The organism is Faecalicatena contorta (assembly GCF_001404335.1).
In the GTDB taxonomy this organism is placed as follows: Bacteria; Bacillota; Clostridia; order Lachnospirales; family Lachnospiraceae; genus Faecalicatena; species Faecalicatena contortus_B.
In genome coordinates this window covers 57,672-111,701 of record NZ_CYZU01000012.1, presented here as the reverse complement: position 1 = coordinate 111,701, position 54,030 = coordinate 57,672, and the positions used below count along the sequence as shown (strand labels likewise).

The following is a 54,030-nucleotide window of genomic DNA, read 5'->3' as shown; positions in this document are numbered from 1 at the left end:
AAACACAAACTGAGGAATAGATCTTGGAAAATGTACATTTTTATTTTCCACTTTTTGATCATTTTTATATTGACATTTACACTCTGTATAAATTTGTGTGGTTACAATACTATTATGGCCCATCAATTCCTGTACATCCCGAATGTTAGCGCCATTATTCAGCAGCTGTGTTGCAAAGCTATGACGAAGGTAGTGTGGCGTTGAATGTGGATTTATTTGGGAAAGCTCCCTGTATTTATAATAAATATTTTCAATACTAAATATGCTCAGGCGGCCACCCGACTTATTGACAAACATTGCAGAATCTGCCGGTGACATTTCCAGGCGGGTTAGAAGCCAGTTGTTTAGTTTCTGGCATACGATCGGCGAAGATATAAAAAGCATTCTTTCCTTTTTTCCCTTTCCATGTATCAAAACGGAACAGTCTTCTCTATTATAGTCATCAACGTCCAAAGCAGCAATCTCGCCAATACGCAGTCCTAGGCAAAACAGGAGTTCTATAATACACATGTTTCTAATGCAAAGCCGGCGGTGATATTCTGAAGACACCGATTGAAACTCTGCTGAAACAGACGATATTAGGCTTTGTATTTCCGTTTTGGAGAGAACCTTTGGCAGATTTTTGGGGATCTGAAATTTTCTGGAAGAAAATTTGAAAAATACTTCATTCATATCTAGTTCTTTATTCAGAAAATCGCAATACTGCCTGATAGAGACATATTTGCGGCGAATGCTTCGAGGAGATAACTCTATTTCATTTTGCAGATACAAAAAATACATCATAATTGTATCTGCGTCTAAATCACTATAACCACGCATATCAATCCATTTTACCATATTATCAACATCATTTTTGTAAGCATATAACGTTTTGACTCCCAGGTTTCGCTCTATTGAAAGGACTTCAACGAACTCACCTGCTAGTGCCGACTGCTGCCTGTAATTATATTTCATGTTAACCACCTCTCTTTAGTAATCTGTTTTTAGGGATCATCAGGGCAGTGTACTGCACGGAGAACGGATTTGGGGATGTGTTAGATTCATGATTAATTACCTATCGGATTAAAAAGGATCAGGACTATTATCGCACATTTTACGTAAATGTTCTATGTTAAATACAAAATGCGTGGATATATGTCACATAACTGTATATTTTCGTTTCATAATAAAATTATTTTAATTAGTTATTTTCCGACTACCATTATAGGCTAAACAATTTTGCATGTATGTATTAGCAAACCCCCTTGAACAATATTGATAAAAATGATAAACTTATTCTATAATTACTAATTAACTAAATAGTAATTTCGTTATGTACATTCAAATTAATTATAGAGCAGGAAGCAGTAATAATATTAAATGCAAATCTAATTATAGGAGATATAGCAATGTTTATTGGGCGAGAACGCGAATTAAAGAAGTTAAACACTTTATATAAAAGTAACCAGTTTGAATTTGCTGTTTTTTATGGAAGAAGGCGAGTAGGAAAAACTACTTTGATTAATGAATTTATAAAAGATAAGAATAGCATATACTACATGGCAATTGAAGGAACTAAAAAGGAAAACCTCCAGGGATTTTCTAAGGCATTATTTTCTAATACAGGAATCGAATCGCATTTTCCTGAGTTTTCAGATTTTGCAAAACTATTAGATTATATTGACAGCTTATGTGAAAAACACGAGCGTTTGATTATAGCTATAGACGAATTCCCTTATCTGGCTTCTTCCTACCCGGCCATTTCATCCATGATACAAAGCCATATTGATCAATGTTGGAAAAACAGCAAATTATTTCTTATCTTATGTGGATCGTCAATGAGCTTCATGGAAGAGCAAGTGCTTGGATACAAAAGTCCTCTGTATGGAAGAAGAACGGTGCAGTTCAAGATACATCCATTTAACTATTTTGAATTCAGACCTATGTTAGAAAATTATTCACCAGAAGAACAGGCAGTCCTATATGGCATAACAGGAGGAATTCCAGAATATCTTTCGCGAATTGATTCGTCCCGTTCAATGGATGAAAATATAATTAATTTGTTCTTCGACGAAAGCGGCCGGTTATTTGATGAACCCTCTAATCTATTGAAGCAGGAGCTGAAAGAGCCAGCGACCTATCATTCTATTATTTCTGCAATTGCCAGTGGCGCAAGCCGTATGAATGAGATCGCCACAAAAACCGGTCTCGAAACCAGCGGCTGCAGCAACCAGATATCTTCACTCATAGCATTAGGTATAGTACGTAAAGAGGTACCGATAACAGAGAGTTCTTCGAGCAAAAAAACGCTTTACCATTTAGATGATAACATGTTTCTATTTTGGTATCGTTTCGTCCGCCCTAATCTGAGCAGCATTATACGCGGAATAGGTGAGACAATTTATGAGACTTTGGTACGGCCCCAGCTTAGCGACTTTATGGGGAGTGTATTTGAAGAAATATGCCAGCAGTATCTTTATCTCCCTGAGGTGTATACAACACTTCCTTTTCCTATAGGAAACAGCGGACGTTGGTGGGGAAATAACCCGGCTAAAAAACGGCAGGAGGAAATTGACATAATGGCTGTTCAGGAATCAAGAGCACTTTTTTGCGAATGTAAATGGAGAAACAGCCCTGTAACATTAGATGTTATTGAACTCTTGAAAGAACGAGGCGAATTATTTCAGTATACGGATAAATATTATATTTTATTTTCTAAATCGGGATTTACTGAACAGGTTTTAGACTATGCAGAGAAGCATAATGATACAATGCTGGTTTCTTTCAATGATATTAATAGGAAAATTTACGAGTAAACTTTATAAAGAGGTAAACGAGAATACGGACATGTCGATTGGGACATGCCCGTTGAGTATTCTGGGCGAATAGAATATTCTGGTCCGCTTTGTGTAACGCATAATCTATATAACTTGACCTTTCGTTGACTATAATGATAGTGGAAATCAAACTTTATATTAGAACAGCAAAATTAGCTTTATATCTTCGTTTACTCCAAAAACCCAAGCAAATACCTAATATAGCCCAGCCACATACAATAATCCATTCTTGCCACACTAAGGTACAATTCGTATTAGGAATAACATACATCAAAGACATTGTACCTGACATTATAACTGCGATTACACCAACAATACGATAATTTTTAATCTTATTCGGTCTTTTCATTTCCGGGAACTTTTTTCTAAGGACTAAAAATGATAGTGAGACAATACAATATGCTAGGCAACACGAGAAATTTCCAGCATCTACTATCCATACCAACATTGATCTTCCAAAGAATGGAGAAACCATAGATAAAATCCCAATTAATAACAATGCGTTTATTGGTGTGTTATATTTTTTGTGTAAAACTCCGAAACGGTAAGGTATCATCGATGAGGCAGACATAGAATATAAAGCTCTGCTACCCCCAATCAGAAATGAATTCCAACTCGTGACAATTCCACATAATCCACCAACAATCAAAACCTTGGCCATATTAGTACTGCTAAAAGCTTTTTCCATAGCATCAGCGGTAACTAATCCTGTTGACTGCATTGAATTTTTAATATCGGAAACGTTCATGACATATCCAACACTAATTACAATTAATACGTAGAATGATACTGCCAATATTATAGATAGCATCATCATTTTACCTAATTTTTTTAATGGAACATTAATTTCTTCTGCTGCTTGAGGGATTACATCGAAACCAAAAAAGAAAAATGGTGTCATAATTGCAACTTTTATAACATTCTGAACTATACTTGACGAATTGTCCCCGACAAAAACTTGTCCTTGAATGTTTTTGATGTCGCCAGAATAGGCTGATGCAACAACTAATAATATTCCTACCCCGGCAATAACACAAGTTAATACCTTTTGGAATATTGCTGCACTTTTGGTGCCAATAATATTAAGTATCAAAATTAAAAGAGCCATAAAAACAGCTATAGCAATCCAACTAAGATAGACATCAAATCCATTAATTGTATATAAATAGCCTTTCATCATTCCAGGAAAGAGATACTGCAATATTGTAGGAAAGGAAACAGATTCATAGCATACAACGCCAATATAGCTTAAGATAATTGCCCATGTACATATAAAAGAGCCGATTGGGCCAAAAGCTTTATAGCTGAAAACATGTTCGCCTCCACACTTAGGCATTGCTGTTGTCAATTCCGCATAACACAAACCCACGAAAAAAATCATTAAGCCACCAATAATAAATCCTATAGCTGTGCCTAATATGCCTCCATTTTGAATCCATTGTCCCGAAGAGACAACCCACCCCCAGCCAATCATGGCTCCGAATGCTACAACTAAAACATCACCTGTATTTAAGACACGATCAAAGCTTCCTTTTTTCTCTTTCATACTAATCACCATCCTTCTTTGCTTTAAAGTGCAGGTTTATCCCACAGATTTAAAGTAACCCCTATATTTTTTTTAAGAGCATTCTTAAAACAATCATGTGCCCATGCAACATCTTCTATTGGCATGCCTCCAACTGCATAAAGGATGATCTGGCTATCATCGTCGCGGCCGCTTTTTTCACCGCTTATTATTTCACCAATATCAGTAATCTGGGTTCTTGAAATTTTTCCTTCCGTAACTGCATCATAAAATCCCATACCTAACAGCGTAGATACATTTCTTTGCGTAGGCGTGGGGTGCCCAGCGCCCCATTCCTCGTACATTTTGTAATTATCTGATATTAATTTGACTTCTGGTGCTGATAAAAATGATGTGTCCACCAATAATGCAGATGCACTAATTACAAGTGCACCTTGTTTTACCCACTCCTTTTTAACTGTCGGGTTATCTTCATATTTTGAGGCATTTGTAGTTCCAAAAAATATAATATCGGCGTCTTTACATACATCTGATAAAGTATTGCAAACAACATAGTCTTCAATACCTGGGTAGTTTTCTTTACAAAATGATATGAAAAGTTCGATATTCGTTTTTCCTCTTCCTTTGATTTTAACAGTTTTTATAGTAGGCTGTACTTCCATAAATGCGTCCATGGTATATCGACTCATTGTTCCTGGTCCAATAATTGCAACTGTTTCAACATTCTTCTTGCAAAGATATTTCGCACCAACACCTGAAACAGCGCCTGTACGCATTGCACTAAGAATATTGGCTGACATATATGCCAGAGGGATGCCTGTATCTACATCCATTAAAGACATCATAAGGATTGATCTTGGTAATTCCTTTTCAGTATTATCTGGGTTGGATCCATAGCTTTTAATTCCAAATATGTGGAAACGTCCTCCCAGATAAGCTGGCATCGCCATAAATCTAAAATCCGGTTTATGAGTGGGCATTCCTTCTATATCACTTGTTTGAGGAAACGTAACTCTAATACCATGTTCGTTAGCATTTTCACCTCCCATACGATAATCGTTCTGCTGAATAAGAACAAACATATCTTCCATGGCTTTCAGACAGCCTTTCATGTCAGCAACGCCCACGGCTAACATATCATTTTCATTTAAATACTTAAAATCTATTTTTTCTGGCATATTTCTGCACCTCGTATATTATATGAACTTTATTTCGGGATGAATATTTGTTATTGACAATATTTTAATTGCATTAAACACTTTTGAAAATGATTCCTCTGGCTTTGTATTTAACACCGCATCAACAAAAGGATCAATAACATCATTTTCAGCATATAATCTGTTCATTTTGTAAACTTTATATTTAATATCTTCCATAGATACATCAGAATTATAGTCACCTTTTGGTTCAAACGCATCTGATACCAACTTTTGACCAGTATTCAATGTTAGCTCAACTCGGCTAAGCCTTTTAGCTGGAAACACTTTATCGTATTTAGGCTCGTGATGAAACTTTATTCTGTCTATCATCGGTTTTATTCTCGGATCAAGCATTTTTGTAGTACTGCTTTCTAAAGGTCCACAATCACCGAATACAATCTGTGCAGCAATTGGATAAAGTATATTATATTGTGCTTCATCTTCATTATGAGGTGCGCATTTATATAATGTACCTGCATTACCAAATGAATAGACATCTACCTTATCAATTTGATTATAAGGAATGCTGTACTCACTAATTAATGAGGCAACAGCACTAATTGGACTATGTGCCCACCGACAACATGAATAAAACTTAATATATAAGTCAAACATATAGAATTTATCCCCCAATGTATCAAGATATGGGAAATATTTATCATCAAGTATTACCGGATTACGACCTGTAATCCCACTTTTTGCCATCATTACAGCCTGTGTTCCTGCATGCTGCCCCCAATAAATACCATCCTTGTTCATAGAGGGAACATAGCAAGATCTCTTAGCTGGATTAACTGGCATAATAAAATCAGAGATTCCAAGTGCCATATTCATTTCAGCATCATCAAGGTGTAGTAATTTCCCAACACTTGCAGCAGTAGCGAATGTTGCATAGCTGCCTGAACTATGATCCCATCCATAAAAATCGCGAATCGCATATCCTTGCCGTATTGAAATTTCATACGCAACAACAAGCGCTGAGAGAAATTCTCCATATGTGCATTCGCTCCCTTCAGCTGCTGATAAAAGCGCACCAAAAAATCCGGCGCCTGGATGTCCCCTGAGTAAACTATATCCATCGTCCATATCCAGCGCATTTGCTGCCATTCCATTTGCTAAGGCGGCACCAATCAAATTAGTTTTATCACCCGTAGCTAAGATTGAATATCTGCCAGTTGGGTAATTTTTTGTGACATATTTCGCCGCTTTTTTTGCGCTATTATTTTTAGCACCACAACAAATCACACCAGACAAATCAAAAAAACACTTCTTTGCTTGCTTTTGTACATCTTTACTTAGATTTACATATTCTGTATTTTTAATAAAATCAATTAGCGTATTCATGTATTCTTGATTATTCAAAAACAACACCTCCAATTGTCAATGTCTACCCACCCGTCTTGTGAATTTAGTTTACTTTAAATTCATATTTTGATATGACCATATCCTCACCATATTCATCATAAACATGATATATTTCGTAGATGTCTTTTACTAAATTGTTGATCAAACTTTTATCGGTAATATATGCACCAATGGCGGCGACTCTTTGTTTTATATCACCACTATTAGGGATCATAGAACCCTCGGGAATTATTTGTCTGCCATAAATAACATTCTGATGATTTAGTATTTGTTCAAAACCCTCTACTTTTGCTATCCTTCCAGGTCTAACAGTAATGGTAAATAACAAGGCAATACCATCATTTAGTCTATATGAGTTTTGCGGATTACCAAAAACGGTTTTTGTATCTCCTGTTAAAGAAAAATGTATACATGATTTTACAGTATCAAAACCTGTGGCTTCCTTTAAAATCAAGTCATAATCTCCACCTGGCATTCGTTGCGCTGGATCATAATAATAAATCGTGTCACCATCTATAAAACCTTGCAAAAATACCGGTCCAAATTTAATTCCAAGCGAGCGAATCATATTCTTAACGTTATGGATTACTTTTTTTTCAAACATCTCTGAATAAGTTGATGGAAGTTGTGTACAGATGACTGTCTTGTCAAGATTATCCTCTATTCTTCCGAGGTGTCTATCACCAAATTTGACCAAATAAGGCTCTCCATTAACCACAAAGAACGCTGAACCAATATCTTGCTTTCCCCCCATATATTTTTCACAAATATACCCGCCATTACTGGATTCCTTTTTTGCAACCTTTATACCATCCAGCGCCTCACTTTTGTTGAAGCAGATAGACTGGCCACGTGATCCCCTGCTATTTGTTGGTTTAATAAAAATAGGATATTCAACATTTTCATTAATGATATCTAGAGTAGTATATTCAGGAATTGTCTCAACGCCATGCCCAGCACAATAATCTTTAAATTTTCTTTTATCTGTCAATATTTCAAAGCTTTCTTTCGTTCCAATACACGGTATATTAAGTTTTTCGCATATCTGTTGATAAGGTTTTTGAGCGGGATCAATACAAAAGTTTATAACTCCATCAACATGTTCTGCTTTACAACGTTTAACAATATTTTCTACATCTGTTATATTAAGCATCCATGCTTCATCAGCAATTTGTTTTGCTGGGGAATCTACTAAGTAATCAGTAACTATTGTATAGATGCCCATTTCCCTAGCAGCCTTAACTACTTTATTGTGGGTACCTGCTCCAGCTAATATAAGTAATTTTTTCCCTTTCAGTTCGTTCATACACTTCAGTCTCCTTGCCATTAAATAATCGCTTTCTTATTGATTATAAAGTATACGGTAAACCATGAGTACTGGCTCATTTTTTGACCGCCGTTTCCGGCGGCCAGGTCTACACATTGGTCGTTTTAGACTTGCTCCGGCAGGTCTCAGGTAACTGATCTGACCAAGGAAGTAGTTCTTCTATAAAGCTGTATTCCGTGTCATCTTGATGGTCTTTCAAAACTGTCAGGACATGGGCCAGATAACGGAACGGATTCAAGTTATTCGCCTTTGCTGTTTCCGTTATGCTGTAGATGATCGCGCTGGACTTCGCGCCATCGATACTGTCGATCAGCTTCCACGCATGTTTATGCAGGCAGAAGCTGCGGAGCGCTCCTTCTGTTACGTTGTTGTCAAGAGGGACTTCACCATCATTCAGGAACACTTTCAAGGCCTCTTCCTGATTGATACAGTAATTGATCCCTTCCAGTGTTTTCCCTTTGGAAAGACGGCCTGAGGATTGAACTTCCTTTGTCCACGTAAAGAAAGCAGCCACCAGAGGTTTGACTGTGATCTGCCGCTGCTTCTTCCGATCATCCGGTTCCAGATCGGATAATTGATTGTCCAGATGATAAATGGTTCCAATCCGCTTTAGTGCTTCATATGCAACAGTATCTTTTGCGGTTTTTTGTGCCCCTTTCGGAAGGGCTTTTAAAGCATCCGAGAAATACCGTCTTGCATGTGTCCAGCAGCCGGCAAAAATGATATCCGGATTTTCTCGATCCAGCTTCCTGTAAGCGGAATAGCCGTCGCAGACAACCACCCCTGAGAAGCCCTTCAGAAATTCTCTTGGATGGTCTGCTTTTCGGGTGCGCTGATATTCATACAGGATGATCGGCGTGTCTGTGTAAATCTTACCGGTGCGGTAGACCCACATATAGCTCCTGCTGTTTGCGGGGCGTCCGTCTTTCGATACCATAACTGGGGTCTCGTCCGCCTGCACCACATGGAAACGATATAACTCTTTATGGAAGTAATCATAAAGGATACCCAGATACCGGTCTGCACACTGGATCATCCAGTTCGCCATCACCTGCTTGGAAATATGGATGTCATTCCGCAGGAATTCCTGGCTGATCCGATACAAAGGAAGCCCGTTTACATACTTGGCATTCATGATACTTGCTGCCAGAGAGGGGGTAAGGAGGCTGTTTCGGAGCAGATCTTTCGGACGGTCTGCCTTAACGATCGTCTGATTGTCCCTGCCGGCATAGACGGCTACATGATGTTCTTCAACTGTATACACGGCTGGCTGGACACGGACTCTTTTGTAGACTTCATCCGGAAGCTGCTTCCAGCCGTCCACCCCAAAGAGTTCCTGTAGTTTTTCGTCCGAAAGACTATGTGGGATCACTTCAACTGGAAGATCCTTTAAATCTTCCTCACGTTTCCCTTTCCTTTTTCGGCGGCTGACCTGGATCACATCCTCTTCGGCAGGCTCAACGACATAAAGAGTTTCTGTCAGGGCTTCTGCTTCGTTAAAGATGAGTTCCAGTTCTAACTGGCCTGCGATGACATCCAGCTTTTCAGAAGAACGCCCATAGCGTTTATTGTTTGCATCAGCGATCTGCTCGATCAGTCGCTCCATATTTGCGTTCAGCTGGCTCAATTGATCCTGCATGGACAGGATCACTGCCATGAGTGTTTCCCTGCTGAAGCTATTCAGTTCTTCTGGTGTATAGATCTTTGACATGTCCGGTGCTCCTTTGTTTTGCTGGAACTATTGTACCGCAAAACAAAACAAAAAGCGAACCATGCAAAAAGATCCTTCGTCATTCTCACCATAGGATAAACACTCTGAAAAGCCGAAAAAACTATTAGTTTTTTCAGTTTTTTAGGGTACTTATCCACACGGCAGCTTGCCGCTGGTAAGTACTCCATAATTGAATGAATGCAATAAGGCCCAGTTGTGGATAACTTTCACTCCCCGCAAGGCGGTGAAGGTGAAAAGATTTTTGATTTTCTCCGTTTTGCACAATGCCTTACAGGAGATCCTGGGGATGTACTTCCTGAATCGGATGTCTGGAGACAATTTCCAGCCCCTGCATCAATGCATGATATTGTTCCGGTGAGATCTCCAATGCCTCTTCTTTTGTACGGGGCCAGCTGAAACCGCCAAGCTCCAGCCTTTTGTAAAGGAGAAGAAATCCGTCACCTTCCCATACAAGCCCCTTAATACGGTCACTGCGTCTGCCGCAGAAGAGAAAAAGAATGTCCTTTACATATGGATCCAGCTGAAAGTTGAATTTAACAATGGATGCCAGCCCATCGATCCCGCGGCGTAAATCCGTGTATCCGGCAGCGATATAAATCTTTTGGAATTCGGTTGCATTATTCAGCATCCAGAATTCCTCCAATCCGTGAAAGGAGCGCGTCCGAAACGGAATTCGATATCTCCAGGACAATATCTCCTTTTCGGATTACGAGATCCGGATGGAAAACCGGAGCTGTGCTCTGAGAAGATGATGGAAGCTTGATCTCGGTAAAAGAGACTGTCCTCTGAGTTGCTGGCACCAGCTCCTGATTCGGTCTGACAGTAGCTGGCAATGATGAATTCCGGGAGTTCTCGAAAGCTTCCCTTCGCAGGATCCTCTGCCAATAGAAGAACTGCTTTTCTGAGACCCCATTAGCTCTGCACCAAGCAGCTTTAGACATCCCGCTGTCCATGCATTCATTCATGATTTTGGTCCAGTGCTCTGCACGGACCTGATGTGTGATCTTATCCATAGGAACAACTCCTTTAAAAAACTTGTAGTTTTCTGGAGTTATTATCTCATAGATAGATAAAACTAGCACGGTACTAGTGATTTACCGTATACATTATAAATAAATATATATATAAGAACACCGCTCATTGGTTTACATATAAAAAGAGATCTTTATTCAAAAAGATCCCTTAAATACTGACGAGTGTCGCTATCACATGTTTTTATAGCTTCCTTGTAACCAGTAAGCCCTCTGCGAATGGCTAATTCTTCAACACATCCTACACGTTCTCCGGTAATTTCCTGCATAATCTTTACAAACGCTCCCATTTGTAAAGCCTTATCGTAATTATTTATATGAAAACTGGCCATTCCTCTAACCATAGTTTCAGCATTTAACCGTTTATTTTTTAATAATTCTTTTACACTAGATCTCCAATCTATGAGGCAATTACCATGAATGAAAAAATACGGCAGAGCAAAATATTTATTACTGTTTTTTACATCCGCTATAATTGCCTTTTTATCACTATTTACCAATAAGCCATAATCGCCTTTTCCAGACATTGCAGCAATTACTGTTAAATCATCTTTTCTTGACATTGCCCTTTTGAAATGCTTAGTAAGATTTGGACCATATAAAAAGTAATTCCCATATATAACAAACATATTTTTACTAAACCGTTGGTTTACTTTTTGTAAATCGTTAAACACCTCTATCTCAATTCCCGGGATAGAAATAAATCCAGGCCTTCCAACTATTATAATATCTTTTATTCCTACTAATAAAAATTGTGATAGCAGATAGTTTAATAATGGTTTATCATAAATAATGATATCAGATTCAATACTATCATCAAGAACTAAGATACCTTTCCAAACATTTTTGACTTCATATCCGTATAAGATGCTCTCTATATCTGTATCAAGAATAATTGACAACTTATTCAATAAAGATATATCAGGACACGACAATCCACGTTCCCATTTAGATACTGCCTTATCACTGACTCCTAATTTCTCTGATAATTGTGATTGGGTTAATTGGGCTCTTTTTCTCAACTCTGCTATAGTTTTTCCTGTCAAATTAGGATCCATTTTACTTCCTCATAATTTATATTATTACTTCCGAAACATGCGCTTAAAACAATTCAGATTCAACAGAACAGTTTTTTACCGCTTTCCTTGCAGTGGAAATAATTGTAGTTGGCATTCTTAATTATTCATAAATTATTATCATGTCTTTAGATTTTAACCTAAAATCACATCGCAGATTTTATCCACATCCTCAACGCTTAAGTCTGCATATAATGGTAAAGTTAATACTCTTTTGCTAATATGTAATGCAACCGGAGTGTTATTTATATCATATTTACCATGAAAACAATCAAAAGAATTGGTGATCGGATAAAAATATTTTCTTGCAAATACACCTTGTTTTTCCAGTTTGTCAGACACTTCATTGCGGCTTGAACCGAATATTTTTTCATCAAATATCACTGGGAAATACGCATAATTTGATTCAACATTTTCCTGGCTTGGATTTAATTGCACACCTTCCACATTCTCTAGACGCTTCCGATAACGTTCTACTACTTTCTTCCTTTTCTCAATTTCAGTATTAATATGCTTCAAATTACATATCCCCATAGCAGCACAAAATTCATTCATTTTTGCGTTTGCACCTATTCCGTCTATAACTTCTGTACTTCGTATACCAAAATTTTTTAATCTATATAAATTTAACCCCATCTCTGAATCATGGAAGCAGGCTGCACCACCTTCTATCGTATTAAATACTTTAGTAGCATGAAAACTAAAGCAAGAGATATCTCCAAATACACCTATTCCTTGTTTTTTATACTTTTCCCCAAATGCGTGTGCTGCATCATATATTACTTTTAACCCGTACTTCTTGGCAATTCGTTCAATCTCCTCAACATCGCATATATTCCCATATACATGTACCGGTACGATGGCGCAGGTCTTATCTGTGATCAATGCTTCGATTTTGGAAGTATCTATCGTAAAGTTCTCTGGATTCACGTCACAAAACACAGGTTCCAGTCCATTACGAACAATTGCATGGGTCGTAGAGGCAAAAGTAAAGGGCGTTGTTATAACTTCACCTTTCAAGCCCATTGCTTGCATAGACAGCTCCAGAGCCATATGCCCATTTGTAAAAAGATCTATATACTCAACTCCTAAATATTCAGCTAACTGCCTCTGAAGCGCTTGGTGCTTGCTTCCCATATTAGTCAGCCAATGGGTATCCCAAATATCTCTAATCTCTTCAATATATTCGTCCATATCAGGCATAGATGAACGTGTTACTAAAATTGTGTTTTTCATAATCTTTATGTATGATAATTAAACTCTAGGAATCATACGTTCCTTTCATTTTATTGTGAAAAATCCAATGTACAAAATATTATTGTCTATGATTTTTCCAAATAGTTTTCACTATATTCATTAGATATGCGAAAGAATCAATATGCAAAAACTTTGAGCCCAAAATGTAAATTATTATTCCCATAATAAACTGAAGACCTAATGCCAACATTTGGCTCATACCTGTTCTACCTATTATATTGATACAAAGTCCCATAAATAATGCTAAAATAATACTTGGTATAATATCTTTCAACTGTTCTAGATAACTATAATTTAAAAGTTTTCTGTTAGGCCAAGAGTTTATAATTTGACTGCTAACACTGCTAAATAGTAAACTATATGCCATAACGATTACCCCATGACGCATAGTTAATAGTAACAATAATAAACCTACCACCTTTTTTGCGATCTCTAATTTTAAAAATAAATCACTACGCCCTAAAGCTTTTATTGCATTTAGATTAGCTGTGTGAATAGGGTAAAACATATATGTGATACAGAAGATGCGAATAAATGGAATGCATGGTAGCCATTTATCTGTCAGTACAAGGCTAACGAGTCCTGGTGCTACTGACGCCAATCCCATCATCAAAGGTGCCATAATGTAAACGCTAATCTTTATAGATTGTCGTGTCATCTGTTTTACACGTGTAATACTATCCTGTTCCTGTGATAATGCAGGTAACAAAACGCTATCTATAGAAGAATTGATATTTCCAACAATCAATCTTGGAAATTGATCCCCTTTGTTGTAAAATGCTAAATCTGATGCTGAATATACTTTTCCGATTATAAGCTGCCAAATATTTGTGTATAAAGTATTGATTAGTGCAGAAGCAAGTAATTTCCAACCATAGGAAAATAATGTCTTTAGTCTTTTCAAAGAAAACAATTTCTTTGGTCTCCAAGAAACCGTAAACCATAGTACAATTGTATCAATCATAGTATTAAAAATTTGTTGTGCCACTAAGGCCCAAACACCTGCACCGCAATAAGCCAGAACAATTCCAATGATAGCCGCTCCTACTGTTCCGCTTAAGGTTGAGAAAAAAAAACGCTTAAATTGCATTGTACATGAAACATAAGCTTGCTGTACATTTTTTACACCAGAGATAATTATAGTAACACCAAGTATACGTATAACTGGATTTAATTCTGGTTTTAAGTAAAAATTAGCAATATAAGGTGCCAATACGAATAACATGATGTACAGGATTATGCACCATAATATATTAAAATAAAATACGCTTGAAAAATCCAAGTCATCTGCATTTTTCTTTTGAATTAAAGCATTTCCTAATCCACTGTCTACAAAAACATTCAGAATAGTAATAAAAACGGTTACTAACGCAATAGCACCGTAATCTTCTGGGAGCAAAATTCTAGCTAAAATAATTTCTACAACAAACTTAACGCCCTGTGCGCCACACCGTTCTGCAAATCGCCAGATCAAGTTTGAAAAAACTTTATTGTTTTTTTGCATAACCTTATATTTCCCTCTATGCAGACAATATTGAATACCATGCGTTACTTCTATGTTTACTTAGCAGATATCTCGATGCTATTTCATGATTTCTTAATATAACTTCCGTATCAATATTGAAAAAAGAATCGGCATCTATACTTTCTATAATTTCTATTGGGTAAATGCTATATCCTTTATTTAAGTAACTTGTCCACATACTAGTATCTTGCCTTAAAAACACTTTTTTACCTAGATATAGTAGAGCGTTTATATTTCCCATTGCTTGTTGTCGATTATTATTGAAAATCGCAACGCTACAAGTTGTCAAAAAAGACACATAATCTTCTTTGTCCATAAAGTCTAATATAGGATGAAAAGCGTCTCCAAAAGTTTCTCTCCCCTTATCTATTATTAATTTGCGGTAAGCCTCATCACCATAAGACAATGGACACCAGATCTCTATCTCATTCTCTCTATACTTACTTAATAACTTAAAGGCTTCTAAATGCATATTTGATTCTGTTGCTGAATTCCCAATAATAATACGTTTACTGCTTTTATTTGAAAGTTTCCAATATTTTGAATAGTCAATTATGTTAAATGGATCATTGGGTACAGGAGCAATCATATGTTCTTTCTCTATTTTTAGTATCTTGTTAAATTTTTGGTATTCACCATCTATAAGGAAAATTGTTCCTTTACACTTTTTTACACATTCTTTCAATATTAGCTTATGTAGTTTCTTTTTGAAAGACTTACAATCTTCAAATTGATAAAAATCCCCTCCCCAAAAATGAAAATATGTTTTTTTAAGTATTTTTCCGGTTAGAAGAAGCAAATAATTTTCTGCACCAAACACACCTGAAACGATTATTTTATCGCTTTGGTTAAGAATCTTTCGAACCCCCATGTCCGTTAGCAGCTTCTTGTAGCTACTAATTCGTAATATATTGGAGCTATTAACTAGTGAAATCTCTAAACCATTGTCAAGAAAGATAAAGGTATGCCTCCATTCTGTCATAATCATTTTCATATAGTTAATATACGCAGATGTAAATTTGTCGGAATTAACAATATGTAATATCTCATAACTTGACCTATTTTTATCGCCCACCACGTTTTCCTAACCTTTCTTAATTTTACAAATCTATTAACAATTATATCTTTTTAACACTAACCTCAGATTGTGTTAAAAGTATTCCTGTAAATATCCAATATAAAGGCATAATCGGAAACATACTAATTGTTGAACCAACAAATCCATTCAATAAAATACAGGAGCTGAGAACATAAAACAAGGTTCTCTTTTTATAATTATATGAATGATAAATTCTAAAACTGCTCAAGGCAAAAACCATTGCATATATAAACGTACCAATAATACCTACTTCCATTGCTAATTTGTAAAACATACTATGTGTTGCATTAATCGATATACTTGCAACATTATGTGAAGCCATCGTATCTCCAGCCGCACCGACTCCGTAACCAACAATGGGATTTTGGACAATATATTTAAGTGCTGTTGCCCATGTTAATTTACGACCATTGAATCTGTTATCTTGCCCCATATGGCTAATACTATTAAGTAAAGAACCTAAGGTATTATTTTTAAATGTAAAATCAAATAACCCCAAAAATAGCACTAATGCAAGTAATAAAATTAAAAATAAAGAAAGTACTTTTTTAAAGGTTGAATTTAGAGAATTATCACTTTTTAGGTACATTAAATACCAAACTATTGCAGCAGCTATCAGACATACTAAATTTGTTCTTGTAATACTGCAATAACATCCATATGCGCAAAATGCGATATAGAAAAGATATATTTTTTTGTGTTCTATCTGCCATAAATACAGCATCACGGCAAATATAAGGACACAAAACGTGCCATAATGAAAAGGTCCAGAAAAAATAGATACAGAACGCATGTGACCACCATAACGTAATGTATCAGCTCCTGAATCTACCATATCTACAAAGCGTGTATCAATTGGTCCCCAAAAAAAATACTGTTTAATACCATAGATAACAATTGGAAGACTTGATAAACCAATAAACTTAAGAATGTAGTTCAATGTTAATGTACTTTGTTTATAAATACAATACGATACAATTAGAGCTAACATCTGAAAATATGATTTTCTATATTCAATTATGGCATACAATGTGTTCTGGATATTAGAATTAAAAATTTCAAATATCGCAATTAGTTGAACTATAAACACGCAAATCATTAATTTTTTTACTTTTTTCTCAATTCTAAACTTGAAAGTGCCTTTATTAAAGGCAATATGTAAAAGCAATATTATGGTGAATATATCAGCAATAATCGTTGCCCATCTACCTAAGATAAGTCGCAATACACTAGAATATAAAACGATTAATATATATCCCTTTAAAAGAGTGTCATTTTTTAAATTCACATTGATCCTCCCAAATTTCATTAGCAGACACTTAATTATTTCGCCCTATGATCTTAGCAATTTATCAGACTATGTATATCTCGCTCCAAGTTCCGAATTGTCTTTAAGATTTTTTATTAATCAATAACTTCAAATATAGGTTGAAGCCTTGTTTCCCAAGTAAAAGAATTGATTGGGGCTTCACAAATTTTCATACTATTATCATTTAACAATTCGACCCATTCTTCTTTCTTACTCGATATATAAATATAATCTTTAAATTCATCTACACCAAGAATTGGCGTTGATATTATAGCTTTTTTTCTAGTCATATATTGATATAATTTGAGAGGATCGCCACCATTCTCATTTACCCCAATTGAATGAGGAATTGACAATATATCAAATTCATTACATAAAGTGTATACATAAGCTGACGGTACAGCATTAATATGTAGAACATTACTACGTGAATTAAATATTTTTAATAGTTTTTCATTTATTTGCCCTTTTAAATATCCACCGACAAATACAAATAGCGTATCTTTGCATCTACAACTAACATAATCAATTAAATCAGCATCTAATCGTAATCCTAATTTTCCTATATAGCCTACACATTTATTAAACTCAGATTTCTTTTTCTTAAGTAATTTAATCTCTTCTAGCCCTATTAGATTTTCACACTCGTTTTCAGCAAATACTCCATTTTTTACAAGATTTACTACTTTATCTGTAGAACTTTTCATAAAGTCACAAGTCTGCTGTGAATTAGCAGAAATACAATCTGCAAAAGTAAATATTTTTTTATAACATTCAAATGCGGATTTATGTTCTTTATCATTTAATGATGGGTGGATAACAAAATTATCCATAACATCAAAGTAAATTTTGCAACCACAGGATTTTAAAAATATTAATAATTCTACAGCAAAAGGATTATCTGAATACACAAGATACTCTCTCTTCTTATCAATTATTTGCCTTAATTCAGGACATATTTTTTTATATCCATTATTCCACCAGACTCTTCTTTTAATAACTTGGTCAATACTTATAAATGGCAAATATTGAACAGTCTTACTCTGTTGTAGAATATTAAAGACCATTCTTTCGACTGTTCCTGTAGGATAAAATTCTTTCTTTATTTGATAATGTTTTCTATCTAAAAAAGTACGCGGCTTTTTAACATTAATCACTTCTTTAACTCCATGTTTCCACAGCAGATAAAGTATTGCAAATTCTCGTGTTAGGATACCATCGGAAAAAAAATTATCTGTGTCTTGATATGGTATAAATATTAATCCTTTTTCTTTTTTACTCATTACACCACCTAATTATTACAATCTCCAGTATCTATAGCCCAAGGCCGAGACTTCTTCTCTTGACAAAATTCCTTTGACATCAATCAAAATCTTTTCTTGATTTGCAGAAGCTTTAAAGAGCTTGTCAACCCCCTCAATTCCTAGTTCTTTGAATTCATTATGGGCAACAGCTATAATTACGCAGTCAGCGTTTGTTACATCTTCTATTTTGGAAAGTGTGACAGAATATTCGTTAGCTGCATCCTTTTCATTTGCCCAAGGATCTGTGATAATTGGATTTATTTCAAACTCTTTTAAGCGAATGATAATATCTTCAACTTTACTGTTTCGAATATCCGGACAATTATCTTTAAAGGTAAGACCCAAGATTACAACTTTTGAATCCTTGACTACTTTTCCTGCTAGAATTAGCTGCTTAATTGCTGCATCAGCAACGAACTCTCCCATACCATCATTTACTTTACGACCTGCAAGTACAATTTGACTATGATACCCTAGTTTCTCAGCTTCATAAGTAAAATAATATGGATCAATACCAATACAATGCCCTCCTACTAAACCTGGCCTAAATCCAAGAGCATTCCATTTAGTATTCATACCATCCACTACTTCATTTGTATCAATACCCATCCGATCAAATACCATAGCTAACTCATTCATAAATGCTATATTAATATCACGTTGACTATTCTCCACAACCTTTATGGCCTCTGCTGTTTTTATTGATGATACAGGATATGTACCTGCCTGGATGACAAGATCATAAATTTTTTTTATTTCCTGTAGGGATTCCTGATCCATTCCTGAAACAATCTTACAAATATTTGATAAAGTATGAACTTTATCACCAGGATTAATTCGCTCTGGACTATAACCTATCTTAAAATCCAATCCGCATTTTAAGCTCGACTCTTTTTCAAGAATAGGTACGCAAACATCTTCTGTAACACCTGGATAAACAGTAGACTCAAATACAATGATAGAGCCTTTAGTTAAATTCTGCCCAAGTATTTGAGATGCGCTTTCAACTGGTGCAAGATTAGGCGTTTTGTCTTGGTTAATAGGCGTTGGAACCGCAACAATATGAAATTTTGCTTCACGAAGTTTAGATGGCTCATCTGTAAACTCTACTCTAGTTGATTTAATTGCTTCATCACCCACTTCGTAAGTTGGATCAATACCTTTTTTATACATTTCAATTTTTGAAGAATTCAAATCAAAACCTATAACCTTAGTCTTTTTAGCAAATGCAATTGCAATAGGCATTCCCACATACCCTAAGCCAACTATAGAAATCTTTTCTTGGCCATTAACAATTTTTTTATATAGAGACATAATACCCCCCATTTTAACACTCATTTTTTTATCTGTAATTACTAACTTAGTTAGATTTTTAAGCTTATTTATTATGGAGTCTTAATAAATATTTTCTCATACTCATCTATGATATACTTCCAACTATAAGAATTCTTGATTCTAGCTTTTGCTCTTAATCCTAAAGCCTTTATATGATTAGCATCAATAACATCACTTTTATCGATTAACTTAGCCAGATTCCCTTCTTCTTTGCACCAATAGAGTGCAGCATCTTCACCAACTTCTCGGTTAAAGCCTACATCCAGCAGTAAATTTAAATCGGTGCTACCCAAGGCCTCTAATAAACTAGGATTTGTGCCCCCGACTTCATGACCGTGTAAATATCCGTAAGCATTTTCTCGGATCTTTTTTAATAATTCTTCTTTATAAACAGTACCTACGAATTTAATCCTTTCATCAGACCTAAAATGCAATTTTTTTTCTAGTTCTTCTAAAAACCTATTATTTGCAGTAGTAATAATAGCAAAATCCCGATTAGTCTTTGATCTCATGAACTCCCTAATCATTGTCTCGAAATTATTTTCAGGGACAAAACGCCCCACTGCCAAATAGTAACCTCTTGGGGTTAATCCTTTTTCTTTCAACCAAGCAACATACTCTTTATTATCATCTTCCAACGAAGATGGTTTTGTTTCAGAACCATAAGCTATAAAAGTTGTTTTAGGATGATAGTTGGAATAATCCATTAAAATATATTTTTCAATATTTTTACTATCACATATTAGCAAATCAGAATACTTCACCATCAACTTTTCTGAAATTTTCCAATATTTTCTTACTAGAGCACTCCATTTTGCACGTTTCCATTCGTGCCCATCCGGATTCACATATACAAGACCACCTAATTTATGAATTCTCTTTTGAAAATAAGAAGCAACTGGACCAATTCGGCAAGCTAAAATATATATAATAGGCCTCTCAATATGATTCCTTTTTATATAATTACAACAGCGATTTAAAGCTGTGATATCATAGTAAATAGCCTGTGCAGCTCCTATGTTAGGAACATTTATCTTAAAACATCTGGCATTATGATAATTAAACTCACTATTTACATCTCCTTTGCAAGCAACATGATATTTAAGCTTGCTATTTTGTTGATGATACTCTGTCAGTTTATCTACGAAAGTTTCATATCCTCCATAAGTACCGGGTATCCCTTTTGAACCAACGATAAACACATGTTGCATTACAAGGACTCCTCTCATTTAAATATCTATTTTCACCTTAACTCAAAATAATTGTTATTATTAGTACATTCCCAATCCTGTCAATTAACTCCAATTTACACTTAGACAATTATCCAAGAGAATGTGCCGATAATTATGATATATGACATTTGACTAATCAAAAGAGCAGGAGACTCCGTTAATTTCTTCCGCTTAGAAAATTAGAAGAAAATAATAAAAGGGATTCAATATCAGAAATCATATTGCCTGTCATAACCGTTGATTATGGCAGACAATAGAAGAGCAGTGGGAAGAAAAGAGAATGGAAGAGTAGAGCGCTAAGATTGCTTGAAACTATCTGTGTGGAAATCTTACGCTTTTACTTATATCCTAGTACTTGAGAAAGAATAAGCACAAGCGGCCAAATACCTTGGAGAAACGATCCTGAACAACATACTTAGTATGAACACAAATATTGGGAAAATGATAAGAGATATGTTTAGTTTAGACTTGAGGAAGGCATTTTCAATATTCCAATAACGGTAGAAATTATTTTGAAAAGCATCCTAGCAGGGCATGATTTAATTGCGGATGCTGTATTAAGATCGGAAATCGATACATAACATGAGATGAAAACGAAAAATCCACCTAGATTATAAAAAATTTAATATAAGAATTTCATAATACTTTTAAAACTGTTTAAGATTACATATTTACTTCAGTGAATGTAATAAGAAAGCAAGAAGACATATTCAGACTATAAAGAACCGAGTGTGTAGTTTGAAAATACTATACCGTATCCATATATTTGCCAGCAGAACAATACTATCTTGCCATTGAAAATCCCATATCAATAAGACTTAATAAATAAAAAAAGACAAGAAAATAGCCGCAACTTTGCGGCTGATTTTACTTTCTGCAATTATGTACTTACTGTTTATCTAATATCCAAACCAATAAATATGGATGGTAAATAAAGATCTATAGGTTTCAGAGTCCCCTAAAACTTAAAAGTCCCCCGAAACCCATCCCACATCTGATCTTTCTCACTCAATATAAGCCCGGTCCCGTCGTCCAGCCGATACCCGTCAGCGGAAGCGCTGCCCCTATACTCACCGGCCACCTGAGGCCAGCAGATGCCGATCTCTGGGTCATTCCATGCAAGCCCGCCTTCATCGCCGGGGTGATAGAAATCCGTACATTTATAACAGAACTCTGCAACATCAGAGAGTACCAAAAATCCGTGTGCAAAGCCTTCCGGTATATAAAACTGCTTTTTATTTTCTTCGGTCAGCTCAACACCAAACCATTTGCCATAAGTTTCGGATTCGCTACGCAGGTCAACGGCAACATCAAATACATGCCCCTTGATGACCCTTACCAGTTTTCCCTGGGGATATTCCTTCTGGTAATGGAGCCCGCGCAGTACGCCTTTGCTTGAACTGGACTGGTTATCCTGCACAAAATGCATGGACAGACCTGCGTCCTCCATATCCTTCTGGTTGTAAGTTTCCATAAAATATCCCCTGGAATCGCCGTGGACGGCAGGTTCGATGATACAGAGCCCATGGATGCCGCCAACATTTTTTTCTACTTTAATCTGTCCCATCTTTACCTCCTGATATTGTTTCAGTCTTTGTTGAAGGGCCAAAAACATGCTTTCAGCCCTTGTATTACTAAGTTTATCTGCTTAGATCTCAGAACTTCTTTTCTAAAATTCAATTTCCTGTAAATATCTCCGCACGGCATCCTGCCATGTGGGGAGAAGTGTAAAACCGTTTTCTGTCAGCTTGCTTTTGTCCAGCCGGCTGTTGAACGGGCGTTCAGCCTTTGATATGCCGTATTCCTCCGTGGTAACCGGGATGACGTTCAGCCGCTCGGGAGAGTATTCCGTCCGCCCCATCTCAAAAGCCTGGCGGAAGATTTCCTTGGTGAACTCATACCAGCTGATGTATCCGCCCTCGTTTGTTGCATGATAGTAGCCGTATTTTTCTGTTTCAATCATATCTGCTAACAATACTGCAAGGTCAAACGTGTAAGTCGGAGTTCCGATCTGGTCGCTGACAACCTTAATGGTATCATGTGTCTTGCCCAGATTCAACATGGTTTTTATAAAGTTTTTTCCGTTTTTGCCAAATACCCAGGCGATACGGACAATAAAATATTTGTCCAGTGTCCGGGAAACAGCCAATTCTCCGGCCAGCTTAGTCTCACCGTATACGCTCAGCGGTTTATAATCTGTGCAGTCCGGCTGCCACGGTTTGGTGCCCTGGCCGTCAAATACATAGTCTGTGGAGAGGTAGAGCATTTTGCAGTCCAGATCCCTGCAGACATCTGCGATGTTCTGTGTTCCGACTGCATTAACCAGACGTACTTTTTCTTTGTTGTCTTCCTCCTCAGCGGCATCTACCGCAGTCCAGGCAGCACAGTGTATCACCGCATCCGGATTGGTTTCTCTAATCACGCTGTCTACGGAAGCTGCATCGGTGATATCCATTTCCTCAATGTCAACACCCACAGCTTCATGGCCCCGTTTCCTCAGTTCATTGACACAGTCATAACCGAGCTGTCCTTTAACACCTGTTACTAAAACCTTCATATAGTCACTCCATTTCATTAAAAAACGAATTATAATTCCTGGCGGTTCCCATACATTTGTTCATAATAGTTCTGGTAATCGCCGGAAATAATGTTTTCCCACCAGTCTTTGTGATCCAGATACCACTGGATGGTCTTTTTGATGCCGTCCGCAAACTTAGTTTCCGGAAGCCAGCCAAGCTCACTATGGATTTTGGTTGGATCAATCGCATAGCGCATGTCGTGGCCCTTGCGGTCTTCGACATAAGTGATCAGGCTCTCTGGTTTGCCGAGTTCTTTACAGATGATCTTAACAATATCAATGTTTTTCATCTCGTTGTGCCCGCCGATATTGTAGACTTCCCCTACGCGTCCTTTGTGGATAATCAGATCGATTGCCTTGCAGTGGTCTTCCACATAGAGCCAGTCGCGGACATTTTCTCCCTTGCCGTAGACCGGGAGCGGCTTGTCGTTTAGCGCATTTGCAATCATAAGCGGAATCAGTTTTTCCGGAAAATGATATGGCCCGTAGTTATTAGAGCAGCGGCTGATGGTGACCGGAAGCCCATAGGTACGGTAGTAGGCCATTACAAGCAGGTCTGCTCCGGCCTTGGAGGAGCTGTAGGGGGAACTCGTGTGGATTGGCGTCTCCTCGGTGAAGAAGAGATCCGGTCTGTCCAGAGGCAGATCGCCGTATACCTCGTCGGTTGATACCTGATGGTAACGGGTGATGCCGTATTTGCGGCAGGCATCCATCAGTACGGCAGTTCCTTTGATGTTTGTATCCAAGAACACCTCCGGGTTCTCAATAGAACGGTCCACGTGGCTTTCAGCAGCAAAATTCACGACCATGTCAGGGTGTTCCTCTTCGAATAATTTCTCCACTGCAGCGCGGTCTGTGATGCTTTCTTTTACAAAACGAAAATTCGGGTTATCCATTACAGGTGCGAGAGTAGAGAGATTGCCTGCATAAGTCAGACAGTCCAGGCAGATAATGCGGTAGTCCGGGTAGTTGTCTAACATATGGAATATAAAGTTGCTTCCGATGAATCCGGCGCCGCCGGTTACGATTATTGTCATGGTGATAGTCTCCTTATAGTATATTCTTTGTTTTCAACTGTTATTAATGTAGGACATCCAGAAATTTTCCGTCCAGAACGTCCTTTAGATATTGGCCGTACTGGTTTTTCCTGAATATCTCATAGACCTCCAGAATGTCATCTTTGGTGATCCATCCGTTCATATAGGCGATTTCCTCCAGGCATGCAATCTTGCGGTGCTGGTGAGATTCCACCGTTTTAACAAAATTAGTGGCTTCCACGAGGCTCTCGTGAGTTCCGGTATCCAGCCAGGTGAAGCCCTGACCGAGCAGTTCCACATTCAAGCTGTTATTTTCAAGATAGATACAGTTCAGGTCTGTGATCTCCAGCTCTCCGCGGATCCCTGGCGTCAGGCTTTTTGCGTATTCTACAACCTTGTTGTCATAAAAATACAGGCCGGTAACACAGTAGTTGCTTTTGGGTGCTGCAGGTTTTTCCTCTATAGAAATGGCCTTTCCTTCGTTATTAAATTCAACGATTCCAAAACGCTCCGGATCATCCACATAATAGCCGAAAATGGTGGCACCTCTGCCTGATTCTGCGTTTTCGACTGCAGCTTTCAGCCTTTTTTTCAGCCCGTGGCCGGCAAAAATGTTATCGCCGAGTACCATGGCAACGGTATCATTTCCGATAAACTCTTCGCCGATGATAAACGCCTGAGCCAGACCGTCCGGGCTTGGCTGCACTGCGTAACTAAGCTCCACTCCGAACTGGTGTCCGTCGCCTAAAAGCTCCTTGAACCTGGGAGTATCCTGTGGCGTGGAAATAATTAAAATATCGCGGATGCCGGCATTCATGAGCACGGACATCGGATAATAAATCATGGGTTTATCATAGATCGGCAGTAACTGTTTGGAGGTTACCATTGTCAGAGGATAGAGGCGCGTCCCCGAACCTCCTGCTAAAATAATTCCTTTCATAAGAAATCTCCTTTATCTGTATGGACTACTGGTATCAAAGATTAGTTGTTCTGATTCAAGCTGTGTGTATATTATAAAAGGTGACCTAAGGTCACCTTCAAGCCTTTTCATAAATTCTTAAGAATTTTATGGAAAAAAACTCAGTTGGGCATGGATGAAGCATTACTTTTTGGGAGTGCAGATAAATAATCCGGCCTCCTTTGTAATATGAAACCCACCTGCTGTTTTCTTTTTTACAAATGCGCGGAATTCCGTATAATGTTCTGAAATATACTGATACTGGTTGCCGTGGCAGGAAAGAATATAGGAGATCAGCGGCTCCGGTTCCGGGATCAGCAGGGAGTCTTCGTAGAGTCTCCAGTCCGTTTCCGCAAAATATTCCTTTAGGATACCGGCGCCATTTTCAAGGCCAAATTTTTCATATAACTTGTCTGCCGAAAGCATGATTCTCTCGTCAAATTCATGTACAAGCCGGCTGACTTCCGCCATATGGCGGGAACTGTAGGCGCTGCACAAAAAGCGGCCGTCCGGTTTCAGAACACGCCGTACTTCGCTGCATACCTGTGGGATATCCTCGCAGTAGAAGAGCACATGGTTGGCAATAACCAGATCCAGGCTGTGCTCTTCGAAGGGAAGCCGGTGGCAGTCAAAGGCCTCAAAAGAAAAACGGGAGTCCTTTGCTCCAACAGCCCGGCGGGCATCCCGGAGCATTCCTTCAGAGATATCGGACAGTGTGATATGAACATGTGCCGGGAGTTTTGAAAGGTTTTCTTTCCAAAGTGTCCCGTCTCCGCATCCAATTTCAAGGATTTCCATTCCCGGCTCAATCCGGCACTGTTCACAGATCCATGGAAACCAGCCCTGTGGATTCTGGGAATATAGGCTGTGGAGATTGATTCTTGCAGAAATGTTAGAAGCATTCTGATACTGATTTTTCAAACTGCTTTCCATGCCGGTCAGATGGATGAGATTCAGCATCTGGCTCCAGTCAATGTTATGCTCCTTCTGAATCACTTCCGCGGTATCCTGGATTGCTTTTTCAACGAGCTGCATTTGCTCGATCCGATCCTGAACGAGCTTTAGCTGAATATGCAGTGAGTTCAGCATAAAGTGGTAATCGGAATCATTTATGGTCATCTGACGGATGTCATCCAGAGAGAAACCCAGGTACTTCAGCAAGAGAATCTGCTGAAGCCGCGCAAAATCGGCATCCGTATAAAAACGTGCTCCCGACTCTGTGACAAGAGAGGGTTTTAATATATCCTGTTTATCGTAATAACGGATTGTGCGCAGAGTGACATGAGCCATGCGCGCAAACTCACCGGAAGAATAGTAACCTGGCTTTTTCATTGCTTTCATCCTTTCGAAACTTGTCCGGCAGTAAGCTGCAGAATAAGATATTATAAAATATTATAAAGGGAAAACAAAGAAGAGGCAATGAATAGTTGTAATAATAACGCAGGCCCGGGCTGCTGCAAATAATTACTTGTCCATGTAAAGGCGCAGAAATTTTTCCTGCTGCTCGTCATCTGTCAGTCGGTCATAAAGAGTGCTGCAGTGCAGGATGCAAAACAAAACAAAGGTGATAAGACAAAACAAAAACACGCCTATTATAAAATAGATCATATAGCCCCTCCTTATGATATTTCTATACATCTTATTATATGCAGGCTAAGGCACAAATACTCCAATAATTTCACTGTACCAGGATTTTACGGCGAGATCATAAAGTTCTGCATCCGGGAGGAGATATCAAGAAATTATTTTAAAAATCAGACAGCAGCAAAATACCGCTGCAGTTCCGGCGCACATGAGAAATAAAAGTCATGTAACCGCCGGAACGAAGACAGTGTTTTGCTGCTGCCGAGGAATCAGACACGCTCTAGTACATTATTTATTAGAAACAAAGATGAATTTCACTTCACCATCCATTCCGTCTGAAATTCCGGAGAAATTCGTATATTTTTTGGAGGAATCTATCATCGTGTTCAGCTTATCAAGCAGTCCGTCGAGGTCTCCGTCAAATGCGCTGACCAGTTTTTTGATGCCTTCATCATTGAATTGAATCATGCCGTCATTCAGTGTTTTTGCGCCGTCATCAAGTTGTTTTACGCCGTCGATCAACGCGCCGGAACCGGTCTGCAGTGTCTGGATACCTGCCGCAAGCGTGCCTGCTCCGGTATTGAGGTCACCTGCACCGGAAGCGATCCGGGAAGCGCCTTCCATAAGGCTGGAAGCGCCATTGCTGGCCTCCCCCATCTTCTCGTGTAAGGTTCCTGCACCGGTGTTTACCTGAGACGCGCCTTCGGATAACTGCTTCAATCCGGCTGCAAGACCTGCATTCCCGTCGATCCCGCCAAGAACCTGTGATGTGCCGGCCTTGAGTTGGGAAACTCCCTGATTTACCTGTGTACTGAGTCCGTTCTCACCGTTAACTCCTTCATTAAGGGAGCCGATTCCGTCTTTTATGCTTGGGGTCTGGGTTGAAGCATCGCCGGTGTTGAGGGCTGCATTCAGCGCGGCAGAACCGGCCCGGATACTGGCGGTGCCAGTGCTGGAATCGCCGGTATTCAATGCATTATTTAGAGCAGATGCCGCATAGGTGATACTGGGCACTCCGTTGGAGGGATCCCCATCATTCAGCGCTGCACTTAAGAATGCTGCCCCGCCTGCAATACCGGGATTTGTACCATCTCCGTGGAAAGCAGTGTCTATTGCCGTGGCTCCTGCAGCAACCTCCTGGGCCAGAAGGGAAAGTGCGCTGTTATCCGATGCAGGAGCAGTATTGGCGAGGCTGTCCCGTTCGTTCTGGTCTGCCTGGAGGCTGCCAATCACGCCCTCGAGGGCTTCCAGTGTGCCTTCCGGCAGATCCTCACAGCCCTGGAGGGTGGTTTCCAGTTCCTGAAGCTGTGTCACTTCATCCCAGCTGCTGGTAGTATCGCCTGCAGCCTGACTCTCTGGGCCTGCTGACAGGGCATTGGCGAGCTGCCACGCGGCAGCGGACAGCTCACCGGTACCCGCGGCAGTCTCTTGTATACCGCTATTCAGATTCGCAGCCCCCGCAGCTGCCTGCTGGGTACCTGCGTCCAGAGCCGCGGCTCCGTCGCTTAACTGCTGGATTCCTGCATCCAGAGCCGCGGCACCGGCGGCGGTTTGGGCGATTCCGTCATTCAGGACAGCGATTCCCTGGCACAATGCAGGAAGCTGGGCACCAAGAGACTTCTGCATCTCCTGGACGCCTGCATCCAGTGCCTGAACTCCGGGGAGAAGCTCATCGGTCACCTTGCCGGAAACCAGATTCAATCCTGCATGGAGTTCTCCGGCGCCTGTGTTTAATGCGCCGGTTCCGTCCAGCAGCTGGGAGGCTCCTTCAGTCAGGGCAGCGCTTCCATCCCTGAGTTCATTGCTGCCTGTGGCCAGTGTTTCGGTTCCCTCCTTTAAGGCGCTGCTGCCCGAAACCAGCTGTCCGATTCCGTCCGTCAGTGTGCCGGAGGAGGAGAGCAGTGTATCCAGCCCGCTTTTCAGCTCTCCCGAACCGTCCACCAGCTGATTGGCAGAATCCTGCAGTTTATTCATGGAACTTTTCAGGTCGTTCAGATCATCCAGTTTATCCGTCTCCAGACTGTTAAATACATCGTTAGTTGCGATTGTAATACCCTCCACGGCATCATAGTCTGTTACGTCGGCCTCCAGCTCAAAATAATCCGGTATATCTAAATCAGTCACACCTAGGTTTTCCTTTACCTGGGGAAGCCCCATGCCGAGAGCCATGTCTCTGTCACCGTCGGAGACAAGTTTACCGTTCGTGATCTTAATATTCGTGAACTTATCAGCATCCAGAATCAGTCCGGTTACCATCAGAAACGGCGTATACTCACTGCCGTTTTTTCCCGATGTGTTCTGGTACTGGTAACGTATCAGCAGATGACCGTTTTTTCCCTGCAGCTCGCCGGCGCTGATGGATTTGCCGTCCAGCGTGTATGTGATTGTAACACCCACTGGCAGAGCCCGGGTTGTCGTCCCCTGATAGCAGATGTCCTTGCTGTCTCCATCCCAGGTGATGCTGCTGCTTTTCTGGGTAAATGGTTCATCGCCCTTGACATTCTCTATATTTTCCAGCGTGGAAACATCTTTAATTTCTGACGCGTCCTTCACATTTTTCAGCTGGTCAGACACCGTGACGGCTGTAACGGAGCCGCTGCCGTCTATTTTGGCATATACAGTTTCGTCCTTTACAGGCCTGACACGGGATTCGGATGTCTTGGTATCTTTGACAGCGGATTCCTCCGTCTTGGCCGTGTTCTCCTTTGCATAACAGGCGACAGGCACGGCCAGTGTGCCGGCTGCCATGGACATAGCCAGTGCGATTGCTACGAGTGTCTTATATTCTCTGTTTTTCATATCAGTTTACCTCCTCAATAAATCTGTTGACTCCAATTATTTATTCCCGCAGGGAATCCCTTAACTCAGACATTAGCGCAGGCCTCATCGGCCGGCTTCTCTTTCTTCTTGATACATCCGCGCATATCTTTCGTAGTAGCACAGATGACTCTGTCAAAGACCATCAGCATGGATGGCAGTATGAAAATAACTGTAAACATACTGATGACAGCTCCCCGGGCCATCAGGGTACATAGGGCGGATATCATATCAATATCGGAATAAAGCCCGACTCCAAATGTGGCGGCGAAGAAGCCCAGGGCAGACACAATAACCGAACTGACAGAAGCAGAAACCGCAATCTGTATAGAGTCCCTTTTTGCTTTTCCTCTGCAGCGCTCTTTTTTGTATCTGGTTGTCATCAGGATTGCATAATCAACGGTTGCCCCCAGTTGTATTGTTCCAATGACGATAGAAGCGATAAAGGGCATTTTTGTCCCTGTAAAATAGGGGATTCCCAGGTTAATGAAGATTGCAAATTCAATGACGGCAACAAGGATCACTGGCAGTGATATGGATTTAAACACGAGTGCGATTATGATAAATATGGCGATAATGGAAACCGCGCTAACCACCTTAAAATCCTTATCGGTGATCGTGATCAGATCCTTCGTACAGGGGGCCTCGCCGATCAGCATAGCGGAAGAATCGTATTTTTTTACAATATCATTCAGCACAGTGCATTGGTGGTTAACTTCGTCGGTCGCTACCTTGTATTCGGACTGTACCAGTATCAGCTGCCAGTCACCGGCCTTTAATGTCTCTGTCAGTCCGTCAGGTATGACATCCCGGGGAATGGCGGAGCCGATGAGACTGTCGAGCCCAAGCGCGAACTTGACCCCTTTCACATCGGACAGATCATCCAGCATCGCTTTTGCTTCCTTGGCCGGAAGATCTGCATTTGCCAGAACCATATGTGTGGCATTCATATCAAATTCGTCTGCCAGTTTGTCATTTGCCTTGATACTCTCCAGATACTTCGGCAGAGTTGCATCCAGGTTATAGTAAACTTCCGCTTTGCTGTATCCCCAGAGAGCGGGTAAGAGCAGTACGATGAAGAGGAGAATGAAAGCCTTAAAGCGTTTTGTTATAAACGTTGCAGGTTTCTCCATGCTCGGTATAATGGAGCGGTGCGTTGTTTTCTGAATCAGTTTGTCAAAAACAAGCAGGAAGGAGGGCAGTATGGTGACACAGCTTATGACACCAAATATGACGCCCTTTGCCATGACAATGCCGAGGTCTTTTCCAAGAGTAAAGCTCATAAAGCAAAGTGCAATGAAGCCGGCCACTGTTGTAACGGAGCTTCCGACCACAGAGGAAAATGTATTGGAAATCGCGTGGGCCATTGCCCGTTCCTTATCTCCCGGGTAACGCTGCTGGTTCTCCTGATAGCTGTGCCACAGGAAGATAGAGTAGTCCATGGTAACCCCAAGCTGGAGCACCGCGCTTAAAGCCTTAGTAATATAGGAAATCTCTCCGAGAAAGTAATTGGTTCCCATATTATAGAGGATTGCCATTCCAATACTCAGCATGAAGAAAACAGGCAGTATCCAGCAGTCCATAAATACAGAAAGCACAATACAGCTCAGGATAACGGCGATGAGTACATAGATTGGGGTTTCCTTTTCAGAAAGCTGCTTGATGTCGGTGACCACTGCAGACATGCTGCTCAGATAGCATTGTTTATTTGTAACACTGCGGATCTCCGTTATGGCATCCATAGTGCTGTCTGCGGAAGTCGTGTCATCAAAGAAGATCGCCATCAGAGTGGCATCCTCTGTTTTAAACACATCTTTTAGTTTATCAGGCAGGATATCAATGGGCATGGAAGTGTCCGCTATGGAATCATACCAAATGACGTCCGCAACGCCGTCTACACTTTTGATTTTCTCCTTTACTTCAGCCGCATCTTTGGTATTCATGCCTTCCACAACTTCCATTGCGAAAGCACCTTTTCCAAACTCATCCATCAGGATGTTCTGCCCCTTCATCGTATCGATATTATCAGGCAGATAATAAAGTATGTCGTAGTTGACTCTGGTTTTCAGGAATCCCAAAGCCGATGGTATCAGAAGTAAAATGCCGAGTATCAGGATGACAACCCGATACTTCACTATTTTTTTACCTGCATTCACCATGTTTCATGCCTCCCTTTTAAATTATGACTATTAGTCATTTTTAAGACTAAAAGTAATATACAATAAAAATGACCAAAAGTCAATAATATTCAAAAGAAAAGTTGACTTTGGGTCATTTTGAAATTATAATATAGAAAATTGCAACTGTTTTGTACAGGACTGTGGAAGCAAAAACAGGTGTGTGGAAATAGGATTCCGTTTTAAACAAGCCCCGGTACCCACGGCAGATTTCATGGGCTGGCGGCGTGTCTGTTTATGGCAGGGTTCTGGCCGGAAACGAAAAAATTAATCGAAAGAGTGGGGAAAATTATGGGAAAAGTTGACGAAAACAAGCAGCAGAAATTAGAGGCACTGTTTAAGAGTGCGTATGACTTGTTTCTGACACAGGGGATTTCCAAGACGTCGATCCACGATATCGTTCAGAAAGCAGGAGTGGCTAAGGGGACATTTTATCTCTATTTTAAAGACAAGTATGAGATTCGGGACAGGCTGATTGCCAAGACGGCAGGGCGGCTTTTCATGGCGGCCCACGATGCATTAGAGCAGGCTCAGATCCCGGCATTTGAAGACAAAATTATATTTATAGTAGATTATGTCCTGGATGAGATGGCGAAAAGCAGGGCGGTGCTGCGATTTATCTCTAAGAACCTGAGCTGGGGCATCTTCAGGCAGGCAATTACGAAAAATGAATCAGACGCTGAAATAGATGTCATGGGCTTCTTTCATAAAATGGTAACAGAAAATCCGGATGTAAAACTGAGGGCGCCCGAGACCATGCTTTTCCTTATTATAGAGCTTGCTAGTTCCACGTCTTACAGTACGATACTGGAGAACGACCCGATCAGTTATCAGGAGCTGAAGCCCTATCTGAATGAAAGCATCCGTGCAATTATAAGAAATCACGTGATTGAATAGCCGGAATTGGCGAAAAGGCTTGACTTCTGTCCGCTTGCTGTGGTACAATGCTCTAGCGAATGGAAGTAGGTCTTTTTTTTATGCCTAAATTTAGATGGCTTCGCAACCATCATGTAACACGTAGTGAATAAGAAAAAAGCGAGGTGGAAGTTGTGCGCACAAGAATCACACTGGAATGTACAGAATGCAAGCATCGTAATTACAACATGACCAAGGATAAGAAAGCTCATCCGGACCGCATGGAGACGAAGAAGTACTGTAAGTTCTGTAAATCACACACACTGCACAAAGAAACGAAATAGTCGTTGGAAGGAAGTGGATGGCATGGGTGAGAAAACAGCAAAAACTCAGAAGAAGAGCTGGTTCAAAGGGCTTCAGGCAGAGTTTAAGAAAGTCATTTGGCCAGACAAAAAAACACTTGCAAAACAGACCACGGCAGTCGTTTCGGTTTCTATATTATTGGGGGTATTGATTTCGGTAATCGATGCAATCCTAAAATATGGAATTGATCTGTTGGTTAAGTAAACAGCCGCAGCAGAAAGGTGATTTTATGTCAGAGGCAAAATGGTATGTAGTTCATACCTATTCCGGGTATGAGAACAAAGTAAAAGCAAATATTGATAAGGCAATTGAAAATCGTCATCTGGAAGATCAGATTCTGGAGGTCAGGGTTCCTATGCAGGAAGTGATCGAACTGAAGAACGGTGTCCAGAAAGCCAGCCAGAAGAAGATGTTTCCGGGATACGTCATGATTCATATGATTATGAATGACGATACCTGGTATGTAGTTCGTAATACCAGAGGCGTGACCGGCTTTGTTGGTCCCGGATCCAAACCTGTTCCGCTTGAGGAAGAAGAGATGAACAGACTCGGAATCAGGCAGGAGAACGTCATCGTAGAGTTTGCAGTAGGCGATACCGTGACCGTGCTCAGCGGTGCATGGGAAGGGACTGTGGGTGTCATTCAGTCTTTGAATGAGCAGAAGCAGAGCCTGTCTATCAATGTAGAGCTGTTTGGCCGTGAGACACCGGTTGAACTCGGTTTCGCAGAAGTAAGAAAGATGGATTAAAAACCGTGGGAGGGATTCAGATCCCGCCAATACCACAAGGAGGTAATTAAAAATGGCAAAAAAAGTAGAAGGTTATATTAAATTACAGATTCCAGCTGGTAAAGCTACACCAGCACCACCGGTAGGTCCTGCGCTTGGACAGCACGGTGTGAATATCGTTGAATTTACAAAGCAGTTCAACGCAAGAACAGCAGACCAGGGAGACCTGATCATTCCTGTTGTTATCACAGTATACAATGACAGAAGCTTCAGCTTCGTAACAAAGACACCGCCGGCAGCAGTTCTGATCAAGAAAGCCTGCAACATCAAATCCGGTTCAGGTGTTCCGAACAAGACAAAAGTTGCTACGATCACAAAAGCTCAGTTAGAAGAGATCGCAAAGACAAAGATGCCGGACTTAAATGCTGCAACACTTGAGGCAGCTATGAGCATGGTAGCAGGAACATGCCGTTCCATGGGTGTAGTTGTTGAAGAATAGTAGATTAAGTAAGGTATTTTCGAGCTTAGTACACTTAACGAAGTTGAAATAAGTGGGAGGGGCACGATCCCGCCAATACCACAAGGAGGTTATTTAAGATGAAACGAGGAAAAAAATATATCGAAGCTGCGAAACTGATCGAAAAGGGAAACCTGTACGAGAAGGCAGACGCAGTAGCATTAGTTAAAAAAGCAGCAGTAGCTAAATTTGACGAAACAATCGAAGCTCATATCAGAACAGGTTGTGACGGACGTCATGCAGACCAGCAGATTCGTGGTGCAGTTGTACTGCCGCACGGAACAGGTAAAAAGGTTCGTATCCTTGTATTTGCGAAAGATGCAAAAGCTGAAGAGGCGAAAGCAGCTGGAGCAGATTACGTGGGAGGAGACGAACTGATCCCGAAGATCCAGAACGAGGGATGGTTTGAATTTGATGTTGTCGTAGCTACACCTGACATGATGGGCGTTGTTGGACGTCTCGGACGTGTACTCGGACCAAAAGGTCTGATGCCAAACCCGAAGGCTGGTACAGTTACTATGGATGTAACAAAAGCCATCAACGACATCAAAGCTGGTAAGATTGAGTACAGATTGGACAAAACAAACATTATCCATGTGCCGATCGGTAAGGCATCCTTTACCGAGGAACAGTTAGCGGACAACTTCCAGACGCTTATCGATGCAATCATCAAGGCAAAACCGGCAGCTGTAAAAGGTCAGTATTTGAAGAGTGTAACACTGACATCCACAATGGGACCTGGTGTAAAAATCAACCCAATGAAGCTGGCTTAATCAGAATTTGATGACATAGAGAATATAGGAAAAAGTCTCGCCCCACTTTTGTGGGCGGGACTTTTTTGTGTGGGCACGGCGAACCAAGGATACATGTCAGACAGCATTCTCGAAAATTTATTTCAGCATAAGAGTTAGTTGCTTATTTTATAATGTGATAGAGTGATATCAGTAACATAATAACGATGGTTTCAGAATGAAAACATGACGTGTTTGCAAAATGAAACGAAACATGCTATAATCAAGACATCAAAATAAGGGATGTGAATTAGAATGAAGACAAAATTTAATCACTGTCTTACGGCGCTTCGAAGCAAAAAAGGATGTACACAGACATGGATGGCAGAGCAGCTGGGCATCTCCAGATCCACTTACTCCAATTATGAGGCGGGAAAGCGCGCTCCGGATTTTGAGACATTGGAGAGAATTGCAGATGTATTGGAGTGTTCGATTGATGAACTGTTTGGAAGGAACAACAACAGTGGCACGGCAGTTTTTAAAGAAGAGAAGGCGCCTTACTGTATAACTCCTCGAATTTCAGGAAAGAAAATGACGCAGAAGCTGGGAATCGGTGTGCAGGATTTCAGGAAGCTGCGGGAATGGAATAGTTATTATGTGGACAAAACCGGGATGATCCGGGAATTTTTGGAATCCAACATGGAAGTGACCCTGATCACAAGACCACGAAGATTTGGGAAAACGCTGAATATGTCCATGATTGCCGAGTTTTTTGACTGCACTAAGGAATCGCGGGGACTTTTTGAGGGAACATACATCGGCCAGACAGAGGCAATGCGGGAATGCAATCAGCATCCGGTGATATTTTTGTCTTTTTTAAATGCCAAAGGCGAGTCGGAAAAAGAGCTGCTTGGACGAGTTTGTGATGTGCTTGCATTGGAGTATGAACGATATTGGGCAATTCTCCATGATAACAGGACAGATCCTTTCAGGCGGGAAAAGATTGATAAAATATATGCAGCACTGACGAATCATATAATGAATGAAACTGAAAAAGAAATGGTAAGTTTTGCAATTGCAGAACTCTGTCGAACCTTGCAGGAGTATTACAATGACAAAGTATTTCTGTTTATTGACGAATATGACACACCTTTTATTTCTGCAAGTGTGAACGGGTACTATAAAGAGGTGCGTGGGTTTTTATCTGCTTTATTCAGTTCAGCGCTGAAAGGAAATACTGCATTAGATAAGGCAGTGCTGACAGGAATCCAAAGGATCGCGAAGGGGAATATTTTCTCCGGCCTGAACAATATTTCGGTCTGCACAGTGAATGACCCTGAGTACGCGCAATACTTTGGATTTACGGAGGATGAGACAGAGGAACTGCTGTCGTATTATGGGATGGAACTGACGGAAGCGGTAAGACGTATGTATGACGGCTATCTGTTCGGAGAGATTCATATGTATAATCCCTGGTCTGTCATATTTTATGCTTCCAGAAAAAAGCTGCACCCCTATTGGGTGAATACGGGGGAGAACAGTATAATTGAACATGCTATGGATCTTTGCGGAGATGATTTCCACAGAGAATATAAAAAGCTGTTGGAGCAAGGCAGTGTGTCTGTTATGGTGGAGCTGGACACATCTTTTTTTGAAAAGCCTGGCAAAGCTGCATTGTGGGGCATGTTGATCAATGCCGGTATGGTTACGGTGGGGGAGGAGATACGCAAAAATCTGTGTATAGTCCGGATTCCAAATGAAGAGGTCAGCGAGGCGTTTCAGCGATTAACTGCACATTGTCTCCGGGTGGAGTACGATGATATGGCAGATTTGGTCAACTATCTAAGGACTGGGGACATGGAGGAATTCGTATACCGCTATCAGAAGGTAATTCTGACACTGCCCTCCTATCATGATTTGAAAGATGAGAACAGCTATCATATGATGATGCTGGGAATGTGCGCCTGCCTGTACGGAGAATACGAGATAAAGAGTAATCGTGAGAGTGGGGAGGGCAGAAGCGATATTATATTGAGGGCGCTTAGGGATGAAGAACCCAATATTATACTGGAATTCAAATACACAAAAGATCACAATCAGAACCTGGAAAAACTGGCTCAAGATGCACTGAATCAGATTCGGAACAAAAAGTATGATGCTGAAATGAAAGGGCCAATCTGTTATATTGGGCTGGCGCATTGTGGAAAAAAGGCCAAAGTGGTATGGCTGAATACTGGGCAGAACTAAATATTTACTTCGGAGTAACAGTTCAGAGCTGCCTGCGTACGGGCTTGAAACTGGAAAACAGAAACAGAACAGAAAAAACAGAAAAAACCTGCTTTTTCTATTGACAAACAGAGTAATGGATGCTAATCTAATATAGCAATTGACTGCCGAAGACAGCAGGTGCCGTAAGGCATAAGTTTGAACCGCCTGCCGAGGAAGATCATGATTCTTAATGTGAATTATTGAGCTTCTGTGTCTTTGGACACAGGGGCTTTTATTTTTGGCAGTACACGCACAAATAAAATAAGGAGGTGTACCAGAACGTGGCAAAAGTTGAATTAAAACAACCAATCGTTGAGGCAATTTCAGAAGAGATTAAAGATGCTCAGTCAGTTGTTCTTGTTGACTACCGTGGATTGACAGTAGCTCAGGATACAGAACTTCGTAAACAGCTCAGAGAAGCAGGTATTATTTACAAAGTATACAAGAACACCATGATTAAGAGAGCGATCGAAGGAACTGAGTTCGAAGGACTTACAGATTGTCTGGAAGGACCGAGCGCTATCGCGATCTCGAAAGAAGATGCAACAGCACCGGCCAGAATCCTTTGCAAGTTTGCAAAAGATGCACAGAAACTTGAGTTAAAGGGCGGCGTAGTTGAAGGAAATGTATATGACGTAGCTGGATTGACAGAACTGTCCAAGATTCCTTCAAGAGAAGAGTTACTTTCCAAATTGCTTGGAAGTATGCAGTCACCTATTACCAATTTTGCTCGTGTTATCAAGCAGATTGCAGAACAGGGCGGCGCAGATGCATGTGCAGCTGAAGCGGCTCCGGCAGCAGAAGAAGCTCCGGCTGAGACAGCAGAAGCTCCTGCAGAGGAAGCAGCAGAGACACCGGCTGAGTAAGCCGATCTGGATTACCTGAGATTTCAGGGAACCGAAAAGTGAGAAATTAAAATGAGGGCCAGGGAGCCCGGAAAATAATCTAAAATGGAGGATATTAAAATGGCTAAATTGACAGCAGCTGAAATGATCGAAGCGATCAAAGAGTTATCAGTATTAGAGTTAAATGAATTAGTAAAAGCTTGTGAAGAAGAATTTGGTGTATCTGCAGCAGCAGGCGTTGTAGTTGCAGCAGCAGGAGACGGAGCAGGTGCAGCAGCAGAAGAGAAAGACGAGTTTGATGTAGAGCTCGTATCCGCTGGATCTTCTAAGGTTAAAGTAATCAAAGTTGTTCGTGAGATCACAGGACTTGGATTAAAAGAAGCAAAAGAATTAGTTGACGGAGCACCGAAGGTAGTGAAAGAAGCAGTTTCTAAGGCAGAAGCTGAAGAACTCAAAGCTAAACTGGAAGGTGAAGGAGCAGAAGTTAACCTGAAATAATCGGGTGCTTTTGTAACGGAAACGCTAATATACAGCCATATCTGCTTTAGTGCAGGTATGGCTGTTTTTGTGATGCAAGGAAACAGTCCGGGCTTTCATGAACTGTTACGATATAAAAAAAGTAAGGCGCGAAAAGACCTTGCCAACTATTTTTTATGCATCGCACGTAAGTGGCCAAAATACGGCCGCTAAGTGCTCGCAGCTATAAAAAATCCTCTGTGATTTTCGGATTGATTAAGGATTGACAACCTGAACTTTCAGCCCTATAATGCATATATCTAATAGAAAAGAAATACAGTGTCAGAGAAGCATTTGAGCAGGCAGGAGTAAGGGATATGAAGATAAAAAGTGAAAATAAAATAATCATTGCTATCTGTTTATTTACTGTACTGTTATTTACGGTAAGTCTGCTCGTCTCAGGGCATTCTATAACATCTGTGCAGCACAGGGAAAGTTCTGCTCCCGGCGGGGCACAGATCAGCCGTGCGAACGGTCAGCTGGCAGATTCTGCTGTATCTGACAGAGGGGCGCGGGCATCCTCTTTTTCTGTAGGCAGAGAACAGAGCCCTAATCACTGGAATCTGAAGGTAAAGGTCTATTTTGATTCTATTTTGGCTGTTTTATTCAAAATAGCTGTAATTCCATGCGTTATTTTATTAATGTTCCATTTTGTGAGGGATGTGAATACACTTCTATGGAGGATTGTATTCGGATTTGTGCATGAGCAGGATGGGAAGAAAAGAACAGGCGCTTTCTGTACAGTCTTATAATTATAGTACGAAAGGAAGCGTTAATTATTGTGAATTTCATATTGCAGGCGGGAAAAGAGTTCTTTAAGAAGCAGTCGCCGGCCCGGCTGATTACGCTGGGGTTTGCCTGTGTAATTCTTTTGGGGACCGTATTATTAAAACTGCCGGTTTCTGTCAGAGAGGGAGCCGAGGTACATTGGATCGACGCTCTGTTTACCTCCACAAGCGCTGTCTGCGTGACCGGTCTGATTGCGATTGATACGGCGGAGCATTTTACGGTTTTTGGCAGAACGGTTGTGGCGCTGCTGATACAGATCGGCGGCCTGGGCGTGACCTCTGTGGGCGTGGGCATTATACTGGCAGCAGGCAGAAAGATTGGCTTCAAAGAAAGGCTGCTGGTGAAAGAGGCACTGAACGTAAGCGGCTTTCAGGGCATGGTCATACTTGTGAAGCATGTGCTCTTTATGACACTGTGCTTCGAAGGTGTAGGAGCGGTCTTGAGTTTTCTGGTGTTTGTACAAAAATATTCACCTTTGGATGCACTGGGAATCAGCATGTTTCATTCCATAGCCGCATTTAATAACTCGGGGTTTGATATTCTGGGAGGACTGACAAACCTGATACCATATCAGGGAAACGTGCTCCTGAATCTGACAACCTGCGGACTGATTATATTCGGCGGCCTGGGATTTCTGGTCATTCTGGATGTACTGAAAAACAGAAACTTCCGGCGGCTGTCCCTTCATTCTAAAGCGGTAATCCTCACCAGCATTGTGTTGCTTGCGGTGGGGACGTTATCACTAAAGTGTACGGAAGACATAACCTGGCTGGGGGCCTTTTTTCAGAGCGTTTCTGCCAGGACAGCGGGATTCTCAACATATCCGATCGGAAGCTTTACTTCTGCGGGACTATTTATCCTGACGATACTGATGTTTATCGGAGCCTCACCGGGCTCAACCGGAGGAGGCATTAAGACAAGTACATTGTTTGTACTTCTCAATATTATTAAAAGTACGGCAACCAACCAGCACTGTACTGCGTTTAAGAGGAAAATCCCGGAAAAAGTGGTGTTTAAGGCATTTATTATTACATTGTTGTCGATGATTGTGGTTTGTGCGTCAACATTTACGATGTGTCTGCTCGAACCGGAGTACTCCTTTATGCAGCTGCTCTTTGAATGTACGTCTGCCTTTGGAACGGTAGGGCTCTCCACGGGCATTACGCCGGATTTGAGTATAGCGGGTAAGCTGGTGATCATAATGACGATGTTTATCGGAAGGTTGGGGGCGCTTACAATTGTTACAATGTGGAGCTTTAAACAACCGTCCACCGCGGTATTTACCGAGGAAAATATTACAATTGGTTAGGAGTTGAAGAGGATGTTAAAAGAAGAATTATCAGAAAGTTATGGGATTATAGGATTAGGCAGGTTCGGTACAGCGCTGGCGCAAAAACTGGCTGAAGCCGGCAGGGAAGTGATTGTGGTGGACCGGTGTGAATATAAAGTGAAGGAACTGCGGCGTTATACGGATTTTGCGTATGTTGCAGATGAACTGACGAAGGAAGTGCTGGAGGAGATCGGCATTCAAAACTGTGATACGGTTGTTGTCTGCATTGGAGAGAAGATTGACACCAGCATCCTTGTGACTCTTAATGTAGTAAATCTTGGTGTTAAGCGGGTCATTGCAAAGGCCATCAGCAGAGACCAGGGGGAGGTGCTCGAGAAGATCGGCGCCGAGGTTGTATATCCGGAGCGCGACATGGCCCTGCGCCTGGCCAAGAAAATGCTTGTAAGCAGTGTGATGGATTCGATTACACTGGACAATAATGTTGAGATATCGGAAGTTATGGTGCCGACGAGGGTGATAGGAAAAAGCCTGGAGGAGACACGGTTCAGACAGAAAACCGGGCTGAATATTATTGCCATCCAACATAAAGGAATAACCGAAACGGAGATCAGTCCCGGGTATATATTTGCAGAAGGCGATATCCTTGTTGTCATTGGAAAATCAGAGAACGTCAGCAGATATGAGGGCAGCCTGCTGGCATAGAAAGGCGGATTTTATATGCGGAAAACAAAAATTATCTGTACCCTGGGACCGGCCACTGACCGGGAAGGGGTTCTGGAACAGCTGGCCAGAGAAGGTATGGATGTGGCGAGGTTCAATTTCTCTCACGGAAACTATGAGGAACAGAAAAAACGTCTGGATGAGCTGAAGGCAGTCCGGCAGCGGCTGGATAAGCCGATCGCCGCTCTTTTGGATACAAAGGGACCGGAGATCCGGCTCTGCAGGTTTAAAGAGGGCAGAGTGGAGCTGCAGGAAGGGCAGGAGTTTCTTCTGACACCGGAAGAGATAGAGGGCACACAGGAGGCGGTATCGGTTACTTATGCGGATCTGTATAAAGATGTAAAACCAGGGGACAGCATTCTGATAGATGACGGACTGGTGGGGCTGGCCGTGGAGCGGATCGAAGGCAGCTCTGTAATCTGCAGGGTCGTGAATGGAGGCGTGATCTCTGACCATAAGGGCGTGAATCTTCCGGGAGTCAGTGTAAATATGCCTTTTATCAGTCAGAAGGACCGGGAGGATATTCTGTTTGGGATTCGGGAAGGGTTTGATTTTATTGCCGCATCCTTTACTCGTTCTGCGGAAGATGTAAATGAGATCAGGCAGATTCTGGACGAAAACGGAGGTGAATTTATTAATATTATCGCCAAGATTGAGAATCAGCAGGGTGTGGACAATATCGACAGCATTATTGAGGCGGCCGACGGCATCATGATTGCCCGGGGAGATATGGGAGTAGAGATACCGCTGGAGGAAGTTCCTGTGATACAGAAGGCTGTCATCGGAAAGGTGTACAACGCAGGGAAGCAGGTGATCACGGCCACGCAGATGCTGGATTCTATGATGAAAAATCCGCGGCCAACCAGGGCGGAGACGACCGACGTTGCAAATGCAATTTATCAGGGAACAAGTGCAATTATGCTGTCTGGGGAGACGGCAGCCGGACGCTACCCGGTGGAAGCGCTGCGCACGATGGTGAAGATCGCGGTGCGGACGGAGAGTGACATCGATTATAATCAGCTGTTCAGCATACGAGGCAGGGAGAGCAGGACGGATATGACGACAGCCATTTCACATGCCACGTGTATGACAGCAATTGACCTGCGGGCTAAGGCTATTATAACGGTGAGCAAGTCCGGGCGTACGGCGCGTATGATATCAAAGTACCGTCCGGGGTGCATGATTGTAGGGTGTTCACCGGATGAGCATACGTGCCGCCAGCTGAATCTGTCATGGGGTGTCCTGCCGGTACATATCCGCGAGGAGTATAGTATGGAAATTCTGTTTTTGCATGCCACCGAGGCCGCAGAGAAAAAGGGCTATGTAGAAAACGGGGAAATAGTTGTGCTGACAGCAGGAGTACCTTTGGGTAAATCCGGAAACACCAACCTGCTGAAAACTACATTAGTCGGCGAATATTAGCGGTTTTATATAATTACGGTAAAAAGCCTCATTCATAAAGCGGAAGGTAAGCTTTATGAATGGGGTATTTTTATGTGTCTGGGTATACTATAAATGAAGGTTGTACACATACAACTTTCAAAATTATATGCACAGAATACAAAAAAACAGGAGTAGTTGTATGTACATTTATGAAAGACTCCGTCTTGAATTAAAAAAATATATATAATAAAGTTATAATATAACCAAAGGATATATAGAATACATGTCTCTATGGGGAAGCCCTGAAAGCAAAGCCGTAAACAAGGTATATCCAGAGAGCCCCCCTTATAACAGGCTCCTGTGTGGGAGAGAAATTAAAGGGGACGCAGACAACAAGAGTGCTCAATAAGGGAAGGGAGGGAACCTATGGCTGAGGAGAAGGCAAAATACGAAGAGATTGCAGATTGTATTATGCGTGAACTGGATGAGGGAAAGCGAAAACCGGGGGAACGGATTTATTCCGAAAATGAACTGGTTTCGCTTTTTCAGGTGAGCAGGCAGACGGCAAGGCATGCGGTATCTGTCCTGGAGGCCCGAGGGGTAGTGAAAAGGGTCAGAGGAAGTGGGACGTATATAAAAGGGCAGCAAAAACGGGGGGAGAAAAAGCGCAGCAGAACCATGCGGATTGCTGTTATGACAACTTATGTAGACGACTACATTTTTCCCAGCATGCTGCGGGAGATGGAGTCCAGATTGTCCCGCGAAGGCTATACGCTGCAGATCTCATTTACCTATAATGCGGTAGAAAAAGAGCGGATGATATTGAAAGGTTTTCTGCGGGAAGATTCTGTGGATGGGATTATTGCAGAACCTACCAAAAGCGGTCTGCCGAACCCTAATCTGGACATTTACCGGGAATTGGAGAAGAGAGAAATACCGGTTTTATTTTTGAATAGTTACTATCCGGAACTGCAGGGAGTGCATGTGAGCCTGGACGATTATCTTGCCGGGCGGATGGTGACGGAGCATCTTCTGCAGTGCGGTCACAGACAGATCGCAGGAATATTTAAATCCGATGACGGGCAGGGGCACAAGCGTTACGCGGGCTATGTGGATGCTCTGATGGCGGGAGATATTAAGGTAAAGAGCGAGCGGATTGCATGGATAGATACTTGTGAACTGAAGGAGATGCAGGAGGATCAGGGCAGGTACCTGCGGAGGCTCAAGGGATGTACGGCCTGTGTCTGCTACAACGACGAGGTGGCCAATCAGCTGGTGGGGATCTGTAAGGGCGCAGGCATTCGGATTCCGGAGGATCTTTCCATTGTAGGGATTGACAATTCAGAGCTGGCCGGACGCTGTGAAATCCCTTTTACCTCGGCCCAGAATCCCGTAAAAGAACTTGCAGGCCTGGCGGCATCCAGAATGCTCATAATGCTGGATGGCGGGGAAGAAATAGAAAGCGTAGAACTGAAGCCGGAAATGATCATCCGAAAGTCGGTGCGCATTCTTTCTGAACCGGGGGAGCAGTGCTGTCGGTAATTTATGTCTGCTTAAGCGGCAGTTAATTATTATATGATGTATTAGGAGGAATGAAGATGCTAGAAAAACTGAAACAGGAAGTCTATGAGGCAAACATGCAGCTTCCGAAATATGGCCTGGTGACATTCACCTGGGGAAACGTAAGCGGCCTGGACAAGGAAACCGGGAGGTTTGTCATCAAGCCGAGCGGCGTGGATTATGACAGACTTACCCCGGAGGATATGGTAGTCATGGATCTGGAAGGCAACAAAATAGAGGGGACATATAACCCGTCTTCGGATACCCCGACCCATCTGGAGTTATACCGTGCATTTCCGGATATAGGAGGAATCGTACATACCCATTCCGCCTGGGCGACAAGTTGGGCGCAGGCAGGCCGGGGAATCCCCTGTTACGGCACCACCCATGCCGATTATATGTACGGTGAAATACCATGTGTCAGAAACCTGACAAAAGAAGAAATCGATGAGGCATATGAAAAAAACACGGGAGTCCTGATTGCAGATTATTTCAAAGAAAAAGATTATCTTTCTATGCCGGCTGTACTCTGCAAAAACCACGGTCCTTTCACCTGGGGGAAGGATGCCTGCGAAGCGGTGCATAACGCGGTGGTGCTGGAGGAGGTGGCCAAGATGGCAGCCAGAAGCGAGATGATAAATCCGCAGGTTCTGCCGGCACCGCAGGAGCTGCAGGACAAACACTATTACAGAAAACATGGGGCGGACGCCTACTACGGACAATAATTTGAGAATATTCTGAAAACGGAGTGCAAGGGGGTCAGACCCCTCTGCAGAGGGGTCTGACCCCCTTGCGCTCTCCTTACGGGTAACTTTACGTATACTTATGAAATGGAGGTATTATCATGAAACAAAAACAGTACAAATTTTGGTTTTGCACGGGCTCACAGGATTTATACGGGGACGAATGTCTGGCGCATGTGGCGGAGCATTCCAGGCAGATTGTGGAGGCGCTGAATGCGTCCGGGGAAATTCCGTACGAAATAGTATGGAAACCAACGCTTATTACGAACGAGCTGATCAGAAAGACGTTCAATGAGGCAAATACGGATGAAACCTGTGCAGGGGTCATTACATGGATGCATACGTTCTCACCGGCCAAGTCCTGGATTCTGGGGCTGCAGGAGTACAGAAAGCCGCTGCTTCATCTGCACACACAGTTTAATCAGGAAATCCCCTATGATACGATAGACATGGACTTTATGAATGAGAACCAATCGGCACATGGAGACCGGGAATACGGCCATATTTTCAGCCGGTTGGAAATGGAACGTAAAGTAGTTGTTGGTTTCTGGGGCGATAAAGCGGTACAGGCGAAGATCGGTTCATGGATGCGCACGGGTGTGGGCGTGATCGAGAGCAGCCATGTACGTGTTATGCGCATAGCCGATAATATGCGGAACGTGGCAGTTACAGAGGGCGATAAAGTAGAAGCCCAGATCAAGTTCGGCTGGGAAGTAGATGCTTATCCGGTGAATGAGATCGCAGAAGCAGTGGCTCAGGTTTCCAGAGGGGATATCGATGCACTGGTAGAAGAATATTACGATAAATATGAAATCCTTCTTGAGGGAAGGGATGAAAAGGAATTTCGGGAGCATGTGGCAGTGCAGGCCGGGATTGAGATCGGTTTCGAACGGTTTTTAACAGAGAAAAATTATCAGGCAATCGTAACCCATTTTGGAGATCTCGGCAGCCTGAAACAGCTTCCCGGTCTAGCGATTCAGAGATTGATGGAAAAAGGCTATGGATTCGGCGGGGAGGGAGACTGGAAAACCGCAGCCATGGTTCGCATTATGAAGATCATGACCCAGGGAATCAAAGATGCCAAGGGAACTTCTTTTATGGAGGACTATACCTACAATTTAGTGCCTGGAAAAGAAGGGATTCTGCAGGCACATATGCTGGAGGTTTGCCCATCCATCGCAGACGGGCCGATCAGTATCAAGGCGCAGCCGCTGAGCATGGGAGACAGGGAAGACCCTGCACGTCTTGTGTTCACCGCCAAAGAAGGGCCGGCCGTTGCAACGTCTTTGATTGATCTGGGGGATCGGTTCCGTCTGATTATCAATACGGTTGATTGTAAAAAGACAGAGAAACCAATGCCGAAACTTCCGGTTGCAACTGCATTCTGGACTCCGCAGCCGAATCTGCAGACGGGAGCGGAGGCGTGGATTCTGGCAGGCGGTGCGCATCACACCGCATTCTCCTATGACCTGACGGCAGAACAGATGGGGGACTGGGCAGCAGCCATGGGGATCGAGGCTGTATATATCGATCATGAAACAACAATCCGCCAGTTTAAGAACGAATTGAGGTGGAACGCTCTCGCGTTCAGGAAGTAGCAGAGTTTACCACCTGACAGCAGGCCAGAGTAAAGGAAGAATAAGAAAGACCGGGGCAGCCTGGCAGTATGACAAGAAGTCTTTATGATTTCATGTAATGCCGCCATACTGCCCCGGTTTTTCTGATTTTAAGCGCGGGAAGAAGGGAGGGGGGCCTTTTAGATCTAAATCTAATATGGTATAATTAGGAAACAGTCAGTAATCGGGGAGGATGCAATGGAACACAAGAAATGGGATGCGGTTGATTTGGCCCGGGAGCTGGTGCAAAAAGAGAGTACGAATCCGGGCACATATGAAGAAGCAGTAAGCAGATTGATCGAGCGGTATCTGGTATGTGCGGGAGTACAGCCGGAAAATTCTGAGGTGTTGCCAGGGCGGCGGAACATAAGGGCAGTTCTTCCGGGAAAGGTCTCACACCCGGCGCTGGTTTTTATCTGCCATATGGATACGGTTGTGGAAGGCTCCGGATGGGATAAGGAGGCATTTTCAGGGGAGATAAAAGACGGAAAACTTTTTGGCCGGGGAAGCTGTGACATGAAAGGCGGGTTGGCCTGTGCGCTGTCTGTTTTTGCGGAAACAGCGGCCAAGATCCGTGATAAGACCCTGGAGCTGGAATACCCTCTGGTATTTATCGGAACGGTGGATGAGGAAGGGGATATGCGGGGCGTTGAACAGGCGGTTGCTGACGGCTGGGTGACGGCAGAGGACTGGGTCGTGGACATGGAGCCTACGGATGGCAGGATTCAGATGGCGCACAAAGGGCGCACCTGGTTCGAACTGGAGATGCAGGGAATGACTGCCCATGCCAGCATGCCCGAAGCGGGTGCAGACGCAATCGCGGGTCTGGCATTTGTGATTACTTATATAAGAAAGAAAATAGCAGAGTGCCCGGTTCATCCGGAGCTGGGACGCTCAACTGTAACCTTCGGGCAGATCCGGGGAGGGTACAGCCCCTATGTAGTTCCGGATCAGTGCATGGCAACGGTTGATATGCGCCTCGTTCCCCCGGTGGATACGAAAAAGGCGGAGAAGATCGTAAGAGAGGCCGTTGCGTATGGCGAACAGCAGGTCCCGGGAGTTAAGGGAAGCTATACGGTAACCGGTGACCGGCCTTCTATAGAAACACACCCAGATTCTGTACTTCTGGGGGAACTGAAACGCGCTGCAGAAGAGGTGACGGGAAAAACCGTGCAAATCACTCCATTTCCCGGTTACACAGATACCGCTGTAATCGCCGGAGTACTGGAAAACACCGAATGTATGTCCTATGGACCTGGCAGTCTCAGGCAGGCTCATAAGCCGAATGAATTCGTTATTACCACAGAAATCGACAGATGTCAAGAGGTTTTTCGTAAATTAGTAAGAAATATGTTGACAATGAAAAGAGCTTTGTGATATAGTAGAAAATGCGCTATTGTGGAAAGGTATGCCATTGTAGTGACTGTCTTTACGTCACAGGGCTCTTTTCCTGATTAAGAGAACTAACGAAGGGCGACTCGTAGCCCGCCAAAAAATATATGAGGAGTGAAACGTCAATGGAGAAAAACAGAATTCGTCCCATCACAAACGGAAAAAGTTCACGCATGAGCTATTCCAGACAAAAAGAAGTATTAGAGATGCCGAATCTAATCGAAGTCCAGAAAGACTCGTACCAGTGGTTTCTGGATGAAGGACTGAAAGAGGTGTTTGACGATATTTCCCCGATCTCTGACTTCAGCGGTCATCTGAGTCTGGAATTTGTCGATTTTACGCTTTGCGAGGATGACGTAAAGTATACCATCGAAGAGTGTAAAGAACGTGATGCAACATACGCTGCGCCTTTGAAAGTCAGAGTACGGCTCTACAACAAAGACAACGATGAGATAAACGAGCATGAAATATTTATGGGAGATCTTCCGCTTATGACGAAGACCGGCACCTTTGTAATCAACGGTGCGGAACGTGTAATCGTAAGCCAGCTGGTTCGTTCCCCGGGTATCTATTACGGGATTGCCCACGATAAACTGGGAAAAGAACTTTATTCCGCAACAGTCATCCCAAACCGTGGTGCATGGCTTGAATATGAGACAGACTCCAATGACGTTTTTTATGTACGTGTAGATAGAACGAGAAAGGTGCCGATCACTGTGCTGATCCGTGCACTGGGTATCGGAACAAATGCAGAAATCATCGACCTGTTTGGTGAAGAGCCAAAGATCCTTGCAAGTTTTGGCAAAGATACAGCCGAGAACTATCAGGAAGGTTTATTAGAGTTATATAAAAAGATAAGACCAGGCGAACCACTTGCAGTGGACAGCGCAGAAAGCCTGATCACCAGTATGTTCTTCGATCCAAGACGTTATGACCTCGCAAAGGTTGGACGCTACAAGTTCAACAAGAAACTGGCGCTCAAGAACCGTGTCAAGGGACAGAGAGTGGCAGAAGATGTAGTAAGCCCTCTGACCGGGGAGATCGTTGCGGAAAAGGGAACGGTCATCACAAGGGAACTTGCCGATACCATACAGAATGCAGCTGTACCTTATCTGTGGGTAGAAGGAGAAGAAGAGTCACGTAACATTAAGATTCTTTCTAATATGATGGTAGACCTTCAGGCAATCGTAGACATTGATCCAAGAGAAGCCGGCGTTACAGAACAGGTATACTATCCTGTACTGGAGGGGCTCCTGGAGGAGAGCGGCGGAGACATCGAGGAATTAAAGCACTTAATCCGCAGAGATATCCACGATCTGATTCCAAAGCATATCACAAAGGAAGACATTTTAGCTTCTATTAACTATAACATTCACCTGGAGTACAGAATGGGAAATGACGACGACATCGACCATCTGGGCAACAGACGTATCCGTGCGGTAGGAGAACTCCTCCAGAACCAGTACAGAATCGGTCTGTCCAGGCTGGAGAGAGTAGTCCGCGAGAGGATGACCACACAGGACCAGGAAGGAATTTCTCCGCAGTCACTGATCAATATCAAGCCGGTAACCGCAGCTGTAAAAGAGTTCTTTGGTTCTTCCCAGCTGTCACAGTTCATGGACCAGAATAACCCGCTCGGTGAGCTGACACACAAGAGACGTCTGTCCGCATTGGGACCGGGAGGTCTGTCAAGAGACCGTGCCGGATTCGAGGTGCGGGACGTTCACTATTCCCATTATGGAAGAATGTGTCCGATTGAGACCCCTGAAGGTCCTAACATTGGTCTGATCAACTCCCTTGCAACTTATGCAAGGATCAATGAGTATGGATTCATCGAGGCTCCGTACCGCAAGATAGATAAGGAAAATCCGGAGAATCCGATCGTCACGGAAGAGGTAGTCTACATGACGGCGGATGAGGAAGACAATTACCATGTGGCACAGGCCAATGAGCCTCTGGATAAGGAAGGCCACTTCATCCACAGAAATGTATCCGGACGTTACCGAGAGGAGACACAGGAGTACGAGAGAAGCAAGTTTGATTTCATGGACGTTTCCCCGAAGATGGTGTTCTCCGTAGCGACAGCATTGATTCCTTTCCTGGAAAATGACGATGCCAACCGTGCGCTGATGGGATCCAACATGCAGCGTCAGGCGGTGCCGCTTCTTACCACGGAGGCTCCGGTTGTCGGAACAGGTATGGAAGTAAAGGCCGCAGTAGACTCCGGTGTCTGCATCGTTGCAGAAAAGGCCGGTGTCATTGAGCGTTCCACATCGACGGATATCACAATCCGCCACGATGACGGAACCAAGAAGACCTATAAACTGACCAAGTTTTTAAGAAGTAACCAGAGCAACTGCTACAACCAGAGACCGATCGTAGACAAAGGTGAGAGGGTGGAGGAAGGACAAGTAATTGCAGACGGTCCGTCCACTTCCAACGGTGAGATGGCTCTTGGAAAGAACCCGCTGATCGGTTTCATGACATGGGAAGGTTACAACTATGAGGATGCCGTACTGCTGAGCGAAAGGCTTGTGCAGGACGACGTGTATACTTCCGTGCATATTGAAGAATATGAGGCGGAGGCCCGTGATACAAAGCTGGGGCCGGAAGAGATCACAAGAGATATTCCGGGTGTCGGCGATGACGCGCTGAAAGACCTGGATGAGCGGGGAATCATCCGCATTGGTGCGGAAGTGCGTGCAGGGGATATTCTGGTCGGCAAGGTAACTCCGAAGGGAGAGACAGAGCTGACAGCAGAAGAGAGACTGCTGCGTGCGATTTTCGGTGAGAAAGCCCGCGAAGTAAGAGACACTTCCCTGAAGGTGCCTCATGGTGAATATGGTATCATCGTGGATGCCAAAGTATTTACAAGAGAAAACGGCGATGAACTGTCTCCTGGTGTTAATCAGGCAGTACGTATCTATATCGCACAAAAGAGAAAGATTTCCGTCGGGGATAAGATGGCCGGACGTCATGGTAACAAGGGTGTTGTTTCCCGTGTGCTGCCGGCAGAGGATATGCCTTACCTGCCGAACGGACGGCCGCTGGATATTGTGCTGAATCCGCTGGGCGTGCCTTCCCGTATGAACATCGGACAGGTACTTGAGATTCATTTGAGTCTTGCCGCTAAGGCGCTTGGATTCAATATTTCCACACCGGTATTCGACGGGGCGAACGAGATCGACATTATGGACACCCTGGATCTGGCAAATGACTATGTCAATCTGGAGTGGGAAGAATTTGCTGCTAAGCACGGCGACGAACTGCTTCCGGAAGTGCTGGAATATCTTTCAGATAACAGAGAGCACAGAAAGCTGTGGAAGGGAGTTCCGCTGACACGCGACGGTAAAGTGCGCCTGCGCGATGGCCGTACGGGAGAGTTTTTCGACAGTCCGGTTACCATCGGGCACATGCATTACCTGAAGCTGCATCATCTGGTAGACGACAAGATCCATGCACGTTCTACCGGCCCTTACTCACTGGTTACACAGCAGCCTTTGGGCGGTAAGGCACAGTTCGGCGGACAGCGTTTCGGAGAGATGGAGGTATGGGCCCTGGAGGCATACGGTGCATCCTATACTCTGCAGGAGATCCTGACCGTGAAGTCCGATGATGTTGTCGGACGTGTGAAGACGTATGAAGCCATCATCAAGGGCGAGAACATCCCGGAACCAGGCATACCGGAGTCCTTCAAAGTACTTTTAAAAGAGCTCCAGTCACTGGCGCTGGATGTACGCGTACTGAGGGATGACAATACAGAAGTTGAGATTATGGAAACCGTGGATTATGGCGAGACTGATCTGCACTCTATTATCGAAGGCGACAGAAAATACCGTGATGAAAACGAACCTTACGGGGAGCATGGATTTACGGAGCAGGAGTTTGTTGGAGAAGAACTTGAGGACGTGGAACCTGAAGAAGACGACTTTGACGATGACGCCGATGTCGAATTAGATGAGTTTGTGGATGACGAAGAATAGGAGGAGCCATTTATATGCCAACAAGTAATAATGAACAACAATACCAACCGTTAACATTTGATGCGATCAAAATCGGGCTGGCTTCACCGGATATAATAATGGATTGGTCAAGGGGCGAGGTAACAAAGCCGGAGACCATCAACTATAGAACATTGAAACCTGAAAAAGACGGGCTTTTCTGCGAAAAGATTTTCGGACCAAGCAAGGACTGGGAATGCCACTGCGGAAAGTACAAGAAGATCCGCTATAAAGGCGTGGTCTGCGACCGATGCGGAGTCGAGGTGACAAAGGCTTCCGTGCGCCGTGAGCGCATGGGGCATATCGCCCTGGCGGCGCCGGTATCCCACATTTGGTATTTTAAAGGAATCCCGAGCCGTATGGGCCTGATCCTGGACATTTCACCGAGGACACTGGAGAGAGTGCTGTATTTTGCCTCCTACATCGTTCTCGACAAGGGTGAGACGGATATGCAGTACAAACAGGTACTGTCAGAGGCCGAGTACCAGGAAGAAAAAGAAAAATGGGGCTATGGTTCCTTCCGTGTAGGAATGGGAGCCGAGGCGATCCAGGAACTTCTCCAGGCAATTGATCTGGAGAAGGAATATACCGAACTGCAGGCGGGGCTTACCAATGCCACCGGACAGAAACGTGCGAGAATCGTAAAGCGTCTGGAAGTTGTAGAGGCATTCCGGGAATCCGGAAACAAGCCCGAGTGGATGATCCTGACCGCAATTCCGGTCATCCCGCCGGATCTGCGCCCTATGGTACAGCTGGACGGCGGACGTTTTGCGACATCCGACCTGAATGACCTGTACAGGAGAATTATCAACAGAAACAACCGTCTGAAGAGACTGCTGGAACTGGGAGCACCGGATATCATCGTCCGCAATGAGAAGCGTATGCTGCAGGAAGCAGTGGATGCCCTGATTGACAACGGCCGCCGCGGCCGCCCGGTAACAGGACCTGGAAACAGGGCGCTGAAATCCCTGTCCGATATGCTGAAAGGTAAATCAGGACGTTTCCGCCAGAACCTGCTCGGAAAGCGTGTTGACTATTCCGGTCGTTCCGTTATCGTGGTTGGGCCGGAGCTGAAGATCTATCAGTGCGGTCTGCCGAAAGAGATGGCAATCGAGCTGTTTAAGCCATTCGTGATGAAAGAACTCGTAGCGAACGGGACAGCCCACAATATAAAAAATGCGAAAAAGATGGTTGAGAGGCTGCAGCCTGAAGTATGGGATGTGCTCGAGGAAGTGATCAAAGAGCATCCGGTTATGCTGAACCGTGCCCCCACGCTGCACAGGCTGGGAATCCAGGCATTTGAGCCGATCCTTGTAGAAGGTAAGGCGATCAAGCTGCATCCGCTGGTATGTACGGCTTACAATGCCGACTTCGATGGAGACCAGATGGCTGTCCATGTGCCCCTGTCAGTGGAGGCGCAGGCAGAATGC

Annotated in this window: 44 protein-coding genes and 1 other annotated feature (1 of these 45 cut by a window edge); of the genes, 20 read left to right on the top strand and 24 right to left on the bottom strand. The window is 42.6% G+C overall.

The annotated features are described in order from the left end of the window. The coding region (locus ARB69_RS08415) for a tyrosine-type recombinase/integrase (protein ID WP_055152577.1) at positions 1-954 on the bottom strand (954 nt) is incomplete at its 3' end. A gap of 434 nt (positions 955-1,388) precedes the next feature. Between ARB69_RS08415 and ARB69_RS08410 the strand changes: the two genes are divergently transcribed. Then, the gene (locus ARB69_RS08410) at positions 1,389-2,795 is read left to right on the top strand and encodes an ATP-binding protein (RefSeq protein WP_055152575.1); all 1,407 of its coding nucleotides are present in this window, start codon (positions 1,389-1,391) and stop codon (positions 2,793-2,795) included. A gap of 154 nt (positions 2,796-2,949) precedes the next feature. Here ARB69_RS08410 and ARB69_RS08405 read toward each other — a convergent pair whose 3' ends face one another. From ARB69_RS08405 to ARB69_RS08300, 23 genes are all read right to left on the bottom strand, one after another. Next, on the bottom strand, positions 2,950-4,362 hold the full coding sequence (locus ARB69_RS08405) for an APC family permease (RefSeq protein ID WP_055152573.1): 1,413 nt from the start codon (positions 4,360-4,362) through the stop codon (positions 2,950-2,952). Between the two features lie 23 nt (positions 4,363-4,385). Then, a complete protein-coding gene (locus ARB69_RS08400) occupies positions 4,386-5,519 on the bottom strand; it encodes a tyramine oxidase subunit B (RefSeq protein ID WP_055152571.1) in 1,134 nt (377 codons plus the stop codon). An 18-nt stretch (positions 5,520-5,537) separates the two neighbouring features. Next, positions 5,538-6,911, bottom strand: coding sequence for an MmgE/PrpD family protein (locus tag ARB69_RS08395; protein ID WP_242857566.1), 1,374 nt, complete (start codon positions 6,909-6,911; stop codon positions 5,538-5,540). Between the two features lie 37 nt (positions 6,912-6,948). After that, positions 6,949-8,211 carry a hypothetical protein gene (locus ARB69_RS08390; RefSeq protein ID WP_242857564.1) on the bottom strand — a complete coding sequence of 421 codons (1,263 nt, stop codon included), beginning with the start codon at positions 8,209-8,211 and terminating at the stop codon, positions 6,949-6,951. 109 nt (positions 8,212-8,320) lie between these two features. Next, positions 8,321-9,943, bottom strand: coding sequence for an IS66 family transposase (gene tnpC / locus ARB69_RS08385; protein WP_055152567.1), 1,623 nt, complete (start codon positions 9,941-9,943; stop codon positions 8,321-8,323). Between the two features lie 289 nt (positions 9,944-10,232). After that, on the bottom strand, positions 10,233-10,592 hold the full coding sequence (tnpB, locus tag ARB69_RS08380) for an IS66 family insertion sequence element accessory protein TnpB (protein WP_055152565.1): 360 nt from the start codon (positions 10,590-10,592) through the stop codon (positions 10,233-10,235). Continuing rightward, positions 10,582-10,977 carry an IS66 family insertion sequence element accessory protein TnpA gene (gene tnpA, locus ARB69_RS25930; RefSeq protein WP_083487052.1) on the bottom strand — a complete coding sequence of 132 codons (396 nt, stop codon included), beginning with the start codon at positions 10,975-10,977 and terminating at the stop codon, positions 10,582-10,584. The genes tnpB and tnpA overlap by 11 nt, the downstream gene beginning before the upstream one ends. Positions 10,978-11,129: 152 nt before the next feature. Further along, complete coding sequence (locus ARB69_RS08375) at positions 11,130-12,053, bottom strand: XRE family transcriptional regulator (RefSeq protein ID WP_055152563.1); 924 nt, start codon at positions 12,051-12,053, stop codon at positions 11,130-11,132. Between the two features lie 153 nt (positions 12,054-12,206). After that, positions 12,207-13,307 (bottom strand): DegT/DnrJ/EryC1/StrS family aminotransferase, encoded by a 1,101-nt coding sequence (locus ARB69_RS08370; RefSeq protein ID WP_055152561.1) that lies wholly within the window; start codon positions 13,305-13,307, stop codon positions 12,207-12,209. Between the two features lie 79 nt (positions 13,308-13,386). Next, a complete protein-coding gene (locus tag ARB69_RS08365) occupies positions 13,387-14,832 on the bottom strand; it encodes a lipopolysaccharide biosynthesis protein (protein WP_055152559.1) in 1,446 nt (481 codons plus the stop codon). Positions 14,833-14,848: 16 nt separating this feature from the next. After that, positions 14,849-15,928 (bottom strand): TDP-N-acetylfucosamine:lipid II N-acetylfucosaminyltransferase, encoded by a 1,080-nt coding sequence (locus tag ARB69_RS08360; RefSeq protein WP_055152557.1) that lies wholly within the window; start codon positions 15,926-15,928, stop codon positions 14,849-14,851. 43 nt (positions 15,929-15,971) lie between these two features. Continuing rightward, positions 15,972-17,240 carry an O-antigen ligase family protein gene (locus ARB69_RS08355; protein WP_055152555.1) on the bottom strand — a complete coding sequence of 423 codons (1,269 nt, stop codon included), beginning with the start codon at positions 17,238-17,240 and terminating at the stop codon, positions 15,972-15,974. A 116-nt stretch (positions 17,241-17,356) separates the two neighbouring features. Next, positions 17,357-18,544 (bottom strand): hypothetical protein, encoded by a 1,188-nt coding sequence (locus ARB69_RS08350; protein ID WP_055152553.1) that lies wholly within the window; start codon positions 18,542-18,544, stop codon positions 17,357-17,359. Positions 18,545-18,559: 15 nt separating this feature from the next. Further along, a complete protein-coding gene (locus tag ARB69_RS08345; protein ID WP_055152583.1) occupies positions 18,560-19,879 on the bottom strand; it encodes a nucleotide sugar dehydrogenase in 1,320 nt (439 codons plus the stop codon). 71 nt (positions 19,880-19,950) lie between these two features. Then, positions 19,951-21,111, bottom strand: coding sequence for a beta 1-4 rhamnosyltransferase Cps2T (cps2T, locus tag ARB69_RS08340; protein WP_087148808.1), 1,161 nt, complete (start codon positions 21,109-21,111; stop codon positions 19,951-19,953). 979 nt (positions 21,112-22,090) lie between these two features. Beyond that, positions 22,091-22,699: a dTDP-4-dehydrorhamnose 3,5-epimerase gene (gene rfbC / locus ARB69_RS08335; protein WP_055152549.1), complete on the bottom strand. Its 609-nt coding sequence runs from the start codon at positions 22,697-22,699 to the stop codon at positions 22,091-22,093. A 102-nt stretch (positions 22,700-22,801) separates the two neighbouring features. Continuing rightward, positions 22,802-23,689 carry a dTDP-4-dehydrorhamnose reductase gene (rfbD, locus tag ARB69_RS08330; protein WP_050641973.1) on the bottom strand — a complete coding sequence of 296 codons (888 nt, stop codon included), beginning with the start codon at positions 23,687-23,689 and terminating at the stop codon, positions 22,802-22,804. A 29-nt stretch (positions 23,690-23,718) separates the two neighbouring features. Beyond that, the gene (rfbB, locus tag ARB69_RS08325; protein WP_055152548.1) at positions 23,719-24,747 is read right to left on the bottom strand and encodes a dTDP-glucose 4,6-dehydratase; all 1,029 of its coding nucleotides are present in this window, start codon (positions 24,745-24,747) and stop codon (positions 23,719-23,721) included. Positions 24,748-24,790: 43 nt separating this feature from the next. Continuing rightward, positions 24,791-25,687: a glucose-1-phosphate thymidylyltransferase RfbA gene (rfbA, locus tag ARB69_RS08320; protein ID WP_055152546.1), complete on the bottom strand. Its 897-nt coding sequence runs from the start codon at positions 25,685-25,687 to the stop codon at positions 24,791-24,793. 162 nt (positions 25,688-25,849) lie between these two features. Continuing rightward, entirely contained in the window at positions 25,850-27,037 is a 1,188-nt protein-coding gene (locus tag ARB69_RS08315) for a MerR family transcriptional regulator (RefSeq protein WP_025654496.1), read from the bottom strand. 132 nt (positions 27,038-27,169) lie between these two features. Further along, positions 27,170-27,313 carry a hypothetical protein gene (locus tag ARB69_RS26655; protein ID WP_153919697.1) on the bottom strand — a complete coding sequence of 48 codons (144 nt, stop codon included), beginning with the start codon at positions 27,311-27,313 and terminating at the stop codon, positions 27,170-27,172. A 264-nt stretch (positions 27,314-27,577) separates the two neighbouring features. Continuing rightward, entirely contained in the window at positions 27,578-30,088 is a 2,511-nt protein-coding gene (locus ARB69_RS08305) for a hypothetical protein (protein WP_055152544.1), read from the bottom strand. A 65-nt stretch (positions 30,089-30,153) separates the two neighbouring features. Next, on the bottom strand, positions 30,154-32,265 hold the full coding sequence (locus tag ARB69_RS08300; protein ID WP_025654500.1) for an efflux RND transporter permease subunit: 2,112 nt from the start codon (positions 32,263-32,265) through the stop codon (positions 30,154-30,156). 309 nt (positions 32,266-32,574) lie between these two features. Here ARB69_RS08300 and ARB69_RS08295 point away from each other — a divergent pair, with 309 nt between their 5' ends. From ARB69_RS08295 to rpoC, 19 genes are all read left to right on the top strand, one after another. Next, positions 32,575-33,180: a TetR/AcrR family transcriptional regulator gene (locus ARB69_RS08295; protein ID WP_025654501.1), complete on the top strand. Its 606-nt coding sequence runs from the start codon at positions 32,575-32,577 to the stop codon at positions 33,178-33,180. Positions 33,181-33,332: 152 nt separating this feature from the next. Beyond that, positions 33,333-33,482 carry a 50S ribosomal protein L33 gene (gene rpmG, locus ARB69_RS25925; RefSeq protein WP_009001657.1) on the top strand — a complete coding sequence of 50 codons (150 nt, stop codon included), beginning with the start codon at positions 33,333-33,335 and terminating at the stop codon, positions 33,480-33,482. Positions 33,483-33,504: 22 nt separating this feature from the next. Beyond that, positions 33,505-33,705 carry a preprotein translocase subunit SecE gene (secE, locus tag ARB69_RS08290; protein WP_025654502.1) on the top strand — a complete coding sequence of 67 codons (201 nt, stop codon included), beginning with the start codon at positions 33,505-33,507 and terminating at the stop codon, positions 33,703-33,705. Between the two features lie 25 nt (positions 33,706-33,730). Next, positions 33,731-34,249: a transcription termination/antitermination protein NusG gene (nusG, locus tag ARB69_RS08285; RefSeq protein WP_025654503.1), complete on the top strand. Its 519-nt coding sequence runs from the start codon at positions 33,731-33,733 to the stop codon at positions 34,247-34,249. 52 nt (positions 34,250-34,301) lie between these two features. Continuing rightward, complete coding sequence (gene rplK, locus ARB69_RS08280; RefSeq protein ID WP_025654504.1) at positions 34,302-34,727, top strand: 50S ribosomal protein L11; 426 nt, start codon at positions 34,302-34,304, stop codon at positions 34,725-34,727. A 98-nt stretch (positions 34,728-34,825) separates the two neighbouring features. Further along, positions 34,826-35,518 carry a 50S ribosomal protein L1 gene (gene rplA / locus ARB69_RS08275; RefSeq protein WP_025654505.1) on the top strand — a complete coding sequence of 231 codons (693 nt, stop codon included), beginning with the start codon at positions 34,826-34,828 and terminating at the stop codon, positions 35,516-35,518. Positions 35,519-35,791: 273 nt separating this feature from the next. Then, positions 35,792-37,723, top strand: a complete 1,932-nt coding sequence (locus ARB69_RS08270; RefSeq protein WP_055152542.1) for an AAA family ATPase — start codon at positions 35,792-35,794, stop codon at positions 37,721-37,723. Between the two features lie 128 nt (positions 37,724-37,851). Beyond that, positions 37,852-37,989 (top strand) — a sequence feature (ribosomal protein L10 leader region). A 36-nt stretch (positions 37,990-38,025) separates the two neighbouring features. Continuing rightward, positions 38,026-38,610: a 50S ribosomal protein L10 gene (rplJ, locus tag ARB69_RS08265; RefSeq protein ID WP_025654513.1), complete on the top strand. Its 585-nt coding sequence runs from the start codon at positions 38,026-38,028 to the stop codon at positions 38,608-38,610. Positions 38,611-38,709: 99 nt separating this feature from the next. Continuing rightward, on the top strand, positions 38,710-39,087 hold the full coding sequence (gene rplL / locus ARB69_RS08260; protein WP_025654514.1) for a 50S ribosomal protein L7/L12: 378 nt from the start codon (positions 38,710-38,712) through the stop codon (positions 39,085-39,087). Positions 39,088-39,422: 335 nt separating this feature from the next. After that, positions 39,423-39,857, top strand: a complete 435-nt coding sequence (locus ARB69_RS08255) for a hypothetical protein (protein WP_050641959.1) — start codon at positions 39,423-39,425, stop codon at positions 39,855-39,857. A gap of 29 nt (positions 39,858-39,886) precedes the next feature. Continuing rightward, positions 39,887-41,203, top strand: coding sequence for a TrkH family potassium uptake protein (locus ARB69_RS08250; RefSeq protein ID WP_087148807.1), 1,317 nt, complete (start codon positions 39,887-39,889; stop codon positions 41,201-41,203). Positions 41,204-41,215: 12 nt separating this feature from the next. Continuing rightward, entirely contained in the window at positions 41,216-41,887 is a 672-nt protein-coding gene (locus tag ARB69_RS08245; protein ID WP_050641958.1) for a potassium channel family protein, read from the top strand. A 15-nt stretch (positions 41,888-41,902) separates the two neighbouring features. Next, a complete protein-coding gene (gene pyk / locus ARB69_RS08240; RefSeq protein ID WP_055152540.1) occupies positions 41,903-43,327 on the top strand; it encodes a pyruvate kinase in 1,425 nt (474 codons plus the stop codon). Positions 43,328-43,714: 387 nt separating this feature from the next. Next, the gene (locus tag ARB69_RS08235; RefSeq protein ID WP_055152538.1) at positions 43,715-44,830 is read left to right on the top strand and encodes a GntR family transcriptional regulator; all 1,116 of its coding nucleotides are present in this window, start codon (positions 43,715-43,717) and stop codon (positions 44,828-44,830) included. 56 nt (positions 44,831-44,886) lie between these two features. After that, positions 44,887-45,573, top strand: a complete 687-nt coding sequence (locus ARB69_RS08230) for an L-ribulose-5-phosphate 4-epimerase (RefSeq protein WP_050641955.1) — start codon at positions 44,887-44,889, stop codon at positions 45,571-45,573. A 119-nt stretch (positions 45,574-45,692) separates the two neighbouring features. Beyond that, positions 45,693-47,189 carry an L-arabinose isomerase gene (araA, locus tag ARB69_RS08225; protein ID WP_050641954.1) on the top strand — a complete coding sequence of 499 codons (1,497 nt, stop codon included), beginning with the start codon at positions 45,693-45,695 and terminating at the stop codon, positions 47,187-47,189. 216 nt (positions 47,190-47,405) lie between these two features. After that, a complete protein-coding gene (locus tag ARB69_RS08220; protein ID WP_050641953.1) occupies positions 47,406-48,584 on the top strand; it encodes a M20 family metallopeptidase in 1,179 nt (392 codons plus the stop codon). 140 nt (positions 48,585-48,724) lie between these two features. Continuing rightward, the gene (locus tag ARB69_RS08215; protein WP_050641952.1) at positions 48,725-52,582 is read left to right on the top strand and encodes a DNA-directed RNA polymerase subunit beta; all 3,858 of its coding nucleotides are present in this window, start codon (positions 48,725-48,727) and stop codon (positions 52,580-52,582) included. A 14-nt stretch (positions 52,583-52,596) separates the two neighbouring features. Beyond that, on the top strand, positions 52,597-54,030 hold the start of the coding sequence (gene rpoC / locus ARB69_RS08210; protein WP_055152536.1) for a DNA-directed RNA polymerase subunit beta'. It continues 2,193 nt past the right edge of the window; 1,434 of the gene's 3,627 nt are visible here — the first part of the coding sequence; the start codon lies at positions 52,597-52,599; the stop codon falls past the right edge of the window.

Bases quoted from the DNA above. Each gene is read 5' to 3' on its own strand.
- rplL (WP_025654514.1), top strand. From the start codon at position 38,710: ATGGCTAAATTGACAGCAGCTGAAATGATCGAAGCGATCAAAGAGTTA.
- ARB69_RS08215 (WP_050641952.1), top strand. From the start codon at position 48,725: ATGGAGAAAAACAGAATTCGTCCCATCACAAACGGAAAAAGTTCACGC.
- rplA (WP_025654505.1), top strand. From the start codon at position 34,826: ATGAAACGAGGAAAAAAATATATCGAAGCTGCGAAACTGATCGAAAAG.
- secE (WP_025654502.1), top strand. From the start codon at position 33,505: ATGGGTGAGAAAACAGCAAAAACTCAGAAGAAGAGCTGGTTCAAAGGG.
- ARB69_RS08245 (WP_050641958.1), top strand. From the start codon at position 41,216: ATGTTAAAAGAAGAATTATCAGAAAGTTATGGGATTATAGGATTAGGC.
- ARB69_RS08295 (WP_025654501.1), top strand. From the start codon at position 32,575: ATGGGAAAAGTTGACGAAAACAAGCAGCAGAAATTAGAGGCACTGTTT.
- ARB69_RS08235 (WP_055152538.1), top strand. From the start codon at position 43,715: ATGGCTGAGGAGAAGGCAAAATACGAAGAGATTGCAGATTGTATTATG.
- araA (WP_050641954.1), top strand. From the start codon at position 45,693: ATGAAACAAAAACAGTACAAATTTTGGTTTTGCACGGGCTCACAGGAT.
- ARB69_RS08350 (WP_055152553.1), bottom strand. From the start codon at position 18,544: ATGAGTAAAAAAGAAAAAGGATTAATATTTATACCATATCAAGACACA.
- ARB69_RS08230 (WP_050641955.1), top strand. From the start codon at position 44,887: ATGCTAGAAAAACTGAAACAGGAAGTCTATGAGGCAAACATGCAGCTT.
- ARB69_RS08315 (WP_025654496.1), bottom strand. From the start codon at position 27,037: ATGAAAAAGCCAGGTTACTATTCTTCCGGTGAGTTTGCGCGCATGGCT.
- nusG (WP_025654503.1), top strand. From the start codon at position 33,731: ATGTCAGAGGCAAAATGGTATGTAGTTCATACCTATTCCGGGTATGAG.
- ARB69_RS08220 (WP_050641953.1), top strand. From the start codon at position 47,406: ATGGAACACAAGAAATGGGATGCGGTTGATTTGGCCCGGGAGCTGGTG.
- ARB69_RS08255 (WP_050641959.1), top strand. From the start codon at position 39,423: ATGAAGATAAAAAGTGAAAATAAAATAATCATTGCTATCTGTTTATTT.
- ARB69_RS08400 (WP_055152571.1), bottom strand. From the start codon at position 5,519: ATGCCAGAAAAAATAGATTTTAAGTATTTAAATGAAAATGATATGTTA.
- ARB69_RS08410 (WP_055152575.1), top strand. From the start codon at position 1,389: ATGTTTATTGGGCGAGAACGCGAATTAAAGAAGTTAAACACTTTATAT.
- ARB69_RS08375 (WP_055152563.1), bottom strand. From the start codon at position 12,053: ATGGATCCTAATTTGACAGGAAAAACTATAGCAGAGTTGAGAAAAAGA.
- ARB69_RS08305 (WP_055152544.1), bottom strand. From the start codon at position 30,088: ATGAAAAACAGAGAATATAAGACACTCGTAGCAATCGCACTGGCTATG.
- rplK (WP_025654504.1), top strand. From the start codon at position 34,302: ATGGCAAAAAAAGTAGAAGGTTATATTAAATTACAGATTCCAGCTGGT.
- ARB69_RS08300 (WP_025654500.1), bottom strand. From the start codon at position 32,265: ATGGTGAATGCAGGTAAAAAAATAGTGAAGTATCGGGTTGTCATCCTG.
- tnpA (WP_083487052.1), bottom strand. From the start codon at position 10,977: ATGGATAAGATCACACATCAGGTCCGTGCAGAGCACTGGACCAAAATC.
- tnpB (WP_055152565.1), bottom strand. From the start codon at position 10,592: ATGCTGAATAATGCAACCGAATTCCAAAAGATTTATATCGCTGCCGGA.
- cps2T (WP_087148808.1), bottom strand. From the start codon at position 21,111: ATGCAACATGTGTTTATCGTTGGTTCAAAAGGGATACCCGGTACTTAT.
- rfbD (WP_050641973.1), bottom strand. From the start codon at position 23,689: ATGAAGGTTTTAGTAACAGGTGTTAAAGGACAGCTCGGTTATGACTGT.
- pyk (WP_055152540.1), top strand. From the start codon at position 41,903: ATGCGGAAAACAAAAATTATCTGTACCCTGGGACCGGCCACTGACCGG.
- rfbA (WP_055152546.1), bottom strand. From the start codon at position 25,687: ATGAAAGGAATTATTTTAGCAGGAGGTTCGGGGACGCGCCTCTATCCT.
- ARB69_RS08390 (WP_242857564.1), bottom strand. From the start codon at position 8,211: ATGAACGAACTGAAAGGGAAAAAATTACTTATATTAGCTGGAGCAGGT.
- ARB69_RS08365 (WP_055152559.1), bottom strand. From the start codon at position 14,832: ATGCAAAAAAACAATAAAGTTTTTTCAAACTTGATCTGGCGATTTGCA.
- tnpC (WP_055152567.1), bottom strand. From the start codon at position 9,943: ATGTCAAAGATCTATACACCAGAAGAACTGAATAGCTTCAGCAGGGAA.
- ARB69_RS08370 (WP_055152561.1), bottom strand. From the start codon at position 13,307: ATGAAAAACACAATTTTAGTAACACGTTCATCTATGCCTGATATGGAC.
- rfbC (WP_055152549.1), bottom strand. From the start codon at position 22,699: ATGGGACAGATTAAAGTAGAAAAAAATGTTGGCGGCATCCATGGGCTC.
- ARB69_RS26655 (WP_153919697.1), bottom strand. From the start codon at position 27,313: ATGATCTATTTTATAATAGGCGTGTTTTTGTTTTGTCTTATCACCTTT.
- ARB69_RS08345 (WP_055152583.1), bottom strand. From the start codon at position 19,879: ATGTCTCTATATAAAAAAATTGTTAATGGCCAAGAAAAGATTTCTATA.
- ARB69_RS08405 (WP_055152573.1), bottom strand. From the start codon at position 4,362: ATGAAAGAGAAAAAAGGAAGCTTTGATCGTGTCTTAAATACAGGTGAT.
- ARB69_RS08270 (WP_055152542.1), top strand. From the start codon at position 35,792: ATGAAGACAAAATTTAATCACTGTCTTACGGCGCTTCGAAGCAAAAAA.
- rfbB (WP_055152548.1), bottom strand. From the start codon at position 24,747: ATGACAATAATCGTAACCGGCGGCGCCGGATTCATCGGAAGCAACTTT.